The following is a 55,406-nucleotide window of genomic DNA, read 5'->3' as shown; positions in this document are numbered from 1 at the left end:
GACGGCGATCTGGTGCAGGTCATCGCGCGCGTGCTGGCGATGATCGCGATCGTGATCCCGATGGCCGGCATCATCTACCTGCTGCTGCGGGTGGCCCGCCGCATCGGCACCACCGCATGGCAGTCCTCCGCGGGCAAGCCGGTACAGCGCGCCGTCGTGGGCCTGCTCGGCGCCGCCGCCCTGATCGGCATCGCCTACGCGTGGTTCCCACACGGGGAGAACTACCGGCCGATTCAGGCCTCGGATCGCGGCACGATCAGCGACATCGTCTACGCGCTGCGGGTCGAGGCGATGGGTGAGCCGCGGCAGGCGGTCACCAACGCCCCGCGCCCGGTCGCCGCCACCCAGCCACTTGCCGCCGGGCAGCGCGGTGTCATGCAGGCGCTGTGGGACACCCGCACGGCGCCGCCGACGTTCAACTCCCCACAGCTTGCGGTCGTCGTCATACCCCGCCACGTGACGTCCGTGGCGAACGGCGGCGGATTCTTCACCACGGGGGCCGCCGCCGCCACACAGGACGACGTCGGCTGGGTCTTTCCGTTCGACAAGCCGATCGCTCCGGAACCCGGTGACGGCAACAATCAGGCGCTCGCGGTGAACACGACGGACGGAACAGTGGTCTATGACACGGCTTTCGCGCTGGTGTGGACCACCGACGAGGAATACGCGATGAACGTCAACGAGGCGCACGCGTACGCATCGTGCAATTCGTGTGCTGCGGTGGCCGTCTCCTATCAGGTGGTCTTCGTCATCGATCAGGACGACACCAACGACAACGTCGCGGTGCCGCAGAACTTGTCGGGTGCGCTGAACTACGAGTGCGTCAACTGCATGACGGTTTCGCTGGCCCGACAGCTGTTCGTCACGCTCGACGAGGAGCTCTCGGCAGAGGCCAGGGCCGAACTCGAGGCGCTGTGGGTGGAGATCGACGCCTACGGGGACGATATCGCCGCCGGGAAGGTGCCGTTGAACGAAATCGACGGCCGCCTCGACGAATACACCACCGAGATCATGTGGATCGTCGAAGAGGACCAACCGGGAACGTTCCCGTCGCTCACCCCGACCACCGCTGCGCCCACGCCGACGCCGGTCTCCGTCGAGGAACCGCTGCCGTCGGTGCCCAGCCCGCCCAGCAGCACCACTACCGCCGCGCCGGAGCCGACACTGACCACCGTGCCCGCCGAGCCCAGCGAAACCACCGTCGAGGAAACCACTTCCAGCCCGACGACGACGAATGACCCGACACCGACGCAGGATTCGGTGACCAGCGAGCCGACCACTGAGAGCACGGGCGTCGAGGACGCGACGACGGCAGCCGATACGACACCGGATGACACCGCGTCCGACGCCACCGATTCCGCCGACACGTCGTCGGGCGAGTCATCCTCGGACGGGTCGTCTTCGGACGGGTCGGCGTAGCGGCGTCAGCTCGCGGGCTGATCCTCCTTGCGGATGAGCCGCTGCAGCGCCTCGCGGTCCGAGGCCAGCAGCTCGTCGATGCGCGGCTGGTTCACGTCGGCGACGATGATCTCGCCGACCTCCTGGTAGACGTCGCGGAAGATCCCGTGGGACTTCATCTTCTCGGTTTGGTAGATGTTGTCCTCGGTGGGCGTGACGTAGTAGACCACCTCGGCCTTGAAGCGGTGGATCAGCCACAGATGGATGATGTCCATCAGGCGCTTCTGCCGCAGCTTCTCGGCGAAGGTGTTCTGGTCGCGCACGGTCAGGATGCTGCGGCCGTGCCGGTCCTTGATCGGGTCGACGATCGCGTTGGCGAGCTTCTCGCTCTCGCCGCCTTCCCGCTCGCCGAAGATGCCCAACTCCAGCACGTCGGACCCGGGCCGGGTCGGCCGCAGTTGCACGCGCAGCGTCTCGTCGAGTTGGTAGTGCTTGCTCCACAGCGCCAGCCATTCCTCGAGCAGCTTCTTGGGCACCTCGGTCTGCACCAGATGCTGGTGCTGTGTGGAGCCCTTGCCCATGGCCTTCGTGGTCGCGGTGCGGCCCGACGACGCGGCCAACGCGGCGTCGCTTCGCGGCCCACCGACCAGCGTTTGCGGTGTGCGGTACGGTGATTCGACCAGCCGCATCTTCCGCTGCAGCCGCGCCAGCGCCAACATGCCGTCCTGTTTGAGCGCGGTTGCGAACTCCTCGGAGGCCACCCCGTCGACCTGGTGGCCGCCGTAGGTGATGAAGTTGAAGACGAAGCCCATCTTGGCCAGTTCCTCGGGGAAGGCTCGCATCTCGTCGTCGGTCATCCCGGTGGTGTCCCAGTTGAACGAGGGGGACAGGTTGTAGGCCAGCATCTTGTCGGGGAATTCGGCGTGGATCGCCTCGGCGAACTCGCGCGCGTCGGCGAGGTCGGCCGTCTTGGTCTCCATCCAGAGGATGTCGGCGAACGGCGCCGCCGCCAGCGATTTGGCGATCGCATACGGGATGCCGCCGCGGACCTGGTAGTAGCCCTCCGGCGTCTTGGCCAGCTCGCAGTCCCAGCCCACGGCCGCGCCGACCTCGCGGGCTTTCTCACGCGCGGTGTACATCGGCGCCCTGGTCGCGAACTCACGCCAGTCGTCGACGCTCATATCGAGCTGTTCGCCTTCGCTTTCCCGGAATTCGAGCAGCTCGGCGACGGCTTCGCCGTAGGTCATCAGCCCGGCGTCCAGCTGCCAGGCGTCGACGAACTTCGACTCCACCTCGTCGAACAGGGCATCGAGTGACTGCTGCGGATCGTTCTGGTAGGTCGAGACCGCCTCGCTGACCGCGTCGGCGATGCCGTGATGCTGCAGCCAGGCGCCGGCGGTCTCGTACTCGCCTTCGGGCAGCGCGTAGAGCAGGTGCCCGTTGAGTTCGGTGACGCCCAGCTCATAGAAGCGGCGCATCATCGCCAAGTAGCACGCCTTGTACGACGGGATCCTCAGGTTGGTGACCCCGAGCAGGAACGGTTGGTCCCGCTCGTCGGCGCGGCTGTCGATCAGGTTCGCCGCCTCGGCGTCCGTGCGGGCCACGATGATGCCGGGCACGCCCATCACGTCGAGTTGGAAACGCGCGGTGTTGAGCCGCTTGATCTGTTCGTCCGACGGCACCAGCACCTTGCCGCCCTGGTGTCCGCACTTCTTGGTGCCCGGACGTTGGTCTTCGATGTGATACCCGGGCACGCCGGCCTCGACGAACCGGCGGATCAGGTTGCGCACGTGCGGATCTCCGCCGTGGCCGGTGTCGGCGTCGGCGATGATGAACGGACGGAAGTCGGTCGCCGGTGTCGCGGCGCGTTGCTCTTCGGTCATCTGCAGCCGCAGGTAGTGCTGGTTGCGGTCGGCGGTCAGCAGCGCCCGCACCAACCCGGCGGCCTCCTCGGGCACCTGGCTCAGCGGGTAGCTGGCCAGGTCGGGTCCGGGGTCCTCGGTGGTGGATCCCTTCGCCGACGTCGCCCAACCCCCCAGGTAGATCCCCTCGATGCCGGTGCGCTTCATCGCCACCGCCTGGCCGGGGGAGTACGGGCCGAACGTGGTGATGCTCTTCTTCTGGGCGTACAGCTCACGCAGCCGGGCGTAGAAGGCGGTGGCGGCCTCCCGCGCAATGATGTAGTCCGACGGGATCGTGCCGCGTTGCTCGACGACCTGCCGTGCGGTGTAGAGCCGGGTGATCCCCTCGAATCGTGGGCTGTCGAAGTAACTCTGAGTGGCGGCGACGGCGCGCTCGGACGGTGTCTGAGGCGCTGCATCCGCTTCGATGATGGCCATGAAATCAGCCTACGGGCAGTGCGTCCGCGGCGGTGCGTAATCACCCACTACCAGGCGGTCTCGACCGTCGTGACGATGTGCTCGGCGATCGCCAGCGACGACGTCGCCGCAGGCGACGGCGCGTTGCGCACGACGACGACGCGGTCGCGGAAGCTGAGCCGAAAGTCGTCGACCAGGCTGCCGTCGCTGTCGAGGGCCTGCGCCCGAACACCGGCCACGCCGGCGACCACGTCGTCGTCGGCGAGTTCGGGCACATATGCGCGGGCGGCGGCGAGGAACCTGCGCCGGCTCACCGACCCGGACAACTCCCGTACCCCGGTACGCCAGTGCCTTCTGACGAACCGCCAGAAGGCCGGCGTGCCGGCGATGTCGACGAGGTCGCGCGCCGATACCGTCCGCCACCGGTAGCCCTCCCGGGCAAGGGCCAGAACGGCATTCGGGCCGATCAGCACTTCCCCGTCCACGCGCGGGGTCAGGTGCACGCCGAGGAATGGATACCGCGGATCAGGCACCGGATAGACGAGCCCGTTCACCAGGTTGCGTCGATGCGGCTTCAGCGCGTAGTACTCCCCGCGGAACGGCACGATCACCGGGTTGGCACCGTCGCCCACCAGCGCGGCCAACCGGTCGCTGTACAGGCCGGCGCACACCACCACACGGTCGAAGGCGCCATCCCGAACTGATTCGCCGCAGCGGGCGGTGATCACCACCTCGTCGCGTACCGTCTGCATGCCGACGACTTCATGGCCGAGCAGGATCTCGGCTCCGGCGGCCACCGCGTCGGCGGCCAGCGCCCTGGTCACCTCGGCGAAGTCGACGATCGACGTGGACGGGGAATGCAATGCGGCCACGCCGCGCACGTGCGGTTCGAGTTCGCGCAACTGCCCGGGACCGATGATGCGCACGCCCGGCACCCCGTTGGCGTGTGCGCGCGCCGCGATGTCGTCCAGGCGGGGCCGTTCGGCGTCGTCGAGCGCGACGAGCACCTTGCCGCAGTCGATCCGGCGGATGCCACGCTCGGCGCAGAACTCCTCGAGGAGTTCGACACCGCGCCGGCACAGCCGTGCCTTGTGGGAGCCGGGCTGGTAGTACAGGCCGGCGTGGATGACGCCCGAGTTGCGCCCGGTCTGGTGTGCGGCCAAGCGGTCCTCTTTTTCGAACAGCGTCACCGCCGAGTCCGCTTGGCGCCGCAGGATTTCGCGGGCGACCGCGACGCCGACGATGCCACCGCCGACGACGGCGATGCGCGAACCTGCCATCCGACGATCTTGCCCTATAGCCCGCCCGCCGCGGTCGGCACAGCGGTTGGAGTCACCGTTCGGTCACGTTCTGGCATCTCATTGATCTTGTGCCATGCGGTGATTGGACGAAGTGACACTCGTGCAAGTACAAGTGATCTTGCGGCTGTTGTGCACCAGACGATGGGCGCAACCGCGCGTGCCCTGTTCGAGAAAGTGGACTTCTGATGAGACGCATCCTGGCCTTCGCGATCGGGCTGGCCCTGTTGGGGGCGGCACCGGGGATCGCAACCGCTCAGCCGACCACGCCGACCACTCGGACCGCAGCCAACCAGCAGGCCGTCGACCTGGTGATCGCTCGTGGGCTCTCCCAGCGCGGTGTGCCGTTCTCGTACGGTGGCGGCGACGCATCCGGCCCGACCCGGGGCAGTGGAACCGCCGAGAACGTCGCCGGACTCGACCGCGAGGGTCACATCGTCGGGTTGGACCCGGCGGTGAGCACCGTCGGTTTCGACGCTTCCGGCCTGATGGTCTACGCGTACGCCGGTGCCGGGGTCAAGCTGCCCCGCTCGTCGGGTGCGCAGTACCAGGTCGGCCAGAAAGTGGCGCCGTCGCAAGCCCTTCCCGGCGACCTGATCTTCTACGGCCCCGAAGGCACGCAGAGCGTGGCGATGTTCCTGGGCAACGGGCAGATGCTGGAAACCGCCGATTCGGGGGTGACGGTGTCGCCGGTGCGCACCGACAACATGACGCCGTACCTGGTCCGCATCATCGCGTGACGGTGTCGGGCACCCGCCACACATCCGGTGCCACGGGGTAGGCGATCGCCCTGCGCACCACGGCGGCGGTCTCGGCGCCACACTCGCGTTCCACCAGCCACAGCGCCAGATCGATACCGGAGGTCACCGCGCCTGCGGTCACCACCGAACCGTCGTCGACGACCCGATTCCGTCTGACGATCGCGCCGTATCGCGAAAGCTCCTCCACCGCAGCTTGATTGGTGGTCGCGTTGCGCCCGTGCAGCAGGCCCGACGCGCCGAGCAGCAGCGCACCCGTGCACACCGACGCCACCCAGCGCACCGAGGGGGCCAGCTCGGCGATCGCCTGTGGCAGCACGCCGCGTCGAATCTCGTGTTGCACACCGGTATCCGTCGCGTCGATCCAGCTGCCGCCGGGCACCAGGACGGCATCCGGTCTGCCGAGCTTCTCGGGTATCTGCATCTGCAGGCCGTACGCCGTGGTCACCGGGCCGGGTTCGTCGACGTGCGCCAGGGCCACGTCGAGCCCGGTCTGCAGCGCCGCGGCTTGCGCCAACACCTCCCACGGCGCGATGACGTCGAGGGGGTCGAACCCGTCGAACACCACGATCTCGATGCGCACGGGTTCTAGTTCAACATGTCCAGAACGAGCAGCACTCCGGTTGCGAGAAACAACAGCACGAGGATGGTCACCGCGATCAGACCAGCCACAGCCGTGGGCGTCATCCGGTGCCGCGGGCGTTCTTCGGGCTCGGAGAGCCCGGACGTCTGCGCCGAATCCGGTGGGGTCGCACCGGGACGGACACCGCCGCCGGGCTCGAGATCCGGCGTCTGCGCGGGGTCTGGATCAGGGGGTTGGGCAGTCATGGCCCAAACCGCGTACCCGAATGTGCGGTTTTGACACGTGCCCCGCCGAAATCAGCGGCCCCGCCAGCGGGGTTTGCGCTTCTCGCGCCAGGCCACGATCCCTTCGCCGACGTCCTCGGTGGCACCCGCCACCTTGCGCATGGTCTCGCCGAAGCGGACCGACTCGATCCAGCCCATGTTCTCGGTGCGCCAGGCCACCTCCTTGGTGGCCCGTTGGGCCAGCGGCGCCGCCTCGGTGAGGGTCTGTGCCCAGGCCAGCGCCTCGGCCTGCAGATCCTCGGGTTCCACCAGGCGCCACACCAGCCCAATCTCCTTGGCGCGCTCGGCGCTGATCGGCTTGCCGGTCAGCAGCAGCTCCATCGCATCGGCCCAGCGCACCCGCTGGGGCAGGCGGATGGCGCCGACGATGGTGGGCACCCCGATCGACACCTCCGGATAACAGAACGTGGCCTCGGTGCTGGCGATCACGAAGTCGCAGAACAGCACGCCGGTCAGCCCGTAGCCGATACACGGTCCGTGCACGGCGGCGATGGTCGGCTTGAACAGCTCCATACCGCTTTCGAAGGAGTTGATCGTCGGTTTCTCCCAGAACGTGCCCGCGAAGGTGCCGACAGCGCCTTCGCCGTCCTTCAGGTCGCCGCCCGCGCAGAACACGTCGCCGTTGGCGGTCAGGATCCCCACCCAGGCGTCCTCGTCGTCGCGGAACCGGTTCCAGGCCGCGTTCAGGTCGTTGCGCAGGGCGCCGTTGATCGCGTTGCGAGCCTCGGGGCGGTTCAGGGTGATGGTGGCGATGTGGTCTTTGCACTCAAACGTGACGAGGCTCATGGCTGCACCTTAATCTCAGGGGACCTTGGCCGACCGTGATGGGAGTACGCAATGACGTCAACAGTGGACGCGACTGACCGGCTTAGGAGGCTCGCCCGCGGAATGCGCGAGCTCGTCTCGGCCGAGGCAGCCGAGTCCGAGCGGATGCGCACCCTCACGCCCGCGATCGTCGAGGCGATGTGGGACAGCGGGTTGATGTCCGCGTTCAATCCGGTCGCCGCTGGGGGAGTCGAACCGTCGTTCGCCGAGATGATCGAAACGTGGATCGAAATGGCCTGGCAGGACGGCTCTTTCGGGTGGATCGGTATCGCGAACCTGCCGTCGTCGTTCGCCGCGGCCTGCTACCTGCCCGACGAGGGGTTCGCGGAGGTGTTCACCGCCAACGACAACCGGGTCGCCCTGGGCGGGCAGTTCTTTCCCAACGGTCAGGGCCACGCCGTCGACGGTGGTTACCGGATCAGCGGATCGTGGAGTTTCGGTTCGGGCACGGGGCACTCCGAATACGTGGCCGCGGGCTTTCTTCCGATGGACGACGGGGAGGTGCGCTGGATCAGCGAGGGGGTGCCCGATATGCAGGTGGCCGTGATACCCAGGGCACAGATCAGCTTCAACGACGGCTGGCACGTCCAGGGGCTCAAGGGCACCGGCAGCTACGACTACAGCGCCGACGATGTGTTCGTACCGGCGAGCCGGACGTTTCCGCTGTTCACCCGTGAGCCGCGCCGCGGCGCGTCACCGGCCACCCGGATGGGGATGATGGGCATGACCGCGGCCGGGCATGCGTCGTGGGCGCTGGGGGTCGCCAAGAGCATGCTCGACGATGTCGAGGAGCTCGCCGCCACCAAGTTTCGGATGAGCGATATGGCGTCGCTGGCCAGCCGCCCGACGTTTCAGAAGGGTCTCGCGCATCACGTCGCGGCGTGGCGCGCCGCGCGGCTGCTGGTGCTGCAGGCGTTCGGTGAAGCCGAAACCGCCGTCGCTTCGGGTGAGGAACTGACCCCGACGCTGCGTGCGGATATGCGGGTGGCCGCGGTCTACGCCACCGACGTCGCCCGCCAATGTGCCGAATGGGCCCATCTGGTCGCGGGCACCAGCGCGATCCGCGAGGGTACCCGCCTGGAGCGGGCGTTTCGCGACATGTACACCGGCACCCAGCACGCCTTCATCAGCGAGAAGGTCGCCATCGACTCAGCGCAGGTGTGGCTGGGTGTTATTGAGGACCAGTTCGGCCTGTAACCAGTGCGCGCAAGGTTTTTCGGTCGAACTTGCCGCTGGGCAGGGTCGGGATCTCGTCGCTGGTGACCACGACCCAGCGGGTCGGCACCTTGTACGCGGACAGCTGGGTGCGGGTGCGCTCGGCCAGGGAGGCCACGTCGACGCCGGCGTCGGCGTCGGCGGGTACTACGACGGCGCACACCTGCTCACCGCGCACGGGGTCGTCGACGCCGAGCACCAGACACTGCGCGACGTCGGCGAATCCGTCGATGACGGCTTCCACTTCGAGCGGCGAGACGTTCGCGCCTGCCGCCTTGATGAGTTCGGTGGTGCGCCCGACGTAGAACAGGCGCGGGTCACCGGTTCGGCGGTAGACGCGGTCGCCGGTGTGATACCAGCCGTCGTCGTCGAACGTCTCGCATCGCTCGCGCTTGTTGTAGCCCGCCATGACGCCGATGCCACGCACCAGCAGTTCGCCGACCGTGCCGTCGGGAACCGGCGCGCCGGCGTCGTCGACGATGCGCATGTCGGTGAAGACGAACCCGCCTGCGGTTTCAGACATGGTGCGGTGCACCGGATATCCGTCGGGCACGTCGACCATCGCGACGTCCAGCGGGCCGTCGCGCAGCATCGGCGCGCTGGACAGATCACGGTCTGCGAACGTCGGGTGCTCGCGCATCTTCTGGGTGAACGCCGGCCAGCCCACCACGCCGGTGGCCCGCTCGCGCTCGACGAGGTCCAGCGCGGTACCGGCGTCGAGTCGCGGCATGGTGATCACCGTGACGGGTTCGTGCAGGGCCCCGGTGACGGCGAGCAGGCCACCGATCCAGAAGAACGGCATCGCCGACAAGATCCGCGGCGGCCCTTCGGATTTGGTGACCATGCGCACGGCGCCGCCCCAGGTCGATGTCTGGCGGACCAGCGTGCCGTGGGTGTGCAGCACGCCTTTGGGGTCCGCGGTGGAACCGGAGGTGTGCACCATGACCGCGAGATCGGCTGGGGAGACCTCGGATTCGGCGGCGGCCAGTATCTCGGGTGAGACACCGGCGTCGTCGTAGCGAGTCGCCCAATTGCGTTGCGGAGCAGCGGTGCACACGATGCGGCGCAGATACGGCGCCGCGGTCAGCGCGAGCCGCCCGGCGCGCTGACCGGACAGCTGCGGCCATGCCGTTTCGAATCGGTCGGCGACGTCGATGCCGAGCACGTCGGCCGGCGCGACCAGCATGGCGAGGTCGGCCAGCCTGGCGACCTTGGCGATCTCGGCGGGGGTGTACAGGGTGCTCAACGGCACGGCCAGCGCACCGATGCGCGACACCGCGAGCCACCAGACGACCCAGTCCGCGCCGTTGGGGAAGAACAACCCCACGCGGGCGCCCTTACCGACCCCCTCGCCAAGCAACCACCGCGCAATATGCGCCGAACGCTGTTCGGCCTGCTGGTAGGTGAGCCGGCCGGTCGGGGTGACCAGGTAGGTGTGCTGGCCGAAGTCGCGCGCGCTGCGGTGCAGAAGTGCGGGAACGGTCAGGTCTGGGAGCGTCACCCACCGATTGTCTCCGACACCGGCCGGGCGACCGCGGGGTGCGGTCGCCCGGCAGCGTGTCGAAGGGTCAGGCGCCCAGCGTGCGCTGGATGTCGGGCTTCATGGCGTTCAACTGCGAACCCCAGTAGCCCCAGCCGTGGGTGCCGTTGGCGGGGAAGTTGAACGTGCCGTTGGAACCGCCGGCGGCCTGGTACTGCCGCTGGAAGTTCTTGTTGCTGTCCAACGTGATGGTCTCGAGGAGCTGGCCGGCGATGTCGCCGCCGCCCCCGAGTTCGGACGGGACGCCGTTGCCGGCGTACACCCAGATGCGGGTGCCGTTGCTCACCAGGCGTCCGACGTTGACGGTCGGGTCATTGCGCTGCCACGCCGAACTGCCGGGGGGACCCCACATCGCCGTGGCGCTGAACCCGCCCGCGTCACGCATCGCGACACCGACCAGCAGCGGCCAGATACCCTCGGAGAGGTTCAGGAACCCCGACAGCGAAGCCGCGTAGCGGAACTGGCCCGGGTGGTAGGCGGCCAGGATCAACGCCGCACTGCCCGACATCGACAGGCCGACCACCGCGTTACCGCTGGGGGAGATCCCCTTGTTGGCCGCTAGGTACGCGGGCAACTCGGAGGTCAGGAACGTCTCCCATTGGTAGGTGTGGGTGCCGCCGTTGCCGACGGCCGGACTCTGCCAGTTGGTGTAGAAGCTCGACATCCCCCCGACCGGCATGACGACCGACAGCCCGGACTCGAAATAGTTCTCGAACGCGGCCGTCTCGATATCCCAGCCGCTGTTGTCGTCGCGGGCACGCAACCCGTCGAGCAGATAGACCGCGTGGGGTCCGCCGCCCTGGAACTTCACCGGGACGTCGCGGCCCATGGCCGCCGACGGCACCATCAGCGTTTCGACGGGAAGGCCTGGACGCGAGTAGGCCGATGCGGTGGCGGTCGTGCCCGTGACGGCGGCAAGGCCCGGCAGGACCAAAGCGACCATCGCACCGACGAGCAGGCGTCGCACGAAACTGGATAAGAACGTCATATTTGTGAACCTCGAGAAATGCCGCACGGGGACGGCGGTGCCTGGATGACGCGGAAGGGCGCCGATGCTTGACGCCTGCCGCGGTCAGCGGACTGCTGCACACCGTTTGTCGGCGTGAGCCCTTCGGGTGTTACGCCGTCTTCTCGAGGTCAGCAGCTCAGTTCGCCGACGGCCGCGCTGACGATCTCGCCCGCGGCGGGGATCGATACGCCGAGGTCCTCGCGCACCATGATGGCCGCATTCGAACTCGGGATGCCCTGGCGAACAACCTTGCAGACTTTGTGGCCTTCAGCAATCAACTGTTCGGCCGTCAGATATGGGTACCGGCTTTGCAGTTTACGCAGGTATTCATCTTGGTCCGCCGCAGCTTGCGGCGCGAAAATCACCGAAGCGGCGACCAATACGATCAACGCGCGTGCGAATTGCACCACACAATCACCTCCGAATAAGTGGTCCCCGAACGCCACATACCAATCGCATCGGGTAAGACACGTCACAGTCACAGCTTCGAGCTGCTTCGTAGGTCTAACTGTATTCGCCGCTCACGCTTTGTCGAATCGGCACTCGTGAGTCCGGCGGCGCAATCCGGGTCTGCGGAAGCCGGAAGCCGCCAGTATCCTCCTGATAAATGGCGCACGATCGATTCGGCGGGACCGCCCGCTTCCGCCGTGGAGTGCAAATCGCGCTTCGCGGGCGTCGCGACCCCGCACCCGTCGCCGGCCAACGTAGCCGCGCCACCAGCGGGGTGGGCGATATCCACACCCGCAAGGTTCTCGACCTGACGATCCGGCTCGCCGAGGTGATGCTGTCCTCGGGTTCAGGCACCGCGGACGTGGTCGCGACGGCCCAGGACGTCGCGCAGGCATATCGCCTCACCGACTGCGTCGTCGACATCTTCGTCACCACCGTCATCGTGTCGGCACTGCCGACCGCGGAGAGCCCGCCGCTGACCATCGTGCGCAGCGTGCGGGCCCGCTCGACCGACTACACCCGGTTGGGCGAGCTCGACCGGCTGGTGCAGCGGATCACCTCGGGTGGTGTGAGCGTCGAACAGGCCCATGAGGCCATGGACGAACTGACCGAGCGGCCGCACCCTTACCCGCGCTGGCTGGCGACGGCGGGCTGGGCGGGCTTCGCCCTCGGTATCGCCATGCTGCTCGGCGGCACCTGGCTCACCTGCCTTTTGGCCGCCGCCACCTCGGCGGTCATCGATCAGGTAGGTAGACGGCTCAACCGAATCGGCACCCCGTTCTTCTTCCAACACGCGATCGGCGCGACGATCGCGACGTTGGTGGCGGTAGCGGCCTATTACTACGCCGGCCAGGGCCCGACCCCGCTGGTGGCGACCGGCATCGTGATGTTGCTGTCCGGGATGACGTTCGTCGGGGCCATGCAGGACGCGGTGACCGGGTACATGCTCACCTCCATCGCCCGGCTCGGCGAAGCCGTGTTGCTTACCGCGGGCATCGTGGTGGGGATTCTCGCCGGCCTTCAGATCGGCACGATGGCGGGCGTCACGATCGAGTTGCACGTCGACGCGACGGAATCGTTCGTCACGCCGCACGGAGCGCTGGCGATCTCCCTCGCGGTGCTCGGCGCTGGGCTGGCGGGGGCGTCCCTGACGGTGACGAGCTATGCGCCGTTGCGGGCCATCGGCACCGCCGGCGTCGCGGCGGCGGCTGCAGAAGTGGTGTTGATCGCGCTCGGGACCGCTGGGTTCGGCCAGGTGTTCGCCAGCGGTGTCGCAGCCGTCGGCGTCGGCATCATCGCGACCGTGATCTCGATCCGTCGGCAGGCGCCCGCACTGGTGACGGCAACCGCGGGCATCATGCCGATGCTGCCGGGGCTTGCGGTGTTCCGGGCGGTGTTCTCCTTCGCTGTCGACGGCAACTTCGACAACGGGCTGCGCCAGATGATGGCCGCGGTCGCCACAGCGCTTGCGCTGGGCAGCGGCGTGGTGCTCGGCGAGTTCTTGGGTTCACCGCTGCGGTACCGCGCAGGACGGATCGGCAACTTCTTACGGAAGGAGGGGCTGCCCGGCCTGCGCCGCGCGATCGGGCCCGTCGTACACCTGCAGCCGGCCGAAGCCGACCAAGCGGCGGGCAGCCACCGACCGTCGTCGCGAAGCGTCGCGCTGGAACCGCCCAAATCCGACGAAGCCCACGCCGACGATGAAGAGGGCTCCGAACCCCCCGACGGCCAAGAGGACCAGGACAAGGAACCGTAGCGGCGCAACCGACGAGACGCCGCACCCGTTACGGGCTAGCCTTGCTCGGGTGACGAAGCTACGACGCGGCCTGCGGTCCGCCACGGCAGCAGTGCAGTTCGCGGCTGCGGGCGCGATGATCCTCGGCGGTGCGCTGGGCGCGGCCGGCCAGGCCGGCGCCGATCCCGTGCTCCCTATCCCGGCCGATCCGGGGGCGCCCATCCCGCCACCGCCGCCGCCGGTCGGCGCACCACCGGTCCCGGAGATCGCACCGGTCTACGGCCAGGGACAGTCGGCGGGCCAGTTCGGCTTCCTGCGGGATCTGTGGCACACGTTCCACGGCGAGAACCCGCTCGCCGCACTGACCGCGCCGCCGGCCGTCGCACCCGGCCCGCCGCCAGGCGCCGGCCCACCGCCGCCGTTGCCGCCGGGGCACATCTCGCTGACGGCCCCGGAGTCATCGACACCGCCGGCGGAAGTCGCGGGTCCGCCTGTCCCGCTCGCGCCGCCACCGATCGAGCATCTGCCGCCGACGCCGTAACAAAGCGATGAGCCTCGGGCCTTCGCGGTGTCTATATGGGCATGGTCATCGTCGCCGGACATCTCACCGTGAATCCCGACCAGCGCGAGGGCTACCTCGCAACCTGCGTGAGCGTCGTCGAACAGGGCCGTCGCGCACCTGGGTGTCTGGACTTCGCGATCACCGCCGACCTGCTCGACCCCGGTCGCGTCAACGTATTCGAGCGGTGGGAGTCGCGAGCCGCGGTCGAAGCCTTCCGCGGCAGCGGACCCGACAACGACCAAGGCGCAGCATTGATTTCGGCCTCGGTCGCCGAATACGAAGTCGCCGATGCCCGCTCGTTGTTCGGGCCGGGTTGATCAGTTGGCGGCGTCGAGGATCTTGATCGCGAAAACGAGGGAGTCGCCGGGCTGGATACCCGCCGCTGGCTGACCCTGCGGGTAGCCGTCATCCGATGTCATCGCGACACCGACGGTGGATCCGACCGTCTGTCCGGCGATGGCTTTCTGGAAGCCGGGCACCACCCCGGTGAGCGGGAAGTCAACCGGGGCGCCGCGCTCGTAGCTGTTGTCGAACACGGTGCCGTCACGGCCGTTGACGCCCATGTAGCAGACCAACACCGTGGCCGAGTCTGCGACCACCGGCCCCTCACCGGCCTGCAGCGTCTGCACCTGCGTCTCGGTCACGCTGAACGGTGCGGACACGTCGATCTTCGGCGCCGTCGCATCGGTGGATCCAATGACTGCGACGCTGCCCGTGGCGCCGGTCAGGTTCCATTCAGCGGCGCCCGCGGCGTCCGGCGGCGCAGACGGACAAGCACTGGCCGCTGCGGGCGGCGCCGATTCGGTGATCGAGGGCGCGACGAGTTCGTCGATAGACGGGGCACTGGTAGTAGTGGCTGTGGTTTCGGTCTCGGAGCCACATGCGGCGAGCGTCATGGCGAAGGTCGCGGCGCAAGCCGCGATGACGACGGACGAGGGCCTACGGGAGAAGTTCACGCTGCGTCACGCTACAGCAGTCGTTGCCGTTGAAACCCGGCGCGTTTATGTCGATGGCGTAGATACGTCGCCGAAATACCGTCGAACAATTTGCTGAATACCCCGCTCTGGCGGCACGCCACGGGCTCCGGCCATGCGATCGGTTGATTCACCCGGCGATATCGCGCATTGGAATCGGATGGGAGTCGACGTTGCTGAAATCGATGGTGAGCGTCGGTTTAGTTGATGTGCCGCCGAACTCGGCCGAACTCTTCTAATGTGAACTTCGCGGGCTTTCAGCTTTGGCCGCGTCGCCGAAAGAGATTAGCTCCGCTTGTGTGAGGATGACGGTCTCGTGCATGGGGAAACGCGGGGGTGGGAATGGTCCGTTGGGCCACACGATTGTGGAAGCAACAGGACCAATATGACTGGCTCAGCGCTTACCTGAATGAGCGGGGACTCCAGAAATTCTGGCGATACGCGACGGGTGCCTTCACGCTTGCGTTCGCTGCCTTGCCCATCCTGTTGCTGTGGAGTCCGGCCGGACCGAACCACACCGCGACCACCGTCATCGCCGTCCTCACCGTAGGAGTCGGCGTCGGCGGCGCGCTGCTGTGGTTGTTGCGATGGCCCACCCGCCGGCAGTCGGTGGTGTATTCGATTTCGGCCGGCATCGCGATCGGCGCGATGGCGCTTTCGATGTCCAACCCGTACACGGGTTTGATGGGTTGCACGATTTTCGCCGTGATCGGCGGTGTCGTCGCCTACTTCCACACCAGTGGCCTCACGATGGTCAACCTCGCACTGGCCACGGTGTGCGCGGCCATCCTCTCGTACCGGCTCATCGCCAGCAGCGGCGACGTCGCGCTGACGGTCGCGTCGTTCATCACGGTCGGGGCGCTCAACGTCGGTGTGCCCTTTGGGATTCAATCGTTGATGCAGACGTTGCGAACCGACTTGCGGGGTTCTGACCGGGATCCGCTTACGGGGCTGCACAATCGGCGGTCGTTCCACAACACGGTCTATGAACTGATGATGCTCGATCGGCCCCGTACGGGAAGTTTTCTCATCATGGCGATGATCGACCTCGACAACTTCAAGCAACTCAACGACACCCTCGGCCACGCCGCGGGTGATGAGGCGTTGGTGATGGTCAGCGCGACGCTTCAGGAGAACTGCCGGGCAACGGCAGTGATCTGTCGGCTCGGGGGAGAGGAGTTTGTGGTCGCCGACCTCTTTGACAGCCCGAACCCGGCCAAGATGGCCGAGCGACTGCGCGGAGCTATCGCCAGGATCCCGTTTTCGGTGACCGCGAGTATCGGCACCGCGGGCGCACCGCTTGATGGCTACTCGCCCAGAGACAACCTCCAACTCATCGATGCGATGATCCGCACTTCGGACATGGCGATGTATGAGGCCAAACGCGCTGGCGGCAACCGCGTCTGCCACCATCCGACGCTGGTATCCGTCGACCGCGAAACAAACTGAGCGGTCAGTAATCCCAGACGGCAGGTACACATCGGAACACGTCGCCTGCGGAGGCCACCCGGCAGACCGACGGGAACGGCAGGTGAGTGGCCACCATCGACTCGCCGGTCGCCGCCAACTCGCGCAACAGGCCGACCCGCACCCGCACCGACTCCTCAGGATCGTGCTCAAAGCCGTTGTGCCACTCGGGGTTATCGAATCCTGGTGCGAACACAGCGTCGCCGGCGAACGTCAGCCGCTCGCCGCCGGAGGCGAGACGGACAATGCTGTGTCCCGGAGTGTGGCCTCCCGTACGTGACACGAGCACACCCGGCGCCACTTCGTACTCCATCTCGAACGTTCGCAGCTGGCCGCGGTACTCATCTAGGAACTGTGCGGCGACCCGCCGAAGCACGTCCGGCACCGGCTGAGGCATGTCGGTCCGGGAGAAATCGGGTGCCTCCCAGAACTCGGCCTCGAGGCTCGCCACGTGGATTTTCAGATCCGGGCGAAGCCGCTCCTTCAACCCTTCGGTCAGCAGGCCGCCCACGTGATCCATGTGTAAGTGGGTGAGCACCACGTCGGTCACGCTTGCGGGATCGATTCCGGCGGCCTCCATCCGCCGGCCCAACTGCCCGGCCCGCGGAAAGTCCGGAAACTCCAAGCCCAGCCCGGCGTCGACGAGGATGGTCCGCTGACCGCTGCGCACCACGACCACGTTCAGCGGCCAGTCGAGCACGTCCGGTGGCAGGAACCTGTCGTTCAGCCAACCGTCGAACTCGACTGCGTCGGCGTTGGTCGCCATCGTCTTGCTGGTGATCGGCAATACTCCGTCGCTGATCACCAACACCTCGATGTCGCCGACCGCCACCGCATATCGCGAGGGCACCAACTCGTCGAGCCCCTGCGTACCGAGGTGGGAAATGTTGTCCAAGCTCATGGTTCTCCTCCTGAGCGCCTCGTCCCGAAGACATGGGATTGCCCTGTCATTTCCGTAGAACGCCCCGCAGTGCGAGGAGTTATCCAGAGGGGACGGTGACCACGAGTTCGTGGTCACCGGTGGCCCAGGCGGATTCGAACACATCGATGCTGACTTGCTCGCCGCGCGTGTCGTCGCTGCCGCTGTCGCCGAGATAGACCGCGTCATTGTCGAAATCGATGGCCGCGACGGTGATCATGTGACCGCAGTTGGTCCGGTCGCCTTCGGTGTCCCAGATGATGCGGGAGTTCACGCACACCATTGCCTGTTGCCCGTTGCCGAGATAGCCGGCCAACGCGTCGATGCCGGTGTCGAGCCCGCCGTCGGCGGCTTCGGCGTCGTTGGTGTAATCCGCGTCGATCCCATAGTGCTCCAGGAGGAGCAGCAGATCGGTCGAGCAGGTGCCGTGACCGACGCCGCCGTCGCTGGGGTCGACACTCTCGTCGTACACCGGTTCGCCCGGTGAGCACTGGCTGGGCGTGGCGGCCGCCAGGTCGATGATCTCGCGTTCGGTGGGGGCGGTACCGGTGACTTCACCGACGACCATGCGAGTGGCCATCAGACCGCAGTCGCTCTCGCTCTGCTGCGCCCAGAACCGGGTGGCCGCCGCCGGGTCCCCGTAGACGCCGCTGACGATGGTCGTCTCGTCGTCCTCGGTGTCGTCTTGAATCGCATCGACGCTTCGCGGGGTACGCGGTTCGTCGTGCCCGCGGCAGGTGAACGACGGCGCCTCCGGAGATGCGACCTCCGGCGGTTCGGCGGGTTCGGTCGTGCCTGCGCAGGCGACGCCGGCCGCGACCGCCAAACCGGCGATAACCGTGGCAACCAACGTTTTCCGGCTCGGCTCATTTCCTCGGCGCACTGCCACCGGGTGAAATTAGCAGACGAACTGCCGGATACACGCGTTTATCTCGTCGGGGATCTCGATCGGCAAGGCGTGGGAAGCATTCGGCCAGAGGTGATACCGCCACGCCGGCACCACGGACTGCATTCGTCGAATACCCTTTTCGGAATCGTGAACGGTGTTGCCCGCCAGAAGAACTTGGACCGGGATAGATACTGAACGCAACAGACGATCGCTGGGGAAGCGCAGCGCTGGTGTGCGCACCGGCGGCGCGAAGGCCGCGAATCCGGCCGTGAACAACCGGGCAAGCATGTCGATGGAACTGCCCGGGGCGGGGTGACCCGCAATCCATGCCGCGGCTCTTCCGGCTCGCACGGAACGTGGGCGCGACATTATGAGTGCAAGACTTCGCCAGAACGTTGCAGAAGTCCGCGCCACCGTGCTGGCCGGATCAACCAGTGTCACGGTCGCCAGCCGACCGGGCGCACGCGCGGCAGTGTGGGTGGCGAGCCAACCGCCGTACGAATGCCCGACCAGGTGGACTGCACGCAGTCTCAGCCCCTCGAGGACTTCGTCGATGCTGCGTGCGCAATCTGCGGGAGCGAACATCGTTTTCGACTGAATGCTTGCCCCGGGTTGGCCCAACATATCCAACGTGTAAACGGTGAAATCGCTTGCCAACCCCGCGACTTGCTCCCACCACATGGCCGACGTCAGGAAGAACCCGTGGATCAGCACGACGGGTACGCCGTCGGCCGGCCCATGCTGATATACCCGAACGGTGCCGAACCTGGTTGGTACGTCGTGGACAACGTCCGGTGGTGCAGTCAGCGTCCGCAGCTCGTCGTAGGCCGCCAGATAGTGCCTGCGCGCGTCGGCGCTCCTGAAGCCGCCGTCGCCTATACCGAGCAAGAGCACCTCCCGCCGACGCGTCAACGCACGTTCGAGCCACGGTAAACGGTCAATAAGCCTTCTTACTGCAAATCGCCATGAGGTAGCCTCAACCGTTGAGAACGGTCACATCCGTGTATGCGGGTGTCAGGGAATCCGGTGGGAATCCGGAACTGGCGCGCAGCGGTATGGGGGACGGGCTCGACATTAGTCACTGGGAGGCCACTGGACTCCTGGGAAGGCGTCGAGTCCGGACGATCCCGAGTCCGAAGACCTGCCGTTCTCGCTTGTGTCCACCGGTATCTCGCGCTCGGATACCCCGGCATATTGAGGCAAGTTCTCGACGTGACTGTCACCGAGAAGACACTTCGTCGCACCGGCGCGACGCCCGTGCCGACGGTGCGACGTGTCTCGGTTGTCGCACTGACCACGGTGCTCGCGATCCTCACGGCGGTGAGCATCGTCGTATCGGTCGCGTTCGGCGCCGAGCAGATTCCGCTAGGTGACGTGTGGCGCACCGTCATCGGCCGCTTCACCGGCGCAACCGTCGAGACGGGATACGACGTCATCGTCTGGGATCTGCGCTTGCCGCGCTCGGTGCTGGCGGCGATCGTCGGCGCGGGTCTGGCGCTGGCCGGCGCCCTGATGCAGGCCCTTGTCCGCAACCCGCTGGCCGAACCGTATCTGCTGGGCGTCTCGGCGGGTGCGGCGGTGGGCGCGACGGCAGTGATGACGCTGGGCGCGCTGGCCGCGCTGGGGATATGGGCGCTGTCCGGTGGTGCGCTGATGGGCGCGCTGGTCGCGGCGCTGACCGTCTACCTGGTGGCGCGCGCCCAGGGCGGGCTCACCGCGCTGCGCCTGATCCTGTCCGGCGTGGTGCTGTCGTCGGCGTTCATGGCGTTGTCATCGCTGCTGGTGTTCACCGCGGGCGATCCGCACGCCGCCGAGAGCGTGATGTTCTGGCTGCTCGGCAGCGTCGCCGGTGCGACGTGGGCGAAGGTGCCGCTTGCCGGTGCGGTGGTGCTGATCTCGTTCATCGGGGCGCTGCTGATCCATTCGTGGCTCGACGCCTACGCCGCAGGCGCCGACACGGCCACCTCCCTCGGCGTGCCGGTACCCGCCCTGCGCAACGCACTGTTCCTGATGCAGGCGGTTCTGGTCGGCGTGCTGGTCGCCGTTTCCGGCGGCATCGGGTTCGTCGGGCTCATCGTGCCGCACGCCGCGCGGCTGGTGGTGGGGGCGACGCATCGCGCGATGCTGCCGGTCGCCGTCTGCACCGGGGCGTTGTTTCTGGTGTGGGTCGACGTGATCTCGCGCGAGATGGCAGCACCGCGGGAGATGCCGCTGGGCATCGTCACCGGTCTGATCGGCGCACCGGTGTTCCTGTTCCTGATGGGGCGCAGGCGCTACGAGTTCGGGAACAGCACATGAGCGATTCGGCGGTGTGCGCGAGAGGCATCGAGTGTCGCCGCGGTGGCAGAACCGTGGTGGCCGGTGTGGATCTGACGATTCCCCCCGGCACCCGGCTGGCGGTGGTCGGGCCGAACGGCTCGGGCAAGACCACGCTGCTGCGTGTCCTGTCGGGCTTGGACACTCCGGCGGCTGGGACGATCCGGGTCGACGGGGAAGATCTGCACCGCATGCCCGCCCGGCGCCGGGCCCACACGATCGCGGTGGTCGGGCAGGAGGAGCGGCCTTCGGGTGAGCTGACGGTCGCCGAAGCCGTCGGGCTGGGGCGGACCCCGTACCGCAATCCGTGGTCGGGCGCGGGGCTAGGAGAGCAGGGCATCATCGACGACGCGCTGGACGCCGTTGGGCTGCGCGGATGGGGCGACCGGTCGTGTTCACAACTCTCCGGTGGTGAACGCCACCGCGTCGTGCTTGCGCGGGCGCTGGCTCAGCGCACATCGGTACTCGTACTCGACGAACCCACCAACCACCTCGATGCCGCTTGGCGGCTGAGGTTCATGCGGGTTCTCGATGACCTCGAATGCACGGTCGTCGCCGCGATGCACGACCTCGACCTCGTACTACGGCATTTCGACGCGGTCGCCGTCGTCGCCCACGGGACCCTCTTCGCGCACGGGCCACCCACCGAGGTGCTGAACTCGCGGCTGCTGTCGGAGGTGTTCGACGTCGCCGGCGACGTCATCGCCCATCCCATGACGGGACGGTGCCATCTCCTGCTCACCCACGCCGATCCGGCATTCAACCAATCGCGAGGTATATGACAGTGGCACAACACGTTCGGGCCAGCCTGACCCTTTCCGCACTATTGGTGGGCTTGAGCACCGCGTGCGGCTCGCCGACGGACGCATCCTCGGCAGCCGACACGGTCAGCGTCACCAACTGCGGTGAGGAGGTCACCTACGACCAGCCGCTCGAGCGATTGTTCGTCAACGACGGCGGAATGATCGCGATCGCACTGGCCGCGGGCGCGCGTGAGCAGATGACCGCGGTCAGTTCCATGGCCCGCGACGTGGACGTGCTGCGCCTCGAATACGGTTCGCAGGTGGACGATCTCAACGAGGTCGCGCCGGCACAACCGACCCTGGAGAACATCGTCGGCGCGCAACCGCAGGTGCTTTTCGCCGGATACAACTACGGCATGGGGGAGGCGCGGGGGATCACGCCGGAAATCCTTGCGACGCACGGCATCGACGTCTACCAGCTGTCGGAGGCATGCCGCCAGGTCGAGGGGGAGGCCAAGCGCGGCACCATGGACCCGTGGGTTGCCCTCGACACCGACCTGCGCAACATCGGCACCATCACCGGAAACGCCGAGCAGGGCGCGCGAGCGGCCGACGATATCGCCGCGAGGCTGCAAACCTTGCGTGCCGCACCGCAACCCGAACAGAAGCCGACCGTCTTCCTGTTCGACAGCGGTAAAGACACCATCTTCTCGTCCGGCGCATTCGGCGGGCCGCAGGGCATCATCGGCGCTGCCGGGGCCCGCAATGCCACCGAAGATGTCCAGGACACCTGGACGACGGTGAGCTGGGAACGGATCACCACCGCCGACCCCGACCTGATCGTGTTCGTCGACTACCCGGGCCAGACCGCCGAGGAAAAGATCGCAGCGCTGAAGAGCAACCCGGCCAGCCGCAACCTCAAGGCGGTCCGGGAGAACCGGTTCATCAATCTTCCGTACGCCATGTGGGTGTCCAGCCCGCTGAACATCGACGCCGCGGAGACGCTGCGATCAGTGCTCGAAAAGCACGGTCTTGCGCCACAATCGGGTATCACGCCGAGCCTTGACGTGGCACAGCTCGACCTTCCGGGCAACGATTGGTTGAAGTGACCTTCTAGGTGCGCTTGAGTGCGAGCACTGGGATGGTGCGGATGCCGGCGGTTTTCTGCTCGTACTCGCCGAAGCCGGGATAGCGGCGGGCTTGTTCGCCGTAGATGCGGTCGCGGTCGGCACCGGAGATCTCGGTGACGCTGACGTCATAGGTTTCGGTGCCGACCTCGACGCGCGCGGTGCCGGCTGACGTGAGGTTGTAGTACCAGGCGGGATGCGTCGGCGCGCCCGCCTTGGAGGCGAACACATAGATGGTGTCGGGATCGTCGTCGTCGGGCAGGTACATCGTGGGGGTGACGTTCTGCTTACCGGTCTTGCGGCCGGTGTGGTGGATGAGGACCATCGGAGCGCCCTCGAAGTTGCCGCCGACCCGGCCCTCGTTGGCACGGAACTCGTTGATTATCTGCGTATTCCAGTCACTCATCGTGTTGACATTACGCCGATGTGCACTGACGTGACCAGATCCAGGGTCGCCAGAACGTTACCGAGGCGGAAGTAAGGGGAACACATTGAAGACATTCAACGATGATCAGGGAGGTCTCATGCCCACGAGCCGCGATGTCCATGCAGTCGAAACCCATACATCGGACGCCGAGCTTGATGACCTGCGCGGGCGATTGAGATCGGCACGGCTGCCGGAAGTTGAAACGGTCGACCGCGCCGCGCGCGGCCGAGCCAGATGGGAACAGGGTGTGCCCCTCGCTGACCTCGCGGAGATCGTGGACTACTGGCGCACCGGGTACGACTGGTGGTCGTTCGAAGCACGTCTCAACGAGATCGGCCAGTTCCGCACCATCATTGACGGTTTGGGAATCCACTTCCTGCATCGCCGGTCCGCGCGCGCGGATGCGACGCCTCTGCTCGTGACGCACGGTTGGCCGGGCAGCGTCGCTGAGTTCGTTGATCTGATAGACGAGTTGGCAGATCCAGCAGACGCGAACGCGCCGGCGTTTCATGTCGTCGTGCCGTCGTTACCCGGATTTGGGTACAGCGACAAGCCGGCGACGACGGGGTGGGGGATCGAAAAGATCGCGGCCGCATGGGTGGAGCTGATGGGACGGCTGGGCTACGCCAAGTTCGCCGCCCACGGCGGTGATTGGGGAGGGGTGATCACCACGGTCCTCGGCGGCAGGTTTCCCGAACAGGTGCTCGGTATCCACACATTGACCCCGCAGGCGCCGCCCGGGCTGACGACGGACGGACTGACGCAGGCTGAGCGCAGATGGGCCGAGGAGACGCGTGATTTTTGGCTGAATCGCGCGGCGTACGCCAAGCAGCAGGCGACGCGCCCGCAGACCATCGGTTACGCGCTCGTCGATTCGCCGGTCGGGCTGCTGGCCTGGATTTTGGACAAGTTCGCCGAGTGGACGGATACCGAAGACAGTCCGTTCGAGACGATCTCCAAAGACAGGATTCTCGATGATGTCACCTTGTATTGGCTGACGCGGACGGGTGCGTCGGCGGCCCGCATCTACTACGAAAGCCACGACTCGCTGGCTCCCGAACTTCGCGTCGATGTCCCCTCGGCGATCAGCGTGTATCCCCGCGACATCGAGAAGTGCCCGCGCCCCTGGGCGCAGGAAAGGTTCCGACGGATCGTCAGATGGAGGTCACCCGAAACCGGGGGACATTTCCCGTCGCTGGAGGTTCCCGAGTACTTCGTCAAGGATCTGCAACAGGGCCTTGCGGCAGTGCTGGCCGCCTAGTCGGAATTAGCCCCGCGCTCGTCTCGATGAGTTTTCGGCTCGCCGTTGGTCGGTAACTTCATGCGACAGGAAAACCTGAACACCAGCCGAATCGTCAATGCAACGCCCGCAACCGTGTTCGCGGTGCTGGCCGACCCGACCACCCACCAGGAGATCGACGGAACCGGGTGGGTGCGGGAGTCACTCGATAGAAAGCAGCTGAGTGAGGTCGGACAGGTCTTTCGGATGGCGATGTACCACTCGAACTATGGCGGCATGCATTACGAGATGGCCAACCGGATCACGGTGTTTGAACCGCCGCGTGCCATCGCGTGGCTGCCAGGTCAGGGTGATGACGACGCCGAACTCGAGATCGGCGGCTGGTTCTGGCGCTACGACCTCGAGCCGGTCGGCGATGACCGGGCGAAGGTCACCCTGACCTACGACTGGTCGGCGGTGCCTGCGGCGATTCGGCAGAACATCGAGTTCCCGCCGTTTGACCGCCAGCACCTAGACAATTCGCTCGAGCACCTCGCCGATCTGGCCGAAAAATAGCTCGGGGTTCGCCTACGACGGCTAATCGTGTGGGACTCTTAGCTTGTGGTGGATGTTCCGCGGAGAACGGTGCGTCGTGGCGCGAAGTTGGCGGGGCTGCCTGTGCGCGCTGCCGGGCGAGCGGTGCTCGGCTGGGGGCAACGGTTGGCCGGCGGCGATGCGGACCTGATCGCTGAGCAGTGGTCAGCGCGCAGTGCCGAGCAGGTGTTCGCCGTGCTGGGCGAACTCAAGGGCGGCGCGATGAAATTCGGCCAGGCCATGAGCATCTTTGAGGCGGCTATCCCGGAGCAATACGCGGCCCCGTACCGAGACGCGTTGACGAGACTTCAGGCGGCCGCGCCGCCGATCACGGCGGATCGGATCCACCGCGTGCTGGCGGAGCAACTGGGGACACGGTGGCGCGAGCGATTCGCCGGGTTCGACGACGCGCCGGTCGCCGCCGCCAGCATCGGGCAGGTGCATCGGGCGCTGTGGCACGACGGCCGCTCGGTGGCGGTCAAGGTGCAGTATCCGGGTGCCGACGTCGCGTTGTTGTCGGACCTGCGTCAACTCAGACGATTCAGCCGACTGATCGAGCCGTTGTTCTCTGGGCTGGCGGTGCGACCGATGATCGATGAGTTGTCGGCACGGATGGCCGACGAACTTGATTATCGCCATGAGGCAGACAATCAGCGCGCGTTCGCCGCGGCGTTCGCGGACGACCCGCAATTCCTGGTGCCTAAAGTGGTCGCGTCGGCGCCGAAGGTACTGGTCACCGAATGGGTGAGCGGCCAACCGATTTCAGATCTGATTAGAACCGGTGATCAAGACACCAAGAACCACGCGGCCAGGTTGCTTTTCGAGTTCAGCGCCGCTTCGATGGCGCGGCTCGGCGCCATTCATGCCGACCCGCACCCCGGCAATTACCAACTCGATCCGGACGGCCGGCTGGTCGTGGTCGACTTCGGCTCGGTGGCCCCTGCCGATCGTTCGGCGCTGGTGTTCCTGGACAGCATCCGGCTGGCCGAGGTCGCCGAATCCGTGCAACTGGCCGACATCGCCGATCCGGAGCTGCAGGCGCTGGTGTTGTCCGAAATCAACGACGAGCTGAGCGGTCTGGGGTTCAGCGGTTCGAACACCCCGATCGACCCCGAGGATGTGCAGTCCTTTTTCGGCCCGTTTATCGAACCGGCTCTGGCGCAGTCGTTCCGGTTCAACCGGCAGTGGATGCAGCAGCTTGCCCCGCGCGTGCCGGGGTTGGCGCGCGGCCAGGACTTTCTCGACGGCGCCGTGCTGACCATCCCTCCAGAGCACGCACTGATGTTTCGCACCATCGCTGGCATCGTGGGAGTGGCGTGCCAGCTCGAGGCCGAGGTGGCATTGCGCGACATGATCACCCGCTGGTATCCCGACTTCGAAAACCCGAAGATTCCGCCGAAACTCGCCGATGCACTGGGGATGGACTCCTGATGAAACGTGGATCGATCGGAATCACGACGGCGTGCGTCGCGCTCGTCGTTTCGCCGGTCGCTTGGGGCGACCGTGCCGAGCCACCGCCGATATATGGCTACTACAGCGCGTTCATCGACTTTGCGAAGCAGACGTTCAACGGCATGCCGACGCCGATGGATTCGGTCAGCTTTCCCGTCGAGTTCACCACGCACTGCGACGTCAACGGCTGCATCCCGCGGTGGGATAACGCACCAGACCACGACCGTAACCCAGGCGCTCCGTTGTTATTCGAGTACAGATGGAACAACAACCGCTGGGAAACAACCGGCGAGTATCCGTACTTCTGTGATCGCACTGACCCGCGCAGCGCAGTGCCGTCCACGCGGTCCGACTACCTGATCCCGAACCCTGACGGCAGCTTCTTCGGCGAGCGGACGCTCACCACGCATGGAACCGGCTGCCCAGGAGAGGGGCCGGGGACCCATCAGGTGCCGATATCGCTGACGCCCATCGACCCGCCGCCGCAGTAGGTGCGGGTTGACCGTCCGGCGCTAGAACTTGAGATAGCCGCCGTCGATACGCAGCACGTCGCCAGTGTGATAGCGGCTCGCCGCACTGGCCAGATAGACGGCCACCCCGCCGACGTCGTCGGGGGCGCCCCAGCGGCGCAGCGGAACCCGTGGCAGTACCCGCTCACGGAACCGCTCGTCGTTCAGGCCCTCCGAGGTCATATCGGTGTCGAACCAGCCGGGAGCCACTGTGTTGGCTCGGATTCCGTACCGGGCCAGCTCGACCGCCATGCTGTCGATGAGCGAGGTGACACCGGCTTTGGAGGCCGCATAGGCGGGTTGGCGCGGCATCCCCTGGAACGCGCCCAGGCTCGACACCGCCACCAGGCTGCCGCCGCGGCCGGCCTCGATCATCTGGCGGGCAGCTTCGCGCAGCGTGACGAACACGCCGTCGAGGTCGACTCGCGTGACTTCGCGGAACGCCTCTAGCGACGTCTCCAGCACTGGAGTGAACCCGCCGCGCACTCCGGCATTAGCGAAACACGAGTCGAGGTAACCGAATTCGCTACGGATCCGCGCCATGGCCTCGGCGGTGGCGTCCTCGTCAGTGACGTCGCAGACGACTGGCAGCACGGGTCGGCCGTGGCGGCGGAGATGTTCGGCGGCGTCGTCCAGGCGGGAGGCGGTGCGGCCGAGGATGGCCACGGATGCTCCTGCGCGGGCCAGGCCGTCGGCGAATCCCAAGCCGATGCCGGAGCCGCCGCCGGTGACGACCGCGACGTGGTCGGACAGATCGAAGGGGTTGGTGGTGGCTGATGGTTCGGTCACGGGCTGACCGTACGCAGACGTGCGGCACGCAGGCGCGGGAGGTCCCGTTACCCGCGTGTCCTACTGGTGACCCGCCATATTCGATTTCGCGGTATTCCCGCCGGTCGCAGGCGAGGGCGCGGGCAGTTGACCGATCACGAAGTCGGCCGCTTGGTCGGCCATCCCGTTGACCTTGTACGCGCTGTGGGCGGAGCGATTCAGTCCGCCGGGGTAGCACACCGGATCGCCGGGTGCACACAGTTGTATCGCCTTGTTGACGTAGAGGTCTCCGATGGTGATCGGCGGCGCGGAGCGGTCGGCCAGGCCCAGAACCCAGTCGTCTGGCGTCCCGAAGAGCACCACTGCGGCAACGTGGGGCGCAACCGACGCGGGCATCGGCCCGGACAGGCCGGCAGGCAGATTGATTCCGGCCGGCACGACGCTGGAGGTCGCGTACCCGGCCACCGCCGCGCCCTGCGAGTAGCCGCCGAGCACGATCTTCGTCGCCGGGCACTGCGTGGCGATCGACTCGATCCTGTTCACTGCGTCCGCGACACCGTCGGCCGCCTGACCGAAAGCTAACGACGCGGGGTAATTCACCCCGTAGACCTCAATGGCTTGTCCGGGTAGACGAGCGTCGAGTGCATCGACGAACGCTTGGCCGGTTGCCCCGACGCCAGGTGGTTCCAGCGTGCCGCGGGCAAAAACCACTTCTACTGCGGCACAGGAGTCGTCGGCGGCGAAGGCGCTGGCAGCGGGGACGGTGAGCAATCCGGCAAAGGCAGCCATCCATGCCAGAATCAGGACGTTTGCAGATCGCGCGACTGCGCCGAAGACGGCTGGTCGTGATGTCCTCATCGATCGTCTCCGTCCTCCGGTGGGCGCCACGCCAGTGCGTTTCGCTGTCGTCAGCTATAAGCCGCGCGGGCCTACCGAGATTCCGTCGCCGTTAAGTGATCTGGCTCACCTGCCTGTGCACGGCACTACCTCGACGGTTAGGAATGCTGCGTCGCGGCGGGTTGTTGTCGCGACCGTTCGCATACGCCAACTGAACAGCGCCACGGAGGAATTATGGCGTCACAGCAATCACCACATGGGGGAGAGATCCTCGTCATCGGAGCCGGCGAACTCGGCGGCAACGTGGTCGCCGCACTGACTCAACGGGACGACGCACCGCCGGTGACTGTGCTGCTGCGGCCGTCGGGCACACCCCGGCATGCCCAGCTGCGCGATGAGCTCGCAGCCCGCGGCGTCGGAATCGTAGAGGCCGACGTTGCGACGGCGTCGGCGGTTGAGTTGTCGACAGTGCTGAGACAGTTCCACACGGTGGTGAGCTGCATCGGATTCGCGGCGGGGGCGGGAACCCAACGCAAGATCACCGAAGCAGCGCTGGCGGCGCGGGTTCCGCGATACCTCCCGTGGCAGTTCGGCGTCGACTACGACGCCATCGGACGCGGTAGCCCCCACGACCTGTTCGACGAACAACTCGACGTGCGCGACATGCTGCGCGCCCAGAACACCACCGAATGGGTGATCGTGTCGACTGGCATGTTCACCAGCTTTCTCTTCGAACCAGACTTCGGCGTCGTCGACCTCACCACCAATACCGTTAACGCGCTTGGCAGTTGGGACACCGAAGTCACCGTCACCACGCCGGAGGACATCGGTGTACTCACCGCGGAGATCATCCAGACCCGCCCGCGTATCGCGAACCAGGTCGTCTACGTCGCCGGCGACACGATCACCTACCGCGAACTCGCCGAGATCGTCGAACGGACCACGGGAGCCCAGGTCATCCGTAATGAATGGACCGTTGCGCAGCTACTGCACGACCTCGACCGAAACCCCGACGACGCACTACGAAAGTATCGCGCGGTGTTCGCTCAGGGCAAAGGTGTCGCGTGGCCAAAAGCCGGTACGTTCAACGCCATCCGCGGCATCCCAACCACGACCACTGAACAGTGGGCGCGCAAACACCTCAGCGCGAGACATTAGGGCTGGGAATATCGCCTCACGCCGCCCGGGCAGGGGCAGAATTGCTGCATGTCGACCGCGCTCTGGATCGTCGTTGCCCTGTTCGCCGTGGGGACGGTGGTGGGCGGACTGATGCGGATGCAGGCGTGGTTGCGTAAGCCGGTACCGCCTGAAGTGATCGAGGCCGCGCACCGCGATGACGCCGAGGACGACTAGCCGGGGGAGTCGTGGTCTGTGGCCAGGTGCTGCAGGATTCGTTCGTTGAGGGTGGCGAGCGTGTCGAGTTCGGCCGGGGTGAACAGGTCGATGAAGTTCCGGCGGACGTCCTCGACGTGTCCGGGCGCAGCCTTCTCGATGGCGGCGCGGCCGGCCGGCAGCAGGCAGACCATGGTGCTGCGGGCGTCGTCGGGGTTGGGCTCGCGAACAATTAGGCCGTCCTTCTGCATGCGTCGCGCCTGGTGGGAGAGACGGCTTTTCTCCCAGCTCAGTGTGTTGCCCAGATCGCGGGCCGACATGCGGCCCCCGGCGTGAGCCGAGAGTGCGGCCAGTACCTCGTAGTCGGCCCCGGATAGCCCCGACTGCTGCAGGCGCCGGCTCAGGTGGGCCTCGAGCTGTTGATGCGCGTATACGAATGCCTGCCAGGCGCGGCCTTCGGCAGGGCTCAGCCAGTTCGGTTCCATCGGCACCATGTTACGCCAAATGGTTGACGTATCATCCAAGGAGGTCGGTCGGGCGTGCGACGAAGGACAGCCTGGCGTCCCTCACCGTCAAGCCGTCCGACGAATGTCCCATGTGGTGATTACCTGGCTGGCGAAGTCGAGCAGTTGCTCAAGGCTGGGGAACAGCGGGATGGCATCCACGATCGCCTCGTCGACACCGTCGCCCGCGAAGCGTCCGATCTTGTCGACCACCGAGTCGACGGATGCGCCGGGCCCGATGTCGATTCGCATGGCCGTCTTCAGCGCGTCAGGATCGCGGCCGGCGTCCTGCGCCGCACGGCGCGCAATCGGCCACAATCGGTCGGAATCCTGCAGGCCTTCGACCCCGAGCCAGCCGGTGCCAACGCGGCCGACCCTGCGCATCGCGGCCTCGCTGGCACCGCCGATCCAGATGGGCGGACCGCCGGCCTGGACCGGGCGCAGGTCGGCATGGACCGCAGGCAGGGAGAAAAACTCGCTATCCCATGACACCGGATTGGTCGTCCACCACTCCTGCAGGAACGCCAGCACGTCGTCGAGCATCCGCCCGCGGCGGCGCCAGTCTGCACCGCGGGCGATGTCATGTTCATCCTTCATCCATCCGACGCCCACGCCGACGTCAAGGCGGCCATCGCTGAGCACGTCGAGCGTTGTCAGCTGCCGGGCCAGGTGCGTTGGCTCGTAGTAGAACGTGCTGAGCGTGCTGGCGTTCAGTCGCACCCGACTGGTCGCGGTGGCGGCGACGGTCCACAGCAGCACCGGATCTAGGTAGCGGGCCATCTGCGGCGGGTACGGCTGCTCTCTGCCTGGATAGGTGGCCTGCATGTGCACCGGCGTGACCAGTCGATCGCCGACCCACAACGTGTCATAACCAAGGTCCTCGAGCCCTCGGCAGAACGCGCTGAGGCCAGCGGCGCTGGTGATGGCCGGCCCGATGATGGGAATGACGAAACCAAGCTTCATTGTGTTGCTCCGCTGGCTTTTCTGCGGCTCAGCCGGGAACTTTGGTGACACCGAGGGCGATGTCGAAGTTCCCCGCGCCGTAGCGGGCGGCGCCCATGAGGACCAGGCCCGCTCCCTCTAGCCAATGCGCCATCTTCAAGCCACCGACGTCCAGCGGGCGTAGCCCGAGGCTCTCGATGAACTTCGACACGTGTGCTTTGGCTTGCGTGTCGTCGCCGGCGAAGAACACATCGAGTGTCTGGCCCTTTTCCAGGACGTGACCGAAGACGGTGTTGAACGCCTTCACCACGTTGGCGTCGGCCGGGGCCGCCTTCGCGACTTCCTGTGCGACGGAGGTGTTTTCGGGGATAGCGAGCCCGTCTGCCGTGGCATTGAAGGGGTTGGTGATGTCGACGATGACCTTGCCGGCCAGTGCGTCCCCGAACTGGCTGACGTTTGGCGCGGCACTGTCGAACAGCACGGCGAGGATGACGATGTCGCCGGCTGGGGCAGAGCCCCACGTTCCGGTCGTGACACCCTTGCCTAGCGCGCCGGCCAGGGCTGCGGCCTTGGCTGCATCGCGACTTATGATTTCGACGGTGTTGCCGCCCTGGACGGCCAGGGCGCCGATGGCCCTGGCCATGCTTCCCGAGCCGATGATGCTGATGCTTGTCATGATGTGCTCGCTTCTGCTTGTTGGTTGGTGGGCCGGCGGCCCGGGGGATGAGGGGTTGGTTTCGCCCCTTACGCCGTGTGGGTGAGGAGCTTCCAGGGTTGCCCGCCGAGAAGACCCGCAAGGCGCCCTTGCATCTCGACGCCAGATGGCAGCGGGCGCCACCAGATGGTGACCTCGGCGATCTTGCCGTTGGCGTCGAGCCGGATGCGGTCTATTCCGTTGACCACGGTGTCGCCGATCTGCAGGCGGAAGGGCGCGGCGTGGTGCGTCTCGCCGCTGAGAACCTCCCCATAGGTGAGGTCGGCGGCCGCCGCGCTGACGGTCCGGATGGCGTCCAGGACTGCCTCGCGGCCGGTGATCGGCTCGTCGTCGAGCGGGCCGTACAGCACCACATCCTCGGCGAGGATGTCCGAAAGTGCTTCTCTGTCTGCGCCGGCGTGCATGCTGTCGACGAATTGGTCGACGGTGTCGCGGTGCGGGGCCGATGTTGTCATCAGATCGCCGCGGTGCCGCCGTCGACAACCAACTCCACGCCATTGACATAGCTCGAGTCGTCGGAAGCGAGGAACAACGCGGCCGATGCGAGTTCCTCAGGGCGGCCCATCTTTCCGCGCGGGATGAGGGATTCGAACTGCGCCTTCATCGTCTCGTCGAACAACTCCTCCTGCTTCGGCGTGGCGACCTGGCCGGGGGTCAGTACGTTCACCCGGATATTGCGGTCCTTCAACTCGGAGACCCACACCCGCGCGTAGGCAAGCTGCACGGCCTTGCTCGCTGCGTACACACTCCACTCGGGGTAGCCCTTCAGCGATGCGTTCGATCCCGTCATAAAGATCGAGCCGCCATCGTTGAACAACGGCAGCGCCTTCTGAACCGTGAACAACGTGCCGCGCGCGTTCAAGCCGAAGGTGGCATCGAAGTGCTCCTCGGTGATCTCGCCGAGCCTTGCCTGTTCGCCTGTCCCGGCACTTGCCCACAACACGTCGATCGAGCCTTTTTCCTGTTTGACCGTGTCGAACAAACGGTCCAGATCGTCGAGATCGGCCGAATCACCCGCCACACCGGTCACGTTCCGCCCGATCAACTCGACGGCCTCGTCCAGAGTGTCCTTCCGTCGGCCCGAGATGAAGACGTGAGCTCCTTCGTCAACGAACAGCTTGGCGCCAGCCAGTGCCAAACCACTTGTCGCACCGGTGATCACCGCGACCTTGCCATCAAGTTTTCCCATGATCTCTTCCGTTTCGTTGCGCCGATACTATGTATACCGATCTGTGTGCCTAACGTACGCGCACTGATGCTCATCGCGCAAGCTATGCACACCGATCGGTACCCAATTGGGCTAGGCTGGGTATATGACGGAGTTGGAGAAGGGGCCGCGAGGCTTGCGCCGCGGCAGGGGAGCGCGAGAGCGCATCCTCGCCGCTTCGCGGCAGCTGTTCCGCGATCAAGGCATCAACAGCACCGGCTTGGACCAGCTCTGCGCGGTGGCCCAGGTGTCCAAGCGGACGTTCTATCAGCACTTCGCCAGCAAGGACGAGTTGATCGCCGAGCACCTGCGTCGTTTCGATCCCGACGTTCTGCCCGAGGTGTTCGACCGCACCGACCTCACACCCCGCGAACGGTTGTTGGCCGCCTTCGACATCGAGGGGCCGCTGTGCCCGTTCATCGCGGCGGCCGTCGAAATCAACTCCCCGGACCATCCCGCGCGCGTGCACGCTCGCGATTACAAGAAGGCTTTCGCCACGCGGTTCGCCGAAACCGCAAGCGAGGCCGGCGCTGCCAACCCCGAACAGCTTGGTGAACAACTGGCGCTGCTGCTCGATGGCGCCTCGGCGCGCAACCGAGTCCTCAATACCGAAGGCTTCGCCACCGCCGCCGCCATCGCCGCCGTTCTCATCGACAATGCCCTCCCCGCAGCAGAGGTACCGCTTGGCACACGCTGAGATTCCGACGTCGGCCGCTGGGTCTCAGCAGTGTTGCTCGTTCAGCGGAAAGCGGCGGACGAAAACCTCACGGCTGAAGGCGATTACGACGCCTGCCCGGTCAGGGTAGGCGTCGATCTGCCGATGCGCGTATAGAGGCTTGCCGGACGCGGCCTGATCTCATTACCCCGAATGGTTGACGCATCATCCAAGTAGGCCTACGGTTGATGGATCAACCAATTTGAATGTCATAGAGACGGGACACCTCATGAGCAGCATCAGCATCATCGGCGCCGGAACCATGGCCAGTGCGCTGGCCGGACGGGCGCTTGCAGGCGACAACGACGTCGAGATCGTCGCCCGTGACCAGACCAAAGCCAAGGAACTGGCCGTCGAGCTGGGTGGCGGCGCCACTGTCGGGACGGCCGGTAACCCGCCGGCGGGGGACATCGTGATCCTCACTGTGCCGTATGCCGGCGCGGCGGCTGTGGTCAGCGAGTACGGAGATGGCTTGCGCGGCAAGATCATCGTCGACATCACCAACCCGGTCACCCCCGATTTCACGGGGTTTGTCACGCCCGAAGGCAGTTCCGGCGCACAGGAGATCGCCAAGGCCGCACCCTCCGGTACGCATGTCGTCAAGGCGTTCAACACCCTGTTCGCCAATGTTCTGACCGATGGGCCGGAGGAGGGGAGCCCGTTGGACGTGTTCATCGCCGGTGACGACTCGCAGGCAAAGGCAAGCGTGTCTGCGTTCATCGAGAGCCTCGGACTGCGCCCGATGGACACCGGGCAGCTGCTGATGGCGCGGGCGCTGGAGAACGTGGGCCTGATGCAGTTGGGCCTCATGACCCACTCCATCAATCACACCAACTTCTCCCTCGGCGTCGACGTTCGCAGCTGAGCGCCCTCGTACCAGCCCCTGCACCGACTCTGAAAAGGACAGTCACATGCGCGTTTTCATCACTGGCGGGACCGGCCATTCCGGTTCACACATCATTCCCGAGCTCATCGCCGCCGGGCACGAGGTCACCGGGCTGGCCCGGTCCGATGCGGCCGCGGCGGCGGTGTCCGCGCTCGGCGCGACGGTGCGTCGCGGCAGCCTCGAGGATCTCGACGGGCTCAAGGAGGCGGCCGCGGACTCCGACGGCGTCGTTCACGTCGCGCACCGGCAGGACCTGCTGCCCTCCGGCGGGATCGATGCGGTGACCTCCGCGGAGGTCCCGGTTATCCACGCCTACGGCGAGGCACTCGCGGGAACCGGAAAGCCGTTGGTCGCGGCGGGCAGTATGGCCTCGTCGTCATTCGGGAACCTGGGGCGCCCGGCCACCGAGCACGACCCGGCCCTGCCTGCCGGGCGGGAGTACTCGGGCACCCTGCGATTCCGTAACGCCGTGGAACTCGCCGTGGTCGGCCTCGCCGAGAGGGGAGTGCGGTCGTCGATCGTACGGTTTCCCACCATTGCGCACGACACGACCGATACTGCCGGATTCCTGCCTGGGCTGATCGCGCTCGCGAAGGCGAAGGGCTTCGCCGGTTACCCCGGCGCCGGCACGAATCTGTGGAATGCGGCGCATATCCGCGATATCGCCACGCTATTCCGGTTGGCGCTGGAAAAGGGTCCGGCCGGCAGCTACTGGCACGCCGTCGAGGACGAGGGAATTCCGTTCCGTGACATCGCCGAGGCCATCGGCAGCCGTCTGGGCCTGCCCACCGTCAGCGTGGCGGTGGACGAGCTGATGCTGCCGGGATACTTCGGCATGTTCACCAATCTGGTCACGATGGACCTTCCGGCCTCCAACCTGATCACCCGCCAGACCCTGGGCTGGGAACCCACCCAACCCCGCCTGCTCGACGATCTGGACAACGGGCACTACTTCACCGAGCGCAGAAACGCTGTTGCCCACCAATGAATCTCATCCGTCACCAGGAGAGCCATGACCGTACTCGCCCCGCACCGCGACACCATGGAGTCCTTCGTGGACTGCATCAACGGCGGCGCAGACGCTGACACCCTCACCGGCCTGCTCGCTGAGGACGTGGTGCTCTACGGCCCGTTCGACGACGACCCCATCACCGGCCGCAAGGTCGCCGTGGAAACCATCAAGGCCGTCAACGGACTCTCGTCCGACGACACGTATCTGGAGGTCCTCAGCGGCGACACCCACCACGGCGCACGTTTCCGGCTGCAAGTCGGAGACGCCGCCGTCAACGGCATATTCCTCGTCCTGCTGGACGCCGACGGCAGGATCGCCGAGGCCAACATCTTCTATCGCACATTGCCGGCCGGTGTTGCGCTGCAACGAAATTTGGCGGGCGTGACTGGCATGCCGCCCTGGGAACTGCGCACCAACGGGGAGTGAGTCTCTGTCTGGGGCCTGCGTCGATGTGCATCCCCAGGTCGCTCAGACTAAGCGTAAAGCGGGGCCTGCTCGATGTGTTGATTGTCGTCCCAGCCAATCTGACTATCCGGCGACCTGGACCCGGCGTTACATGTAACGTGTTGTCATGGCGGTGAGAGACAGGGTCGGCGAGTACCGCCGGCGCATGCGGGAGCGGGGCCTGCGCCCACTGCAAGTCTGGGTGCCTGACGTGCGCACCGAGAGTTTTGCCGCCGAGGCTCATCGTCAATCGTCACTGGTGGCGCGGGCGGATGAAAGCATCGATGACCAGGACTTCATCGAAGCTGTCTCGACGCCATGGGACGAGGAGTGAACCGAGGAGAGATCTGGACCGTAGCGCGGGGTGTCTACGCGACAAAACCGCGTCCCGCGGTGATTGTCCAGGATGATCTGTTCGATGCCACGATGTCGGTGACGGTTGCGCCGATCACCTGCGCATTACTGGAGGCTCCGCTAATGCGCATTCGGATAGCCGGCGGAGATGGACGGTTATCCGGACTCGACCACGACAGTGACGTAATGATCGACAAGCTCACAACTGTCAGGAGGTCGAACGTCCACGCGCGAGTCGGTCGGCTGACTGCGGAACAAATCGTCGAAGTCGAGCGAGCCATGATGGCATTTCTCGGGCTTGCGCGGTAAACGAGAACCGTTGGGCAGCAGGGCAATGCGGTGCAGTTTACTGTGCACGACCGCACGGCACCGTCACGTGTGCGACGAACGTTGCCCGCCGTGTCGACCTCGAGCAACTCGTCGCCATTGCCGTGGAGGAGTTCGGCCGGCTCGACACGAGCATCGGGTTCCTCAGTTTCGATAGGCTCCGTGAATGCGCGTACCTCGACGGATCGCACAGTTCAACAAGCGAGTCACCAACCCGGTCGCGCGCCGGATCACGCCGTGGCTTCCATACCTCGGGACGCTCGAGCACGTCGGGCGCAATTCAGGTGAGCGATATCGAACACCCCTTTTGGTATTCAAGACCCACGATGGCTACGCCATCCTGATCGGCTACGGCCCGCAGACGGACTGGTTGAAGAATGTCCTAGCCGGCGGTCCGACGGTGCTGCGCAAGCGTGGACACGACGTCGCGCTCACTAATCCACAGGTGGTGAGCAAGTCCGAGGCGGCAGCTCTCGTGACACCGCGTGCGCGGCTGTTCTACCGGGTGTTTCCCTATAACGAGGCAGCTCTGCTGCTGACAGGTGCGGGCATCGACCAGTGACGGGCAAGCTTCAACCGGAATTCGGGGAAGTGCCGACTTGCCGTAGGTTGATCGTCGAGTAGGAGCGGACCGGCGAGGGTTCTGCCGCGAGTCGAGGTGTGAGAGAGGGAAGTCCCATGGGTACGAACACATATCGTTCTCCGGCGATCGTCGGTCTGGCCATTTTGGCGCTGGTAACGGTGGGGTGTAGTAGCAGTGGCGAGAGCGTTGACGCGTCCACGCCGCTGCAGGTGGAGTTGATCGCTACCTCCGAGGTGCCGGCGCCACCCGCCGAGGTGAAGCTGATCGGGGAGCGGGACGTGGAGGTGACGCTCACCGGTCCGATCGCGGCGAAGTACGCGACGGCGACCGACAAGCAGAAGCAGGCGCTCGGCAAGCCGCTGACCGGGAGCCGCAATGCAGGCACCCGCGACAGCGGGGTGGTGTTCCAACAGTTCCAGGGCGGCGTGATCGTCGCCAAGAACGACCAGCCCGGCACACCGGCGTACATCACCTGGGGCAAGATTCGCGAGGCCTGGAACATCGAACGCGACGAGGCCGGCGTTCCTGACGTCGAGGGCAAGAACGGTTCGCCGGGCCCGCTGGGCGTACCGACCAGCGATGAGAACCCTGTCGGTGATCTGCTTGTGACGACCTTTGAGCACGGCAAGGTCACGTTCGACCCAAACACCGGTGAGGTTGAGGTGACGGTCAACGGCAAGGTCGTACCGTCCGGTCTGTAGGTGACGGCTGCGGAACAATTCGTCGAACTCGAGCGAGCCATGATGGCATTCCTCGGGCTTGCGCGGTAAACGAGAACCGTTGGGCAGCAGGGCAATGCGGCGCGGCCGACTTGACATAATGTCGCTTATCGGCACAGCTAACTACGTCTAGTTGCATTAGATGAAAGGGCTCGCACCCCTTGACGATTCAGCCGTCTGGCCTGGCGACAGACGCACACTCGTGCGCCGCCACCGGCCGACATTTGCGAATGGGTTGCGGAAGTGTCGAGGTCGGCGCACGTCTCAATCACTTAATGAATGATTCGGACGTTAGGTGAAACGTTGCGAGCTTCGATGAGAGTCTGCCGACATGCGGTCGGTGCGAGTCGTTTCGAGCCACCTCCCCAAAGGCCGCCCGCGCCTGCGTCTTTACGTCACTGTGACGAATTGGCTTGTGTCGCAGGGGTGCTCAAGAACGACGGTTGGTGGGTCGACTTCTGCCTGAACCGACTTCGCCATGGCTGAAGAACTGCCGGGGTTCATTCCTCAGATACTGCGCAGCGAGGACGTTTCGCTACTGCGGGCTGATGAAGCCGTGTTCAACGCGATGATTGATGGCTGGCGGGCGCAGATGCTGGCCCGAGGACTCGACGTCAACACGATCAAGGCGCGCGGCCGGCTCATAGCTCGATTCGTCGAATTCACCAACGACGTAGCCACAAGACCCGATTGACCTTGAGATGTAAAAACAGAGCAGGACCAGCGCCGTGTTGTCACGCGCCGCGGAGAATAGCGTCAGCCGCGGCTTCGCCGCTTTCTACCGCGCCTTCCATGAAACCTGGCCGGGTGCTGCGCTCAGACCCAGCTAAGTACACACGACCTGCGTAATGCGGTAGGGACCGCCGGAACCCGTCGAACCGCCCAGGCAAGAAATGCCCATAAGTCCCGAGAGTGAACGGATCATGGGCCCAGCCCACAAGTTCTACGTGCGCGACGTCTTGCGGATTAACGCGGAAGCCATCGCAGAGATCCTCGACCAGCGCTGGCAGATCGGATGCAGCGACATCGGGACCCGTCAATCCATAGAGCACATCCCCCGCGGACCAACCTTGACGAACTACTGAACCGCCGACGAAGCCCGTCGTTCTGAGCATTCCACGGCGGTCCACCACCGCCGCAATCTTGGTCGCCTGGCCATACCGGACCGCAAAGCTCGCATCGCGGATCGCGTTAGGCAACTGAGGCGAAAAACTGATCAAGTCGAGAATGGTCGCCGGAACCGTCACAATGACTCGATCGCCTTCTATCACCTCACCGCTGATCGTTTGCACTGCAACACCGTTGAAATCTTGCTCGACGGATACGACCGCACTCTCCAGACGCACAGACGGGAGCTGGTCGGAAAGCCAGGCGCACAACGCACCCATTCCCTCGACAACAAAGTCGGTAAGGCCGAAACCATCGAGCAGGAACAGCAAGCCATTCCCCTCGCCACCAACCAGTTCAGCGAACGACAACAGGGAGATCTCGTCAAGATTGGCTCCCCCGAACGTCTGACCGATCAGTGTCTCTGCTGACTCACGCAGGGGGCCAACTAAGCCGATCGTCCCGAGCCATTCGCGGACCGATCGCCCGTCCTGCACGCACGACTCGTAGTCGTTGACCGCGGAAGCTCGAACAGCGCCAAGACTGTTGGAGCCCACGGCTATACGTGTCAAAGCACGAAGGTCGCGCAGGGCTGCAACTGACGCTAAACGTCCGGTCGCGCAGCTTTCACGTCTTAACCGCGTCATGCCGGCCCACAACCTCGTCCGCCGAAGATGTAAGCCTGCGTCGGCGACCAGCTTCCGCATGCGCTCGTGAGGCCGCGACAAAAACTGCCCACCAAGCTCGACGACCACGCCATCAACGACGCGCGAACGCGACCGGCCCCCTACCTCATTGCGCCCATCCAGAACCTCGACCTCGTCTCCAGCGGCCGCGAGGCGAACCCCAGCGCAGAGGCCTGCCAGGCCAGCACCCACAACGACGACCTTGGCCATATTCCAATTAGACACCCCGGCAGATTTACCGATCCTGGCCGGCGACTCCGAAGCCAACTCGCACCACCTGAGCACGCACCGTTACCAGCTACCAGTGCAGGCTGCATCTGGTGCCGTCCAGGTTTCCGCCCATTGACCCACTCTTCCGATTGAATCTGCGCTGGCCTGTTCTTGCCGCCACTGGGCCGAGCCTGGTCGCGATGACGACCACGTCACACCCCAATTAGCCGCTGCGCCCGACGGTGACGATCCGCGCTGACCTCCGCGACGGGGGATGTATACGTCACAGTGACGCAATACTGCCTCCGGTCTGGATCTGTGGTTTGGAGCCATAATCTGACAATGCCTCCACGCCGGGCGGGCAACCAACGCCGTAGCAATCTGCTACGGTTGTAGCAGATTGCAACAGTAGGAGGTCCGGGTATGTCTGAGACGGCAGATCGGGTCACGCGGTTTGCCGCGGATCTGCTCGATAGCGCCGCGGCCGAGGGCGCGCGGCAGAGTCGCTCAGCCAAACAGCAGCTCGATCATTGGGCACGAGTGGGTCGCGCGGTATCAGGACAACACAGTGCGGCCCGACGCAAGGTAGAGGCCGCGCTGAGCGGCGCAACTCCGCTGAGCGAGCTGAGCGCCGAGGAAGGTGTGGTGTTCAACGCTGAGATCTCCGCCGCGATCCAAGAGAGACTGGCCGACACCGACTACGGCGCGACGTTGGCCGGTCGCGGTATCACCACCGTCGCACTCAACGACGACGACGAGCTGGTCCAGTACCGCCCCGATGGGACCTCGTCGATGCTGTCAGACCAGCGGTGAGACCCGCACCGTACGAGGCTGACATCATCTGGTGAAGCGGCTCGACCTCGTCGTCGGCCCCAACGGTGCCGGCAAGTCCACCTTCATCGAGCTGACCTTGGCGCCCCTGCTGCCTGGCAGCGTCGTGGTCAACGCCGACAAGATCGCCAAGCAGCGCTGGCCAGATGACCCTGCCCCACACGCTTATGAAGCCGCACGGACCGCAGCCGCCACCAGAGAACGCCTGATCGAACTCGGCGAATCCTTCATCGCCGAGACCGTGTTCTCCCACCCTTCCAAGCTCGAGCTCCTCGACAGCGCACACCTGCGGGGGTACTCGGTGGTTGTGCACGCGGTTCTCATCCCCGAGCAGCTCGCCGTAGCGAGGGTGCAACACCGAGTCGCCGCGGGCGGACATTCCGTGCCGGAAGCCAAGATTCGGGAACGCTACCAACGGCTGTGGGCACTGGTCGTCCTCGCGGCTGCTCGGGCGGACTCAGCGACCTTTTACGACAACAGCGGCATCCGGGGACCCCGTATCGTCGCGCAGATGGCCGGCGGCTTCGTCGTGGGCTCCCTCGGCTGGCCGCAGTGGACCCCGGCGGCGCTCACCACGTGCTGGTCCAACCCGCCGGATCGCCGCTAGCCACAGCCCGGCAACGGCAGCAGCCTCGCCGGCTACTGCCGTCGCGACGGTGAACGCCGACCTTTGCTCCCAACCAATGTGAGGCTGGTCGACACGGCGGGTGTGAATCATGGGAAGTCCGTCCGGGCACGGATGATCAGGTCGACCATCGACGCACCACCGGAAGCGCCGTTGATCTCCGGAATGGTCCGCGCCCGGTCCTCGTAGCGTTCCCAGCTCTGCACGCTCACCACACGCGGCCATGGTTCACCTTCCCACCAACCGAAGTACGGACCACCCGACTGGCCAGGCCACACATCGCCTCGGTGCTGCATCGCCTCGTGTGCATCATCTTGCGAGTCGTCTCCGTCGAGCGCGACGGGTCCGATGAACACTGGTCGGGATCCGCTGGCGATGTCACCGGGGTACCCGATATGACTCCAGTAATCTCCGCCGTCCCAGTCGTCGGTGTAGGAACGTGAGCCCATCCAGCCGGTGCGCTCGCCGATCGGTTGGTCGAGCACTACCACTACGTAGTCGAACTGCTCCTCCGTCGAGTCGATGCGAGGGCCGACCACTTGACGTTGCCAGTAGATGTGCGTGCTATAGGCCGTACCGAACGGCCCGTCTCCGTCAAAGGAGCTTGGGGTGAAGGACACCCAGTCGGCCACCCAGGGTTCCTCGGGTGTCGGTGCGTGCCAATTGATTGCGTGACTCACGGTCAACAGGTGTCGCGGGCCCACCAGCACACCTGAGGCGCCTGCTGGCGCGACTTTACCGCAGGTGCACCACGGGAATGACGTGTCGCTGAACACGTACCTCTCCTCGGGCGGGAAGAGGCAGGTGGCGTATTTCGATCTCGGCTCGAGGTCGTGTTCAAGTCGTCGGGTCGGACGGAACCGCCGCTCGAGTTCGGCCGGGCGGACGGTCGAATCAAGGTGATCCGGGAGGAATCCGCTGACCTGCTCGGGATGGTCGGCTTCGGCATACAGGTCCCGACGCGGATCGAGTTCGATCGTGTCCGGTGGCGGGGCGAACGCCCGTTCCCCGACGGACCGTCCGAGGATCGCGTAGTCGAAACGTACGACGTCTGTGCGAGGAATGATCGACCGCTCGGTTTGTAGCTCGGATTGTTCGCCGGGGACGAAGATCGTGTCACGTACGGGTATGGCCGAGCCACCAGTGCCGCGGCGCTGCTCTACACGTTCGGCATGTTCAGTGAAGGGAACTGGGTTGTCCGCCATGGTCACTCCCTGATCGTCACGCAACTTTTCGATGTCAGAAACGATACGGATCGGGTTGGCGGGCGGTATGAGTAGTGCGCTACTCGTTGCGTGTATCGCACTCGCGGTTTCGGACTTTCAATGTAGGTCTGGCGGAACGACCGAAGGATATGACGGACGGCAAAGGCATGGATTAGCGCCACCTGAGGCCGGCTCAACCGCGGAGAGTGAATTCTCGGCTGCGATCGGAGCCCACGATCACCACTCGATCGCATAATGGTCGGGGAAGCAACGGCGAAGGAGCACACCGGTGGCAGATTCGACTGTTCGCAGCACAACTCGGGTCGCTGGCTTCGAGGACCCCGAGCTGGACTTTCAGCTGCTCCGCCAACTCGGTTCCGCCGCATACGGCGGGGCGTCGGTCGGCGAATGCCTAGCAGCCGCCGCACGCATCCGTGAAGCCGGCCCGCACAGCTGGACCGATGTCTTCGCCGAACTCGCCGACCAACAACGCGTTAACGCCCAACAACTGGCCGAGGCCGGCCACCGGCTCAGCGCCCGCGACCGCTATCTGCACGCGTCCAACAGCTACCGCGCCGCCGAGTACTTCTCCCCGTTCGGAACGGACCGGCACATCGAGTTGGGCCTCGCCAGCCGTGCGACATTTCTCGCCGCCATGGCCGAAAACCGCACGGACATCGATGAATTGTGGCTTCCCTGGCGGGACCAACGGTTACCCGGTTACTGGTTCACTCCCGAAAATAGCTCCGGTTCCGGGCCGACGCTGATCGTCACCAGCGGCTTCGACGGAACGCTCGAGGAAACCTATTTTCAGATCGGCGTGGCGGCGCTCGAGCGTGGTTGGCGGGTGCTGCAGATCTGCGGACCCGGCCAGATGGACACGGCCCGCACCGAACCGACAACATCTTTCGTACCCGACACCGAAAGCTGGGTGTCGGCGTGGATCGACCTCGCGCTGGACCGCCCCGAAGCGGATCCCGACCGGTTGGCGTTGCTCGGCATCAGCTTCGGCGGCTACTTCGTGCTGCGCGCCGCCGCGCACGAAACCCGCATTCGCACGTTGGTGGCCAACTCCCCCGTCATCGATCTGCGCGCGTATATGGTTTCGTTTCTGGCCGGCATGGGCGGCGACCCCGAGCAAGTACTCACGCCCGCAGAGGATTTCAGCCTCGACGACATCGACCAGATACCCGATGCCGAGATGCCGCCCACTATCAAGGAAATGTCGCGGTCATTGATCCGACGCTTCGGGCAGTCGACATTCCTCGACACGTTTCACTACCTACGGGAGTTCAACGTTGAGCCCGCCGCGATCACGTGCCCTACCCTCGCGCTCGTCGGATCCGGGGAGGGCGGTGAACCGATCCGCCAGTACGAGACCTTCGCCCAAGAATCTGGTGGTCCGGTGACCCAGCGGATGTTCACCACCGCCGAAGGCGCCGACACGCATTGCCAGCTCGGCAACCTGGCCCTGTCTAACGCCGTGACGCTGGACTGGCTGGACGGCGTCCTGAACCGCTAAGAGTGTTTGGCGATACGCCTGATCGTCACCGGATACCCCGCCGCGTGGATCGAGGCAGTGCACTCGCATCGTCGCCAGAACGTTCCATCCCAGGGGTCGTCGTACCATCGGATCATCATCGGGCACTGCGCCCCATGGCTGCACAGACCCGCAGCGCACTTGCGACATTCGGTCACTTAGCCGCTCCCCCTTGCACTACCTCGGTACCGTCGATCACCCGCCGTCGGATCCCAGTCGCCAGGATAACGCCGGGCCGCGGCTCTACCTCGGTGCTCGTAGCGGTTAGCTATGCAAGCGGGAAACTTCGAATATCTCACCTCTTATCGCCCAATTGCTACCAACGCCCGGAGGCGATGGTTCTGCAGCGAGCAACTCCCCGGCCACGCACAGGTGATCGCAGGGATCCCATTTGACGCCGTCTCGGTAGGGAGAGACGAGACGGTGCACGACGCCGAGGACTGCTCGGCGTTGATCCAGCAGGTGGTATTCGATCTCGATGGAATCTGCCGGAAGCACCGTTGCCAGCCGCGCCGTCACATCCGGTAGGACCGTCGTGTCGGTGTGTGCCTGAACCGCGCAGACCACGCCGTCGATGATCCCCTTCATCAGTCCGCCCCACACCGGCGAACGGCCGTGCGGCGGTCGAACCTCGACTCGGACGCCGAAGGGGGTATCGGGCGCAGCCGGGATGAACACCTTTGGCTCGCGGCGTTTTAGCGCGAGCCACACTTTTGCCAGCTGAGTTCCATCGCTGGTCGCAGCCAGGTCAGTCCAGGCGAACTCGGCCAGCGTTCGCTCCCGCCGCCAGTGACGGAAAGTATCCGACTGCGGTGCTAGCGCGTAGCGGTAGCCGAATCGATACTCGGCATCATCGATATGCGGCAGGACCCCGGAGCCGTGTTCGAAGCGAATCCCGTTTCGGCCGGCGATTTTGAACGAGTCGATGTTGTAGAGCAGGAGATTCTCGATATCGGCTTTGGGGGGCTTGGCGCCGAAAAAGGTGGCGTGCAACACCTGCTCGGGTGACGGTTCAAGCTGCCGACAGCGACTACGGACCTCATCGCGCAGACGCCGTTGCCAAACAGCCAGGCTATCGAAAGGGATGTACTTATCGGCCCAAACCTCGACTGCGGCACTGCATTCCGACGGTCCCTGAATCGAGTGGCGTATCTCAGCTGACGCGGCCGCCGCTAGCGCGCTGGGCCTGGGTGAACTGGCCTGTGCAGCGGCGCTACCTGGGTGACAGATTCCGCATCGAACAATCGGCGCGCCGGCCTGGATGGTCGCCCATCGGTCGAGTTCGGCTCGCTGCTCGGCACACACCTTTACGTAGATTCCGGTCAAGACGGCCCCCTTGGAGTGCTCACCGTTGATCGTCCGGCAATCGGCACGATGTAGTCGCGCTTGGTTGGCGCTGTAGCTACGCAGGATGTTGATCACGTATCCGTCGGGGTGGGCGGCGAGCCACGCCAGATAGCCCGCGTCGTCGTCACGAAACTCAAACACATCAGGGTCAGCGTTGCCATCCTCTTCGGACTCGATCCGCTCTTCCAATAGTGCCTGGGCCGAAGAGTTCGTCGTGCTGGATCCCGAGCCTTCGACGAGGAACCGCGCATCCACTGAAGCGGTGACCTTGATGTCCGCTGGCACCAGTTCGACGTCCGGCCCGTGTGCGGCCTGCCTTGGCGCGGCAGCCATCACCGCATGGGGCTGCCCACCGCCGCCGCCGGAATGCGGGTCGCCAGACAACATTCCAGGGTCGGCAATCGCGACAGGGCTGATCGCGCCGAGCCCGAGCGCGTCGGCGTACAGCCGGGCGCGATCTACGGCATCGTGAACGGCCCGTTCGCGCACTTGCCGAACCAACTCATCGCGGCGTGCCCTCGTCAGCCCCCACGCGATGTTGGTGACCCGAAATCCTTCGGTGTTCGTGACGTGTTCACCAACCCAGGACGACAGCGCATCGAAGTCGCGGAACCTCACCTGGATGTTGACGCTGGCATGGTGCACCAGCGGCAGCTGTTCGCCGTCCTGGTTCCACGGGCGAGTCGACCAGGTGCGCAACCGCTCGGCCGACCACCACGTCACCGCCGCGTCATCCCCCTCCTTCAGTTCGGCCACCGATACCTGAACCACATCCAGATCGCCTGCCACGCGGGTGTACACCGGCTCCATCGACGGACCTGAATAGCTGATCGATGCGTGAACAGTGCCTCGCTCAGGCGGTTGGGATTCCTCGAAGGCGCCACGAACCGTGATCTCAGTAGCCATCCAGTCAGACTAACGTCGCCCACTGACACCCAAGGCCGACCTTCGGCAGCGTCCGATGCCCTCAAGCACGAGAAATGCAGGTGCACAACGGCAAACAGCCCATGCCCGACAGGATTAGCTGTGGCCCGCTGAGGCTTTCCCGGCCGCGCCACCGCGTACATGGTCAACGACCACGAGCCAGCGCGGGCGGGCACACCTGAGCCGCCACACGCAAAAAGTTACCTCTCTACGGCCGCGGTCAGCTAACCTCTGACAATCGGCTACAGCGCGGTGAGCTGCCGCGTGAGCCGCGATCAGTTCTACGGGGGAAACATGATCAAACTTTTCGCGGCCGCTGCAGCCACAGCTGCGCTGGCCTTCGTTGCGGCTCCGATCGCTTCAGCGCAGCCCGACCCGAAGATTCCCAACGGGGCCGCAGATTGGTGTCCGGGCGGGCAGAAATCGGGACAGGGTGGACAGCGCTACTGCCTCGGAGAGCCGTTCCCCGATGGCTCGTTCTACTCGCAGACCTGGAGCTTAGGCGCGGGCGGCCCCTTCGGACCGGGCTCTTGGAACCGCATGGCGTCCTGCAGCGTCATGATCAACGGGCAGCCTCAGGGCGGTCTGCCCTACGGCGGCGTGCCCGAATGCGGGGGCGGGCCGCGCGTCATCTACTTCTAGCGCCACGCCCTCGGTCGGTGCCTTCGATAGATTCCTCCTTGGGAGGCACCATGCATATGGATACCGACGTCGCGGTGGTCGGCGCCGGCCTGGCGGGACTGACCGCCGCCCGAATTCTGCGTCGCGCCGGCGTCGACGTCGCTGTGCTGGAGGCCCGCGACCGCGTCGGCGGACGCACGTTGAATCACCGCCTCGGTGACCCGTTCGGCGATGCGGTCGTCGAGGTCGGCGGTCAATGGATCGGGCCCAACCACAAGCGCATCCGCGCACTGATCGACGAACTCGGCATCACCACGTTCGATACCCACGACGACGGCGCGAAACTTTGGGAGCACAACGGCCGCATCCGCCGCTACCGCGGTGAGGTCCCCAAGGCGGGCCTGTTGGGCCTGGCCGACGTGCAGATTGCGTTGACGCGGCTGGAACGGATGGCGCGCGGTATCGACCCCGCGGCGCCGTGGATCGCCAAACGCGCCCAGGAGTGGGACCGCCAGACCGTCGCATCATGGCTGCAGCGGCATGTGCGGACCTCGCTGGGCCGCTCGTTCATCGGCCTGGCCTGCGAAGCCGTCTGGGCCGCCGACGCCGCCGACCTGTCACTGCTGCATCTGCTTACCTATACCAGCTCCAATCACGGTCTGTCGCAACTGATATCGACTCGCGGCGGCGCCCAGCAGACCCGCATCGTCGGCGGCGCTCAGCGCATTTCGGAGGAGATGGCCGCTGAACTCGGCGACGACGTGCACCTCGGCGTCGCAGTACACGCGATCAGATACCGCGACGGCGTCGACGTCCTTTCCGACACCACGACCGTGCGCGCCAAACAGGTGATCGTAGCCATGAGCCCGGCGCTGTCGGGACGCCTCACCTACGACGAACCCCTGCCGGCCGACCGTGACCAGCTCACCCAACGCATGCCCAACGGCTCGGTCATCAAATGCATGGCGGTGTACGACGAGCCGTTCTGGCGCGCGAACGGCCTTTCCGGCCAAGGCGTCTCGCTGAGCGGACCGGTGAAGGTGTTCTTCGACAACTCGCCGCCCTCCGGCACACCTGGCGTGCTGCTCGGCTTCCTGGAAGGTAACCAGGCTCGCGAGTTCGCGCGTCTCGATGCAGCCGCGCGCCGTAGCGCCGTCATCGGCTCCTTCTCCCAGATGTTCGGAACGCGCGCCGCGCAACCGCTCGACTACATCGAAAAGGTCTGGGCCGCAGATGAATGGACGCGCGGCTGTTACGGAGCGTTCCTGCCACCCAATACGTGGACCACCCACGGGCACGCGCTACGCAAGCCCGTCGGGCCGATCCACTGGGCCGGCGCGGAAACGGCGGTGGAGTCCATGGGCTACATGGACGGCGCGGTGTCCTCGGGTGAACGCGCCGCAGCCAATGTGCTTGCCGCGCTATAGCTTGGCCGCATCACCAACGCAATAGTGCGGCAATGCCGTTGGCGTCGCTGAGCGCACCGCCGGCCGCGCCTTCGACCGGGCTGATTTTGGCTTTGGTCTCCAGCGCCCGGTCGATCAGACGTTCGGTGAAGCGGGGTTCCGTCGTGCCGCCGCCGGAACCGACCTCGTCACCGCCGTACAGGGCGCCGCCCGCACCGATCGTCCCGGCGTATCTCACCTCCGGGTCGTACACCAGGTGAGCGACCCGCCCGGCGGTCAACGCCACGGCGACCTCCGACAACCCGAGCACACCGCCCCCTGCCCCGGCGGCGTCACGCACGCGGCTCAGCAACTGGCCCTCGCGGTTTCCGTGTTGCTCGTGAGCCCAGTCGGTGACCGTCGTTGCCAGCGCATTGTCGTCAAGACCGCCGAGCACCCGGGCGTCGGCAAACACGATGTCGCGCAACTGCTGCGGAAACCGCGAGATCGCCGCCTCGGTGAAGCGGTCACCCCCGCTGACGAGGATCCGCTCCCAGCCACGCTCCTCGGCCAGTGCCGCGGCCGCTTCGATGACCTGGTCGAGGAACCGCTCGCTGTGCTCGCGTTCGCGTGACTGCCGCTGTTCACGTTTCGGCGAATTGAACTGCCCCGGCGGGCCGCCGCCGATTTGACCCGCCCGCTCATGCGGCGCCTGAATATAGTCCTGCTCCAGCGTGCGCAGATCTTGCAGCGATCCGAGCCGCCACTCGAGCATCCGCGCACCGCTCGCTGAGAGCACCACGACACCGGCCGCGCGCCCCTCGTCGAGCAGTTCGAGCAGCGGGTGCAGAAACGGCCCCTCGTCGAGAACCAGCCGATTAGCCACGGGCAACGAGCTCTCCAGATGCAGAGTCCAATCGCTGTCCAGAGCGACGAACGCGATCCGGCTACGGCCGGTTTCCGGCCGGGTCGCCAGGTTCTCCACCTGCGGCCAGAGTCGGTCGAGCGCGGCGGCCACGTCGCGGCTGCGCTGCGCCTCATCGCCCTCGCCGATCCGCCGCTGCAGTTCCCGGTACCGGTTCTTGACGTCGATCGCGGTCGCCCGCAGGGTCGGGTCAGGTCGCGGATCGACGTCCACGTAGACCGACAGCACGCCAAGCGCATCTGTCCGGCGCGAGAGTTCCCGCAGACTGTCCTCGTCGAGTCGCTCCAGAGCTACCACGGTCCACCTGCCCTTCACTTTGGTGGCTTGTTGCCTCAAGCCCACCATAGGGCGGTTTTCGCGTCACGCTATTCGTAGTTGAGCTCGGCTACCGGGAATTGCCGGTTGCTGAAGTCGATCTGCGCGGCCGGGTTGGCCACCGCGGTCACCATCCCGGACCCGAAGGGGCCTTGGTGGTCGAACAACGTCGCGGTGCCCACCGCGATCCCGTCGGCCGCCCAGTGCGAGTCGGCCTGCACGGCAAGCCAGTCGTCGAGCGGCAGCCGCGACAGCGCCACCGTCAGGTCGCCGTTGATGTAGCCGATCCCCTTGGTGCCGAGGTTGGTCACCAGGCTGGTCGACTCGGCGATCATGACCGCCCGCACAAACGGTGAGCTCTTCTCCCCCGCAACGACATCGATTCCATCGTTGAAGAAGCACTTGCGCGACGTGTTCTGATGCGTCCCCGGCGAGCGTGTCCATCCGCCTTCCTCACTGCCGACGTACGGCAGTACCTCACCGTCCGGCTGTGGTGGCTGCGGGGCGGACACCGGTGCGATCCACTGCTCACCGGGCGGCGGCGACGAGCGCCGGTACTGCAGCAGTGTTGCCCGCGCCACCGCCTTACCATCCTGCAGCACATCGCATTCCGCGCTGCGCACCCGACGGCCGTCACGCACCACGCGCACGTCGACGGTGGTCTTCACCCCGCGTGCAGCCCTGAATAGGTCCGCCGTCAACCGCGTCGGCATGAAGTCGTCGGACCCGCAATGGGTCTCCAACACGCGCGCGACCAATCCGACGACGGCAGGGCCGTTGAGGTGGTCGTCACCCCAGTGGCTCTGCGCGAAACGCGTCGGCATGAATGCGCCGTCGTCGGTCAGCGTGAAATGCGCCAGTTCCGTGCTCATTTGCGGATCTTTGCACAACCCCTGAATGCGTCCGGTGTCAGGTGTTGCGTCCGCCGTTGACGCCGAGGATCTGGCCGGTGATGTAGCCGGCGTCTTCGGAGGCGAGGAACGCGCACGCGGCGGCGATGTCCTCGGGCCGACCCATGCGGCGCACCGGTGTGGCGTCAATCGTCGCCTGGGTGTCGCCGAGGTATCCCTTGGCTTCGGCTTTGCGCAGCATCGGCGTGTCGATGAAGCCGGGGGGCACGGCGTTGACGGTGATCCCGGCCGGGCCGTATTCGAGCGCCAGCGTCTTGGTCAGCCCGTTGACCGCCGACTTGGCGGCCACATAGTGCGCCATGTAGGGCGCACCGGAATGGGTGCTCGACGACGACACGTTGACGATGCGTCCCCAGCCCGCGTCGATCATGTCGGGCAGCACGGCCTGCACACAGTGGAAGACGCCGTTGAGGTTGACGTCGATCACCTTCTGCCAGTCCTCGAACGTGATGTCGGTGAACCGTTTGAAACCGTCCAGCCCCGCGGCGTTGACCAGGATCGCGACCGGACCCAACTGCGTCCGGATGGCCGACATCGCGGCGTCGACCTGGGCACGGTCCGTCACGTCCACGGCATGCGCGTACTCGTCGTCGCCGGGCGCGAGGTCGATGATCGCGACGCGATGCCCGTCGGCGCGGAGCCGCTCCACTACCGCACGTCCGATGCCCGAGGCGCCTCCGGTGACGACCGCTGTCTTCATTGCGTGTGTTCCTTTCCTGGATCGGTGGTACGCCGAGGTGTCCGCAGGCCGAGCGTGCGCCGCCCCGCGTTCACCAGGTGTTGGTAGAGGGCGTCGTCGTCGTGCTCGGCCCACATCGGGCCGACGGCCCCGGCGATCCCGGCGAACACCATCGCCGCCTTGATCTCGCCCGCCGGGCCGGCGTCGACGTCGGCGAGCAGCCCCAGCTGGCGGTCGATCAGCTCGCGCCAGTTGGGGTGCTCCTGCAGCGCGGTGGCCACGCTCGGGTCTGCCGCCAGGACGGCGACGAGGGCGCGGTTACGCACCGCCAGCGCGACGTACCCGCTGAGCATGGCCTCCGCCCTGGCGTGCGGGGTGCGCCGGGTTTCTGCGTCGCCGACGATGGTGCGCAGCTCGTCGAGGATCGGCTCGAGCACGGCGGCAAGCAGTTGCTCACGGGTCCGAAAGTGGTGGTAGATCGCGGCTTTGGTGAAGCCCAGCTCATCGGCGATCATCTGCAGCGACGTGCCGGCGAAGCTGTGGCGGATGAACAGCGCGATCGCGGCGTCGATGAGCCGCTGTCTAGTGCTCTCCCCAGCAGTCAACGATCGGCCCTTCCCAGCTTTACGGTCGTAAAGGAGAATACTAGCCGATCGTAAAGGCGGTGCCGACGCGGCGTACGGCAGTGCCGAACTGGCGGCTCATCTGCTCGAGCTGCACGCGTAACCATTCGGCGTCGTCGTCGGGCGCGTGTTCGAGGCGCATCCGCCGCATGCGCATCGGCGTCATCGAGAGGTCAGCGAGGCGGCCGGTTCGGCGGTCGATCGCGGCGAAGTACAGCAGGCGCAACTCGTGTCGGAACGCCTCGTAGCTGCCGATACCCTCGTAGTCGTCGATCGTGTCGCCGCACCCGTAGAGGATCAGCTTGTCGCGGTAGATCTCAATGGGGCGCGGATGATGCGACGAGTGACCGTGCACGACGTCGACGCCCTCGTCGATCAGCCGGTGCGCGAAGCGGATCTGCGCCGGCGGCACCTCGTATCCCCAGTTGGAGCCCCAGTGCACGGAGGCAATCGTGATGTCTGCGGGGTGTTTTCGTGCCAGCAGGCGGTCGGCGACGGTGGCGGCGGTGGCCTCGGACAGGTCGGGCAGCAGCGCCACCCCGGCGCGGTCGTCGGTAGCGGCCCAGCGCGCCGGGATGCCGCTGGTCACCGATCCGACCGAGGCGATCACCGCCTGCCCAGCCGCCCGAACGGGTTCGTGAGCCTGCGCGGCATCGGAACCCGCTCCGGCGCAACTAATTCCGGTGCCGGTGAGGACATCCAACGTCTCAGCGAGGCCGCGCTGGCCGAAGTCGAGGACGTGGTTGTTCGCCAGCGCACAGACGTCGGGCCGGATCGCGGCCAGGCATCCGACGTTGTCCGGATGCATGCGGTAGTGCACGGCCTTGCCGGGGGCGAACAGGCTGCTGGTGGTGATGCTCGTTTCGAGGTTGAGCAGGCGGACATCGGGCTGGACCACGTCGAGGACCGCCAGCGCCTCACCCCACGGCCATGCGAAGTCGACCGGAGCCGGGATGGGGCCGTTGGTGTTCTCGGCAAGCGATACATATGCTCGCGCGTCCTTGACGACGGCTTCGCGCAGCGTCGGATCACCGGGGTGCGGCAGGATCTGGTCGATACCGCGAGCGGTCATCACGTCGCCGGTCAGAAATACGACGACGTTGTCGGTGTCCGCTATCGACCCCACACCGCCAGTGTCCCCGCGATCCCGCGAGGGTGCAGTTTCATACGCGACTCGCCGATAAAGACGGATGAAACTGCACACTCACCACGTCTTCGGGCACCCGCGGGCGATCAACGCCGCACCGACCCGGTTCAAGAGCCGCTGCGGAGCGTTGTGCAGCATGCCGCTGGTCACCCGGAAGTCGGTCCAGCCCAGTTCCGGTAGCAGGGTGTAGCGTTCGGCGTCCCAGTTGCGCTGTCGGGAGTCGGTCCAATGGTGGGCACCCTCGAAGTCGACGCCGACAAGGTATTCGGGCCATCCCATGTCGATCCGCGCGAGCAGGCGACCGTACTCGTCGAAAACGGCGATCTGCGTCTGCGGTCGCGGAAATCCTGCCTGCATGAGCAGGAGTCGGGTCAACGACTCGTACGGCGATTCCGCACCGCTGTCGACGAAGTCCAGCGTTTGACGCAGCACCTTGAGCCCGCGCACCCCTGGATGTCGCTGTGCGACGGCCGCGATGTCGTCGACCTTGACGTCGGTTGCGTTCATCAATGCGTCGATACGCAGTACCCCGTCTCGAAACGGCAGCCGCCGGCCGATGTCGAAGGCGGTGCGCGCCGGCGTCGTCACGGCCATGCCGGCGATCTCTGTCGTCTCGCCGTAGAAGAGTTGGTCGTTGTGAACGGTCAACAGCTGCGGCGGTCGACGGTTGGCGTGGATGAGTTCCGCGGGTAGGCCGGGCTCAATCCACTTGGCGCCCAACATGGCTGATGCTGAGATCCCCGCGACCACACCGGCGCGACGCGACCACAGCCATGCCGCGTGAGCCCGTTCGTCCGCGCGAAGTTCGACTCCCCTTGGCGCCCACACGCCGGGATAAACCGCGGTATGGAACCGTCGTAGTTCGCGGAAAGTCAGTTTCCCGGCCGCGAGGGCTTCGTCGGCGCGGAATGGCCCGTCGGTTGTCTGCATGCGATGACGTTTGCACCGCCTGCCGACGGATCACGTCCGCGATCGGTGGTTATCCACATCCGCGAAGCCATCCACAGGCCGCGAAAGTGCATTCCCATACGCCTGTCCCGGCGTGTTGCGTATGAAACCGCACAGTCGGTGCAAAGGGCAACAGCTCAGGGCCGCCGGGCCCGCACCACCCATACGGGGCGTCGTCCGGCGTGGCTGCTCTCGACCACCGCGTCGCTGAACCCGGCTGTAAGGCACTGGGCGGCAAAGGAATCAGCTTGTTGACGGGTCCAGCCGTGGCTGGCGAACCCGGTCGCGCCCGGCTGGGTCTGGCGCTCGACGGCGAGCAGCCGCCCACCCGGCACCAGCACGCGATGCGCCTCGCGCAGCCCGGCGGTGACGTCCTGCCAGTGGTGCACGGTGGCCAGCGACCACAGCACCGTCGCCGACTCGTTGCGCAGCGGGACGTTCTCCGCGGTGCCTTCCAGCCACGTCACGTTCGCGGATTTTCGCGTGACCGCGCGCGCCATCTTAAGAAACATCGACGACGGCTCGACTCCGGTCGCGTGGGCGCCGCGGCGCGCAGCCTCCCGCACCGCGCTCCCCGGTCCGCAGCCGACGTCGACCACGTGGTCGTCTTCCGAGATGCCTGCGAGGTCCACCACCAGGCGCGCGTTCTTCGGCCCCATCAACAGAAAGGCCAACCCGCACAGCACGGCCATGACACCGGAGAAGCCGGGATGATCGGCGTGATGGTTGACCGGTAATGCCGGTGTTGAGTTCATGACTTCAGCTTGCCGCGTGCCCGTTCCCATGGCCAGGTCATCGCCGCCCACACCGTGAACACCAGGGCGGCGGCCACCACCAGGTACCACGGCCACGGCCCGAACACGTCCAGCAGCGATGCCGTCGAGGGCTTGCCGTTGAGGAACCCGTAGTTGGACCCGGCGACGGCGTTGAACGTCATGGTGACCGCCACCCACCCCAGCGTCACCGCCACCACGATGCGATAGCTGCGCCACCGCGGCCGCATCCCCCGGCCCCACGTGAGATAGATGGCCGTCCACACCACCACCAGGTGGATCGCCCAGAACGCCAGGAATTGGTAGTGCGGGAAGTCAGGACCGGTCAGCGCGGGTGAGATCAACGCCTGCGCGCTGAGCACCAGACCCCAGTAGTACGTCACCGCGTACGCCCAGTGCTTCTGCGACCACAACGCGTAGGCGGTCACCATGGTGGCCAGGTCGGTCAGGTGCAACGGCATGGACCACCGCAGATCGAACGGGATGAGGCCGTAAACCAAGACCCCGGCGTAGATCAGCGCCGTCACACCACCGACGATGCGTCCGAAGCGCCGGGACTGCGCTTGGGTCTGCCGTCGCCCCAGCCACACCAGCAGTGCGGCGCCGACGGCGAAGACGGCAAGCGCGGCCCAATGCGACGGGCCATATG

61 protein-coding genes and 1 riboswitch (2 of these 62 cut by a window edge) are annotated in these 55,406 nt (G+C 65.9%); of the genes, 30 read left to right on the top strand and 31 right to left on the bottom strand.

The window, feature by feature from the left end:
- Positions 1-1,419 carry the 3' portion of a M50 family metallopeptidase gene (locus tag ABQE93_RS23415; protein WP_448410822.1) on the top strand. 1,131 nt of this gene lie to the left of the window's left edge, so 1,419 of the gene's 2,550 nt are visible here — the last part of the coding sequence; its start codon lies beyond the left edge, outside the window; the stop codon is at positions 1,417-1,419.
- A gap of 5 nt (positions 1,420-1,424) precedes the next feature.
- Here the strand turns inward: ABQE93_RS23415 and aceA are convergent, their stop codons facing one another.
- A complete protein-coding gene (aceA, locus tag ABQE93_RS23410; protein WP_448410821.1) occupies positions 1,425-3,737 on the bottom strand; it encodes an isocitrate lyase ICL2 in 2,313 nt (770 codons plus the stop codon).
- A 47-nt stretch (positions 3,738-3,784) separates the two neighbouring features.
- Positions 3,785-4,996, bottom strand: coding sequence for an L-2-hydroxyglutarate dehydrogenase (lhgO, locus tag ABQE93_RS23405; protein ID WP_448410820.1), 1,212 nt, complete (start codon positions 4,994-4,996; stop codon positions 3,785-3,787).
- A gap of 206 nt (positions 4,997-5,202) precedes the next feature.
- On the opposite strand from lhgO, the gene ripD reads away from it, so the two are divergent.
- Positions 5,203-5,754: an NlpC/P60 family peptidoglycan-binding protein RipD gene (gene ripD / locus ABQE93_RS23400; RefSeq protein WP_448410819.1), complete on the top strand. Its 552-nt coding sequence runs from the start codon at positions 5,203-5,205 to the stop codon at positions 5,752-5,754.
- Here ripD and ABQE93_RS23395 read toward each other — a convergent pair.
- From ABQE93_RS23395 to ABQE93_RS23385, 3 genes are read right to left on the bottom strand one after another with little or no spacing between them, the layout of a single operon-like run.
- Entirely contained in the window at positions 5,744-6,355 is a 612-nt protein-coding gene (locus tag ABQE93_RS23395) for a DJ-1/PfpI family protein (protein WP_448410818.1), read from the bottom strand. The genes ripD and ABQE93_RS23395 overlap by 11 nt on opposite strands.
- 5 nt (positions 6,356-6,360) lie before the next feature.
- Positions 6,361-6,600: a DUF6480 family protein gene (locus ABQE93_RS23390; RefSeq protein WP_448410817.1), complete on the bottom strand. Its 240-nt coding sequence runs from the start codon at positions 6,598-6,600 to the stop codon at positions 6,361-6,363.
- Between the two features lie 51 nt (positions 6,601-6,651).
- A complete protein-coding gene (locus tag ABQE93_RS23385) occupies positions 6,652-7,425 on the bottom strand; it encodes an enoyl-CoA hydratase/isomerase family protein (protein WP_448410816.1) in 774 nt (257 codons plus the stop codon).
- A 51-nt stretch (positions 7,426-7,476) separates the two neighbouring features.
- Between ABQE93_RS23385 and ABQE93_RS23380 the strand changes: the two genes are divergently transcribed.
- Positions 7,477-8,661, top strand: coding sequence for an acyl-CoA dehydrogenase family protein (locus tag ABQE93_RS23380; RefSeq protein WP_448410815.1), 1,185 nt, complete (start codon positions 7,477-7,479; stop codon positions 8,659-8,661).
- Here ABQE93_RS23380 and ABQE93_RS23375 read toward each other — a convergent pair.
- From ABQE93_RS23375 to ABQE93_RS23365, 3 genes are all read right to left on the bottom strand, one after another.
- Positions 8,636-10,180 carry a class I adenylate-forming enzyme family protein gene (locus ABQE93_RS23375; RefSeq protein WP_448410814.1) on the bottom strand — a complete coding sequence of 515 codons (1,545 nt, stop codon included), beginning with the start codon at positions 10,178-10,180 and terminating at the stop codon, positions 8,636-8,638. The genes ABQE93_RS23380 and ABQE93_RS23375 overlap by 26 nt on opposite strands.
- A gap of 67 nt (positions 10,181-10,247) precedes the next feature.
- The gene (locus tag ABQE93_RS23370) at positions 10,248-11,207 is read right to left on the bottom strand and encodes an alpha/beta hydrolase (RefSeq protein WP_448410813.1); all 960 of its coding nucleotides are present in this window, start codon (positions 11,205-11,207) and stop codon (positions 10,248-10,250) included.
- A gap of 149 nt (positions 11,208-11,356) precedes the next feature.
- Complete coding sequence (locus ABQE93_RS23365; RefSeq protein WP_448410812.1) at positions 11,357-11,638, bottom strand: DUF732 domain-containing protein; 282 nt, start codon at positions 11,636-11,638, stop codon at positions 11,357-11,359.
- Between the two features lie 197 nt (positions 11,639-11,835).
- Here ABQE93_RS23365 and ABQE93_RS23360 point away from each other — a divergent pair, with 197 nt between their 5' ends.
- The 3 genes from ABQE93_RS23360 to ABQE93_RS23350 are packed head-to-tail and all read left to right on the top strand — an operon-like array spanning position 11,836 to position 14,292.
- Positions 11,836-13,434, top strand: coding sequence for a threonine/serine exporter family protein (locus ABQE93_RS23360; protein WP_448410811.1), 1,599 nt, complete (start codon positions 11,836-11,838; stop codon positions 13,432-13,434).
- A 49-nt stretch (positions 13,435-13,483) separates the two neighbouring features.
- Complete coding sequence (locus tag ABQE93_RS23355) at positions 13,484-13,954, top strand: hypothetical protein (RefSeq protein WP_448410810.1); 471 nt, start codon at positions 13,484-13,486, stop codon at positions 13,952-13,954.
- 41 nt (positions 13,955-13,995) lie between these two features.
- Positions 13,996-14,292 carry a putative quinol monooxygenase gene (locus tag ABQE93_RS23350; RefSeq protein ID WP_448410852.1) on the top strand — a complete coding sequence of 99 codons (297 nt, stop codon included), beginning with the start codon at positions 13,996-13,998 and terminating at the stop codon, positions 14,290-14,292.
- Here the strand turns inward: ABQE93_RS23350 and ABQE93_RS23345 are convergent, their stop codons facing one another.
- Complete coding sequence (locus tag ABQE93_RS23345) at positions 14,293-14,931, bottom strand: FKBP-type peptidyl-prolyl cis-trans isomerase (protein ID WP_448410809.1); 639 nt, start codon at positions 14,929-14,931, stop codon at positions 14,293-14,295.
- Positions 14,932-15,423: 492 nt separating this feature from the next.
- Here ABQE93_RS23345 and ABQE93_RS23340 point away from each other — a divergent pair, with 492 nt between their 5' ends.
- Positions 15,424-16,398 (top strand): GGDEF domain-containing protein, encoded by a 975-nt coding sequence (locus ABQE93_RS23340; RefSeq protein ID WP_448410808.1) that lies wholly within the window; start codon positions 15,424-15,426, stop codon positions 16,396-16,398.
- Positions 16,399-16,402: 4 nt separating this feature from the next.
- Here ABQE93_RS23340 and ABQE93_RS23335 read toward each other — a convergent pair whose 3' ends face one another.
- The 3 genes from ABQE93_RS23335 to ABQE93_RS23325 all read right to left on the bottom strand — a co-directional run bounded on the left by ABQE93_RS23335 (position 16,403) and on the right by ABQE93_RS23325 (position 19,112).
- Entirely contained in the window at positions 16,403-17,317 is a 915-nt protein-coding gene (locus tag ABQE93_RS23335) for an MBL fold metallo-hydrolase (RefSeq protein ID WP_448410807.1), read from the bottom strand.
- Between the two features lie 79 nt (positions 17,318-17,396).
- The gene (locus tag ABQE93_RS23330; RefSeq protein ID WP_448410806.1) at positions 17,397-18,185 is read right to left on the bottom strand and encodes a hypothetical protein; all 789 of its coding nucleotides are present in this window, start codon (positions 18,183-18,185) and stop codon (positions 17,397-17,399) included.
- A gap of 48 nt (positions 18,186-18,233) precedes the next feature.
- Complete coding sequence (locus ABQE93_RS23325) at positions 18,234-19,112, bottom strand: alpha/beta fold hydrolase (protein ID WP_448410805.1); 879 nt, start codon at positions 19,110-19,112, stop codon at positions 18,234-18,236.
- Between the two features lie 85 nt (positions 19,113-19,197).
- A riboswitch (cobalamin riboswitch) is annotated at positions 19,198-19,387 on the top strand.
- Between the two features lie 94 nt (positions 19,388-19,481).
- On the opposite strand from ABQE93_RS23325, the gene ABQE93_RS23320 reads away from it, so the two are divergent.
- The 3 genes from ABQE93_RS23320 to ABQE93_RS23310 are packed head-to-tail and all read left to right on the top strand — an operon-like array spanning position 19,482 to position 22,392.
- A complete protein-coding gene (locus ABQE93_RS23320; protein ID WP_448410851.1) occupies positions 19,482-20,522 on the top strand; it encodes a FecCD family ABC transporter permease in 1,041 nt (346 codons plus the stop codon).
- Complete coding sequence (locus ABQE93_RS23315; protein WP_448410804.1) at positions 20,519-21,322, top strand: ABC transporter ATP-binding protein; 804 nt, start codon at positions 20,519-20,521, stop codon at positions 21,320-21,322. Before ABQE93_RS23320 ends, ABQE93_RS23315 begins: the two co-directional genes overlap by 4 nt.
- Before the next feature lie 44 nt (positions 21,323-21,366).
- Positions 21,367-22,392, top strand: a complete 1,026-nt coding sequence (locus ABQE93_RS23310) for an ABC transporter substrate-binding protein (RefSeq protein WP_448410850.1) — start codon at positions 21,367-21,369, stop codon at positions 22,390-22,392.
- Between the two features lie 4 nt (positions 22,393-22,396).
- Here ABQE93_RS23310 and ABQE93_RS23305 read toward each other — a convergent pair whose 3' ends face one another.
- Positions 22,397-22,816 carry a nitroreductase family deazaflavin-dependent oxidoreductase gene (locus ABQE93_RS23305; protein ID WP_448410803.1) on the bottom strand — a complete coding sequence of 140 codons (420 nt, stop codon included), beginning with the start codon at positions 22,814-22,816 and terminating at the stop codon, positions 22,397-22,399.
- 118 nt (positions 22,817-22,934) lie between these two features.
- Between ABQE93_RS23305 and ABQE93_RS23300 the strand changes: the two genes are divergently transcribed.
- From ABQE93_RS23300 to ABQE93_RS23285, 4 genes are all read left to right on the top strand, one after another.
- Entirely contained in the window at positions 22,935-24,098 is a 1,164-nt protein-coding gene (locus ABQE93_RS23300) for an epoxide hydrolase family protein (RefSeq protein ID WP_448410802.1), read from the top strand.
- Between the two features lie 60 nt (positions 24,099-24,158).
- Positions 24,159-24,632 carry an SRPBCC family protein gene (locus tag ABQE93_RS23295; RefSeq protein WP_448410801.1) on the top strand — a complete coding sequence of 158 codons (474 nt, stop codon included), beginning with the start codon at positions 24,159-24,161 and terminating at the stop codon, positions 24,630-24,632.
- 69 nt (positions 24,633-24,701) lie between these two features.
- Positions 24,702-26,081, top strand: coding sequence for an ABC1 kinase family protein (locus tag ABQE93_RS23290; RefSeq protein WP_448412464.1), 1,380 nt, complete (start codon positions 24,702-24,704; stop codon positions 26,079-26,081).
- Positions 26,081-26,593: an MBOE_33420 family protein gene (locus ABQE93_RS23285; RefSeq protein WP_448410799.1), complete on the top strand. Its 513-nt coding sequence runs from the start codon at positions 26,081-26,083 to the stop codon at positions 26,591-26,593. The genes ABQE93_RS23290 and ABQE93_RS23285 overlap by 1 nt, the downstream gene beginning before the upstream one ends.
- A 21-nt stretch (positions 26,594-26,614) precedes the next feature.
- On the opposite strand, the gene ABQE93_RS23280 is transcribed toward ABQE93_RS23285, so the two are convergent.
- Together ABQE93_RS23280 and ABQE93_RS23275 are read right to left on the bottom strand one after the other, a co-directional pair.
- A complete protein-coding gene (locus ABQE93_RS23280) occupies positions 26,615-27,400 on the bottom strand; it encodes an SDR family NAD(P)-dependent oxidoreductase (protein WP_448410798.1) in 786 nt (261 codons plus the stop codon).
- A gap of 60 nt (positions 27,401-27,460) precedes the next feature.
- Positions 27,461-28,237, bottom strand: coding sequence for a cutinase family protein (locus tag ABQE93_RS23275; protein WP_448410849.1), 777 nt, complete (start codon positions 28,235-28,237; stop codon positions 27,461-27,463).
- 213 nt (positions 28,238-28,450) lie between these two features.
- Between ABQE93_RS23275 and ABQE93_RS23270 the strand changes: the two genes are divergently transcribed.
- Both ABQE93_RS23270 and ABQE93_RS23265 read left to right on the top strand, forming a co-directional pair.
- Positions 28,451-29,374: an aromatic alcohol reductase gene (locus ABQE93_RS23270; protein WP_448410797.1), complete on the top strand. Its 924-nt coding sequence runs from the start codon at positions 28,451-28,453 to the stop codon at positions 29,372-29,374.
- 48 nt (positions 29,375-29,422) lie between these two features.
- Complete coding sequence (locus ABQE93_RS23265) at positions 29,423-29,569, top strand: hypothetical protein (RefSeq protein WP_448393843.1); 147 nt, start codon at positions 29,423-29,425, stop codon at positions 29,567-29,569.
- Here the strand turns inward: ABQE93_RS23265 and ABQE93_RS23260 are convergent.
- The 5 genes from ABQE93_RS23260 to ABQE93_RS23240 form a co-directional block, all read right to left on the bottom strand.
- A complete protein-coding gene (locus ABQE93_RS23260) occupies positions 29,566-30,033 on the bottom strand; it encodes a MarR family winged helix-turn-helix transcriptional regulator (RefSeq protein WP_448410796.1) in 468 nt (155 codons plus the stop codon). The genes ABQE93_RS23265 and ABQE93_RS23260 overlap by 4 nt on opposite strands.
- Before the next feature lie 87 nt (positions 30,034-30,120).
- On the bottom strand, positions 30,121-31,014 hold the full coding sequence (locus ABQE93_RS23255) for a TIGR03619 family F420-dependent LLM class oxidoreductase (protein ID WP_448410795.1): 894 nt from the start codon (positions 31,012-31,014) through the stop codon (positions 30,121-30,123).
- Between the two features lie 28 nt (positions 31,015-31,042).
- Complete coding sequence (locus tag ABQE93_RS23250) at positions 31,043-31,669, bottom strand: NADPH-dependent F420 reductase (protein WP_448410794.1); 627 nt, start codon at positions 31,667-31,669, stop codon at positions 31,043-31,045.
- A gap of 68 nt (positions 31,670-31,737) precedes the next feature.
- Positions 31,738-32,163 carry a nuclear transport factor 2 family protein gene (locus ABQE93_RS23245; protein ID WP_448410793.1) on the bottom strand — a complete coding sequence of 142 codons (426 nt, stop codon included), beginning with the start codon at positions 32,161-32,163 and terminating at the stop codon, positions 31,738-31,740.
- Positions 32,163-32,897: an SDR family NAD(P)-dependent oxidoreductase gene (locus ABQE93_RS23240; protein WP_448410792.1), complete on the bottom strand. Its 735-nt coding sequence runs from the start codon at positions 32,895-32,897 to the stop codon at positions 32,163-32,165. The genes ABQE93_RS23245 and ABQE93_RS23240 overlap by 1 nt, the downstream gene beginning before the upstream one ends.
- A 124-nt stretch (positions 32,898-33,021) precedes the next feature.
- On the opposite strand from ABQE93_RS23240, the gene ABQE93_RS23235 reads away from it, so the two are divergent.
- From ABQE93_RS23235 to ABQE93_RS23195, 9 genes are all read left to right on the top strand, one after another.
- Positions 33,022-33,612, top strand: a complete 591-nt coding sequence (locus tag ABQE93_RS23235) for a TetR/AcrR family transcriptional regulator (protein ID WP_448410791.1) — start codon at positions 33,022-33,024, stop codon at positions 33,610-33,612.
- Positions 33,613-33,859: 247 nt separating this feature from the next.
- Positions 33,860-34,495 carry an NADPH-dependent F420 reductase gene (locus tag ABQE93_RS23230; RefSeq protein WP_448410790.1) on the top strand — a complete coding sequence of 212 codons (636 nt, stop codon included), beginning with the start codon at positions 33,860-33,862 and terminating at the stop codon, positions 34,493-34,495.
- 46 nt (positions 34,496-34,541) lie between these two features.
- Complete coding sequence (locus ABQE93_RS23225; protein ID WP_448410789.1) at positions 34,542-35,504, top strand: SDR family oxidoreductase; 963 nt, start codon at positions 34,542-34,544, stop codon at positions 35,502-35,504.
- A 24-nt stretch (positions 35,505-35,528) separates the two neighbouring features.
- Entirely contained in the window at positions 35,529-35,954 is a 426-nt protein-coding gene (locus ABQE93_RS23220) for a nuclear transport factor 2-like protein (protein ID WP_448410788.1), read from the top strand.
- A gap of 145 nt (positions 35,955-36,099) precedes the next feature.
- Positions 36,100-36,306 carry an antitoxin MazE-like protein gene (locus ABQE93_RS23215; protein WP_448410787.1) on the top strand — a complete coding sequence of 69 codons (207 nt, stop codon included), beginning with the start codon at positions 36,100-36,102 and terminating at the stop codon, positions 36,304-36,306.
- A complete protein-coding gene (locus ABQE93_RS23210; protein WP_448410848.1) occupies positions 36,303-36,635 on the top strand; it encodes a type II toxin-antitoxin system PemK/MazF family toxin in 333 nt (110 codons plus the stop codon). The genes ABQE93_RS23215 and ABQE93_RS23210 overlap by 4 nt, the downstream gene beginning before the upstream one ends.
- A gap of 184 nt (positions 36,636-36,819) precedes the next feature.
- Entirely contained in the window at positions 36,820-37,215 is a 396-nt protein-coding gene (locus ABQE93_RS23205) for a nitroreductase family deazaflavin-dependent oxidoreductase (protein ID WP_448410786.1), read from the top strand.
- 116 nt (positions 37,216-37,331) lie between these two features.
- Positions 37,332-37,937 (top strand): LGFP repeat-containing protein, encoded by a 606-nt coding sequence (locus ABQE93_RS23200; RefSeq protein WP_448410785.1) that lies wholly within the window; start codon positions 37,332-37,334, stop codon positions 37,935-37,937.
- Positions 37,938-38,433: 496 nt separating this feature from the next.
- On the top strand, positions 38,434-38,649 hold the full coding sequence (locus ABQE93_RS23195) for a hypothetical protein (RefSeq protein WP_448410784.1): 216 nt from the start codon (positions 38,434-38,436) through the stop codon (positions 38,647-38,649).
- 40 nt (positions 38,650-38,689) lie between these two features.
- Here the strand turns inward: ABQE93_RS23195 and ABQE93_RS23190 are convergent, their stop codons facing one another.
- On the bottom strand, positions 38,690-39,958 hold the full coding sequence (locus ABQE93_RS23190) for a flavin monoamine oxidase family protein (protein WP_448410783.1): 1,269 nt from the start codon (positions 39,956-39,958) through the stop codon (positions 38,690-38,692).
- Between the two features lie 423 nt (positions 39,959-40,381).
- Between ABQE93_RS23190 and ABQE93_RS23185 the strand changes: the two genes are divergently transcribed.
- The gene (locus tag ABQE93_RS23185; protein ID WP_448410782.1) at positions 40,382-40,771 is read left to right on the top strand and encodes a TA system antitoxin ParD family protein; all 390 of its coding nucleotides are present in this window, start codon (positions 40,382-40,384) and stop codon (positions 40,769-40,771) included.
- A 31-nt stretch (positions 40,772-40,802) separates the two neighbouring features.
- Positions 40,803-41,396 carry an ATPase gene (locus tag ABQE93_RS23180; protein ID WP_448410781.1) on the top strand — a complete coding sequence of 198 codons (594 nt, stop codon included), beginning with the start codon at positions 40,803-40,805 and terminating at the stop codon, positions 41,394-41,396.
- A 107-nt stretch (positions 41,397-41,503) separates the two neighbouring features.
- Here ABQE93_RS23180 and ABQE93_RS23175 read toward each other — a convergent pair whose 3' ends face one another.
- Entirely contained in the window at positions 41,504-42,619 is a 1,116-nt protein-coding gene (locus tag ABQE93_RS23175; protein WP_448410780.1) for a trypsin-like serine peptidase, read from the bottom strand.
- A 289-nt stretch (positions 42,620-42,908) separates the two neighbouring features.
- On the opposite strand from ABQE93_RS23175, the gene ABQE93_RS23170 reads away from it, so the two are divergent.
- Positions 42,909-44,141 (top strand): alpha/beta hydrolase family protein, encoded by a 1,233-nt coding sequence (locus tag ABQE93_RS23170; protein ID WP_448410779.1) that lies wholly within the window; start codon positions 42,909-42,911, stop codon positions 44,139-44,141.
- A 282-nt stretch (positions 44,142-44,423) separates the two neighbouring features.
- On the opposite strand, the gene ABQE93_RS23165 is transcribed toward ABQE93_RS23170, so the two are convergent.
- A complete protein-coding gene (locus ABQE93_RS23165) occupies positions 44,424-46,412 on the bottom strand; it encodes an SIMPL domain-containing protein (RefSeq protein ID WP_448410778.1) in 1,989 nt (662 codons plus the stop codon).
- 282 nt (positions 46,413-46,694) lie between these two features.
- Between ABQE93_RS23165 and ABQE93_RS23160 the strand changes: the two genes are divergently transcribed.
- Both ABQE93_RS23160 and ABQE93_RS23155 read left to right on the top strand, forming a co-directional pair.
- On the top strand, positions 46,695-47,072 hold the full coding sequence (locus ABQE93_RS23160; RefSeq protein ID WP_448438078.1) for a hypothetical protein: 378 nt from the start codon (positions 46,695-46,697) through the stop codon (positions 47,070-47,072).
- Between the two features lie 50 nt (positions 47,073-47,122).
- A complete protein-coding gene (locus ABQE93_RS23155; RefSeq protein ID WP_448412462.1) occupies positions 47,123-48,478 on the top strand; it encodes a flavin monoamine oxidase family protein in 1,356 nt (451 codons plus the stop codon).
- Positions 48,479-48,488: 10 nt separating this feature from the next.
- Here ABQE93_RS23155 and ABQE93_RS23150 read toward each other — a convergent pair whose 3' ends face one another.
- From ABQE93_RS23150 to ABQE93_RS23115, 8 genes are all read right to left on the bottom strand, one after another.
- Complete coding sequence (locus ABQE93_RS23150; RefSeq protein WP_448410775.1) at positions 48,489-49,658, bottom strand: MSMEG_1130 family ribosome hibernation factor; 1,170 nt, start codon at positions 49,656-49,658, stop codon at positions 48,489-48,491.
- A 68-nt stretch (positions 49,659-49,726) separates the two neighbouring features.
- Positions 49,727-50,548, bottom strand: coding sequence for an acyl-CoA thioesterase domain-containing protein (locus ABQE93_RS23145; protein WP_448410774.1), 822 nt, complete (start codon positions 50,546-50,548; stop codon positions 49,727-49,729).
- A gap of 37 nt (positions 50,549-50,585) precedes the next feature.
- The gene (locus ABQE93_RS23140; RefSeq protein ID WP_448410773.1) at positions 50,586-51,287 is read right to left on the bottom strand and encodes an SDR family NAD(P)-dependent oxidoreductase; all 702 of its coding nucleotides are present in this window, start codon (positions 51,285-51,287) and stop codon (positions 50,586-50,588) included.
- A complete protein-coding gene (locus ABQE93_RS23135) occupies positions 51,284-51,871 on the bottom strand; it encodes a TetR/AcrR family transcriptional regulator (RefSeq protein ID WP_448410772.1) in 588 nt (195 codons plus the stop codon). The genes ABQE93_RS23140 and ABQE93_RS23135 overlap by 4 nt, the downstream gene beginning before the upstream one ends.
- Before the next feature lie 40 nt (positions 51,872-51,911).
- The gene (locus ABQE93_RS23130; RefSeq protein ID WP_448410847.1) at positions 51,912-53,006 is read right to left on the bottom strand and encodes a CapA family protein; all 1,095 of its coding nucleotides are present in this window, start codon (positions 53,004-53,006) and stop codon (positions 51,912-51,914) included.
- An 87-nt stretch (positions 53,007-53,093) separates the two neighbouring features.
- A complete protein-coding gene (locus ABQE93_RS23125; RefSeq protein ID WP_448410771.1) occupies positions 53,094-53,966 on the bottom strand; it encodes a hypothetical protein in 873 nt (290 codons plus the stop codon).
- Positions 53,967-54,121: 155 nt separating this feature from the next.
- Positions 54,122-54,739, bottom strand: a complete 618-nt coding sequence (locus ABQE93_RS23120) for a class I SAM-dependent methyltransferase (protein WP_448410770.1) — start codon at positions 54,737-54,739, stop codon at positions 54,122-54,124.
- Positions 54,736-55,406 carry the 3' portion of a YwaF family protein gene (locus ABQE93_RS23115; protein WP_448410846.1) on the bottom strand. The gene runs 25 nt beyond the window's last position, so only the last 671 of its 696 coding nucleotides appear in the window; the start codon falls outside the window, past its right edge — the gene reads right to left on this strand; the stop codon is at positions 54,736-54,738. Before ABQE93_RS23115 ends, ABQE93_RS23120 begins: the two co-directional genes overlap by 4 nt.

This window comes from Mycolicibacterium sp. XJ662 (assembly GCF_053484035.1).
This window is presented reverse-complemented; position numbering and strand designations above follow the sequence as displayed.

Excerpts from the sequence above, each read along its gene's own strand:
- aceA (WP_448410821.1), bottom strand. The coding sequence starts at position 3,737 with ATGGCCATCATCGAAGCGGATGCAGCGCCTCAGACACCGTCCGAGCGC.
- lhgO (WP_448410820.1), bottom strand. The coding sequence starts at position 4,996 with ATGGCAGGTTCGCGCATCGCCGTCGTCGGCGGTGGCATCGTCGGCGTC.
- ripD (WP_448410819.1), top strand. The coding sequence starts at position 5,203 with ATGAGACGCATCCTGGCCTTCGCGATCGGGCTGGCCCTGTTGGGGGCG.
- ABQE93_RS23390 (WP_448410817.1), bottom strand. The coding sequence starts at position 6,600 with ATGACTGCCCAACCCCCTGATCCAGACCCCGCGCAGACGCCGGATCTC.
- ABQE93_RS23385 (WP_448410816.1), bottom strand. The coding sequence starts at position 7,425 with ATGAGCCTCGTCACGTTTGAGTGCAAAGACCACATCGCCACCATCACC.
- ABQE93_RS23380 (WP_448410815.1), top strand. The coding sequence starts at position 7,477 with ATGACGTCAACAGTGGACGCGACTGACCGGCTTAGGAGGCTCGCCCGC.
- ABQE93_RS23370 (WP_448410813.1), bottom strand. The coding sequence starts at position 11,207 with ATGACGTTCTTATCCAGTTTCGTGCGACGCCTGCTCGTCGGTGCGATG.
- ABQE93_RS23360 (WP_448410811.1), top strand. The coding sequence starts at position 11,836 with ATGGCGCACGATCGATTCGGCGGGACCGCCCGCTTCCGCCGTGGAGTG.
- ABQE93_RS23350 (WP_448410852.1), top strand. The coding sequence starts at position 13,996 with ATGGTCATCGTCGCCGGACATCTCACCGTGAATCCCGACCAGCGCGAG.
- ABQE93_RS23335 (WP_448410807.1), bottom strand. The coding sequence starts at position 17,317 with ATGAGCTTGGACAACATTTCCCACCTCGGTACGCAGGGGCTCGACGAG.
- ABQE93_RS23315 (WP_448410804.1), top strand. The coding sequence starts at position 20,519 with ATGAGCGATTCGGCGGTGTGCGCGAGAGGCATCGAGTGTCGCCGCGGT.
- ABQE93_RS23305 (WP_448410803.1), bottom strand. The coding sequence starts at position 22,816 with ATGAGTGACTGGAATACGCAGATAATCAACGAGTTCCGTGCCAACGAG.
- ABQE93_RS23300 (WP_448410802.1), top strand. The coding sequence starts at position 22,935 with ATGCCCACGAGCCGCGATGTCCATGCAGTCGAAACCCATACATCGGAC.
- ABQE93_RS23295 (WP_448410801.1), top strand. The coding sequence starts at position 24,159 with ATGCGACAGGAAAACCTGAACACCAGCCGAATCGTCAATGCAACGCCC.
- ABQE93_RS23285 (WP_448410799.1), top strand. The coding sequence starts at position 26,081 with ATGAAACGTGGATCGATCGGAATCACGACGGCGTGCGTCGCGCTCGTC.
- ABQE93_RS23275 (WP_448410849.1), bottom strand. The coding sequence starts at position 28,237 with ATGAGGACATCACGACCAGCCGTCTTCGGCGCAGTCGCGCGATCTGCA.
- ABQE93_RS23270 (WP_448410797.1), top strand. The coding sequence starts at position 28,451 with ATGGCGTCACAGCAATCACCACATGGGGGAGAGATCCTCGTCATCGGA.
- ABQE93_RS23265 (WP_448393843.1), top strand. The coding sequence starts at position 29,423 with ATGTCGACCGCGCTCTGGATCGTCGTTGCCCTGTTCGCCGTGGGGACG.
- ABQE93_RS23260 (WP_448410796.1), bottom strand. The coding sequence starts at position 30,033 with ATGGAACCGAACTGGCTGAGCCCTGCCGAAGGCCGCGCCTGGCAGGCA.
- ABQE93_RS23255 (WP_448410795.1), bottom strand. The coding sequence starts at position 31,014 with ATGAAGCTTGGTTTCGTCATTCCCATCATCGGGCCGGCCATCACCAGC.
- ABQE93_RS23250 (WP_448410794.1), bottom strand. The coding sequence starts at position 31,669 with ATGACAAGCATCAGCATCATCGGCTCGGGAAGCATGGCCAGGGCCATC.
- ABQE93_RS23245 (WP_448410793.1), bottom strand. The coding sequence starts at position 32,163 with ATGACAACATCGGCCCCGCACCGCGACACCGTCGACCAATTCGTCGAC.
- ABQE93_RS23240 (WP_448410792.1), bottom strand. The coding sequence starts at position 32,897 with ATGGGAAAACTTGATGGCAAGGTCGCGGTGATCACCGGTGCGACAAGT.
- ABQE93_RS23235 (WP_448410791.1), top strand. The coding sequence starts at position 33,022 with ATGACGGAGTTGGAGAAGGGGCCGCGAGGCTTGCGCCGCGGCAGGGGA.
- ABQE93_RS23230 (WP_448410790.1), top strand. The coding sequence starts at position 33,860 with ATGAGCAGCATCAGCATCATCGGCGCCGGAACCATGGCCAGTGCGCTG.
- ABQE93_RS23225 (WP_448410789.1), top strand. The coding sequence starts at position 34,542 with ATGCGCGTTTTCATCACTGGCGGGACCGGCCATTCCGGTTCACACATC.
- ABQE93_RS23220 (WP_448410788.1), top strand. The coding sequence starts at position 35,529 with ATGACCGTACTCGCCCCGCACCGCGACACCATGGAGTCCTTCGTGGAC.
- ABQE93_RS23215 (WP_448410787.1), top strand. The coding sequence starts at position 36,100 with ATGGCGGTGAGAGACAGGGTCGGCGAGTACCGCCGGCGCATGCGGGAG.
- ABQE93_RS23205 (WP_448410786.1), top strand. The coding sequence starts at position 36,820 with ATGCGCGTACCTCGACGGATCGCACAGTTCAACAAGCGAGTCACCAAC.
- ABQE93_RS23200 (WP_448410785.1), top strand. The coding sequence starts at position 37,332 with ATGGGTACGAACACATATCGTTCTCCGGCGATCGTCGGTCTGGCCATT.
- ABQE93_RS23195 (WP_448410784.1), top strand. The coding sequence starts at position 38,434 with ATGGCTGAAGAACTGCCGGGGTTCATTCCTCAGATACTGCGCAGCGAG.
- ABQE93_RS23190 (WP_448410783.1), bottom strand. The coding sequence starts at position 39,958 with ATGGCCAAGGTCGTCGTTGTGGGTGCTGGCCTGGCAGGCCTCTGCGCT.
- ABQE93_RS23185 (WP_448410782.1), top strand. The coding sequence starts at position 40,382 with ATGTCTGAGACGGCAGATCGGGTCACGCGGTTTGCCGCGGATCTGCTC.
- ABQE93_RS23175 (WP_448410780.1), bottom strand. The coding sequence starts at position 42,619 with ATGGCGGACAACCCAGTTCCCTTCACTGAACATGCCGAACGTGTAGAG.
- ABQE93_RS23165 (WP_448410778.1), bottom strand. The coding sequence starts at position 46,412 with ATGGCTACTGAGATCACGGTTCGTGGCGCCTTCGAGGAATCCCAACCG.
- ABQE93_RS23155 (WP_448412462.1), top strand. The coding sequence starts at position 47,123 with ATGCATATGGATACCGACGTCGCGGTGGTCGGCGCCGGCCTGGCGGGA.
- ABQE93_RS23145 (WP_448410774.1), bottom strand. The coding sequence starts at position 50,548 with ATGAGCACGGAACTGGCGCATTTCACGCTGACCGACGACGGCGCATTC.
- ABQE93_RS23140 (WP_448410773.1), bottom strand. The coding sequence starts at position 51,287 with ATGAAGACAGCGGTCGTCACCGGAGGCGCCTCGGGCATCGGACGTGCG.
- ABQE93_RS23125 (WP_448410771.1), bottom strand. The coding sequence starts at position 53,966 with ATGCAGACAACCGACGGGCCATTCCGCGCCGACGAAGCCCTCGCGGCC.
- ABQE93_RS23120 (WP_448410770.1), bottom strand. The coding sequence starts at position 54,739 with ATGAACTCAACACCGGCATTACCGGTCAACCATCACGCCGATCATCCC.